The following is a 46,808-nucleotide window of genomic DNA, read 5'->3' as shown; positions in this document are numbered from 1 at the left end:
TTTGCGGCGGCGATCACCGGCGGAATGAGGTCGACAGATCTCGTCCATGACACCACGGTCAGCCACGAAGCAGGTCAAACCTCACCCCCGACAATCACCACACCCATTCTCACTGCCACGAAGGGTTCGCGACGCATCTCACCAGGACCCTTCGTGACGGCCTCCGCAAGCTCCGGCCTCCTCAGGGAGCAGTAGTAAGGCTCGCCGCGAGCACACAGGTTTCTTTCGTAGTCCAGGACGGCCGTCAGGCCGCTGGTACTGAGGTGCGAGGAGCGCCTAGCGACGAGCCCCACGAAGGGCAGGCGTCCGTCGTCAGCCAGGCGGGTGCAGTGTCGCGGCCCGGACTACGGCGAGAGCTGATCCGGACTCCTCGAAGAGGCGCCGCTGGCGAGAGGCCCCGTTGCCATCCAGACGCAGCCGGTCCAGCGCCTGCATGACGCCGTCCCGCTCACCGAGTCGGTCCAGCGCCGGCGCGAGCACGGTGAGGAACTGCTCGACCCGCGTCCAGACCGGCACCAACGCGCCGGTCGTCGGGTCGAGCGCACGCCCGTCGACGCCGTCGTGGGCGGCGATCCAGTACGCGGCCGACAGCAGCGCCGGATCGAGGTCCGCGGCCGGGAACCGCCGGTCCTCCGCGCGCAGGTCGTCGAGGGCGGTCATCACCGCCGCACGGACGAGGGTGGCGAAGGTCCGCGTCTCCTCCACCCGCATCTGCACGTCCCCGACCCGCACCTCGACCGTGGGCAGGTGATCCGACGGCCGAGCGTCCCAGTACAGCATGTGCGGGTCCAGGATCGTGCCCGTGGCCACGAGGACTTCGACCGTCTCGGCGAAGTGTTCGGCCGAGCGCAGGTGCGGTGGCGGTCCCGCCGCGGGCCATCGCGACCAGAGCACCGAGCGCCAACTGGCGTGGCCGGAGTCGGCGTCGCGATAGATCGCCGAGTTCGCCGACAGCGCAAGCAGTATCGGTAGCCACGGGCGCAGGCAATTGCACACCGCGACGGCGGTGTCGGTGTCCGGGACACCCACGTGGACGTGACAGCCACTGATGCCCTGTTCGTGGGCCAGCATGCCGTACCGCGCGGCGATCGCCCGGTAGCGGCCGGTGTCGGTCACCGGAAACGACTCGGGCACGCGTGGCGGCACCCCGCAGGCGACCACGTCCACGCCTATGTCATCGGCCGCCGCCGCCAGGATGCCCCGCAGCCGGTGCAGGTGGTCGCCGATCTCCTGACTCGTCGCCGCGGTCGGCGTGGCGATCTCCACCTGCGACGAGGTGAGTTCCAACTCGAGATCGAGGCCGCGCGCGGATGCCGCGGTCGCCACCTCGCGGTTGCTCCCGACCGGCCGTCCGGTCTCCCGGTCGACGAGGACGAACTCCTCCTCGACCCCGAGGGTCGGCGCCGGAATGCCCCGGAAATCCCCGCCCGCGGAACCGTACTCGTCGTTCACACGGAGAAAATGCCCAGCGGCGGCATCGGTCAAACGGGACGTCAGTCCTCGGCGCGGCTCTCCGCCGGATCGGGCGTGTTCTCGATCGCCCGGTCCAGGCCGGGACCGGCCTGCATGCCCGAGACCGTCGCGGTGATCGACCGGGCGAGGTCCTGCGCGGTCAACCCGATATCGGCGAGGATCTCGTTGCGCGAGGCGTGTGCGATGAACTCCTGCGGGATGCCCTTGATCTGGACCGGGACGAGCACCTCCGCCGCCGACAGCGCGGCGGCGACCGCGGACCCGACGCCGCCGCTGGTGCACCCGTCCTCGAGCGTGACGACGAGCCGGTGGCGGCGCGCGACCTCGACCACCGAGGTGGGCACCGGCAGTACCCAGCGCGGATCCACGACCGTCGCATCGATTCCCTGACGGGCCAGGCGTTCGGCGGTGTCGACGGCCAGCCCGCAGAAGGCACCGACCGCGACGATGAGCACATCGCCGCCCGCCGGACCGAGGTCCCGGTCCGTCCGGTGCAGCACGTCGACACCGTCGTCGAGCCGCTCGACCGCCCGGATGTCTTCGGGGACAGCACCTTTGGAGAATCGGAGGGCTGTGGGGCCGTCGGCGACGCCGAGAGCCTCGTCGAACTCCTCGCGCAGTCGGACGGCGTCACGGGGTGCGGCGACCCGCAGGCCGGGCACCATCGCCATCAGCGAGAGATCCCACATGCCGTGGTGGCTGGGGCCGTCGGGTCCGGTGATGCCGGAACGGTCGAGGACGAGCGTCACCGGCTGCTTCAGCAGCGCGACGTCCATCAGCAGCTGATCGAATGCGCGATTGAGGAACGTCGAGTAGATGGCGACGACCGGATGCAGTCCGCCGAGCGCGAGACCGGCCGCCGAGGTCATCGCATGCTGTTCGGCGATGCCGACGTCGAACATGCGGTCCGGGTAGCGCTCGCCGAAGGGGGTGAGTCCCGTCGGCCCGGGCATCGCCGCGGTGATCGCGACGACGTCGGGACGGTTGGCGCCGGCGTCGAGCAGTGCGGCGGAGAACACGGCGGTCCAGTCCTGGGGTGAGACGCTCGTGGGCCGGCCGGTGACCGGGTCGATGATGCCGGTCGCATGCATGAGGTCGGCGACGTGGTTCTCGGCGTGGGCGTAGCCCATGCCCTTGCGGGTCACGGTGTGCACGATCACAGGGCCGCCGAAGTCGCGGGCCTGCCGCAGCGCCGACTCGACCGCGTCGATGTCGTGACCGTCGACGGGCCCGACGTACTTCAGTCCGAGGTCGGTGAACATCGCCTGCGGGGCCAGGAGGTCCTTGAGCCCGCTCTTCATCCCGTGCAGGACGGCGTATGCCGGCTCCCCGACGACCGGCACCTGCTTGACGACGCGGCGACCCTCGTCGAGGAACTTCTCGTACCCGGGCTGCAGGCGCAGCCCCGACAGGTGACTTGCGAGTCCGCCGATCGTCGGCGCATAGGACCGACCGTTGTCGTTGACGACGATGACGACCCGGCGGTTGCAGGCGGCGATGTTGTTGATCGCCTCCCAGCACATGCCGCCGGTCAGGGCGCCGTCGCCGACCACCGCGACCACCGTGCGATCCGGCTGACCGGTCAGTTCGAAGGACTTCGCGAGCCCGTCCGCATACGACAGCGCCGCCGACGCGTGCGAGGACTCCACCCAGTCGTGTTCGGACTCCGCGCGCTCCTGATATCCGGTGAGCCCGCCGCGTTGGCGCAGCTGATCGAAGCCGTCTTTGCGTCCGGTGACGATCTTGTGGACGTAGGACTGGTGGCCGGTGTCGAACAGGATCGGATCCGACGGCGAGTCGAAGACGCGGTGGATTCCGAGGGTCAACTCGACGACTCCGAGGTTCGGTCCGAGATGTCCGCCCGTGGCGGCGACCTTCTCGATCAGGAACGTCCGGATCTCGGCCGAGAGAACCTTCATCTCCTCGTCCGACAGCGGCCGGAGATCGGCCGGCGAGCTGATCCGGTCGAGCACACCCATCGTTTCCTCCATCACCGGCGTGACGCCAGGTCGGCTGTCGAGCCGGAGAGCGTCCGGCACATGTCTGGTCAGTCTACGGAAGCATTCGTCGCGAGCCCGATCGACGGATGGCCGACACGTCGGGATCCCGGACCTCGCGAGCGCGCCCCGCTCACCCGTCGGCGGCCGGAACGAGGCAGGCCACCGCCTCCACGTGGTGCGTCAGCGGGAAAGCGTCGAAACCGCGTATGTCGACGACACGGAATCCCCGCGCGGCGAAGTATCCGAGATCACGTGCGAATCGGGCGGCGTCACAGCCCACGTGGACCACGATGCCGGGCCGGGCGTCGGCGATCGCCCCGATTACCCGTTCTCCGGCTCCGGTACGCGGGGGATCGAGGACGACGACGTCCGGCCGCGCGGTGAGGTCCGCGATCCGGGCCGCGACCTCCCCGCGGTGGGTGTGTACCCGATCGCCGTCGCCGGCGAAGGCCTGTTCGGCGGCGTCGAGTGCGGCCGGATCCGAATCGACGATGTGCACCGTGTCCGGCGCACCGGCCGGGCCGTCGAGCAGTGCACCTGCGAACACCCCTGCCCCGCCGTACAGATCCCACGCCACCCGCGTCGGTCTTCCGAGATGCGCACCGACGAAGTCGACGACGGTCTCCGCATAGGTCCGCGGCGCGTCGCGGTGCGCCTGCCAGAATCCCGCGACGGGAATGTCCCACGACCGCCCGCCGACCCGCTGGACGGCCGTCGCCCCACCTTCGACGACCCGCTGGGCACGGGGCCGTGCGTGCCGGGCGCGGTTCTGCTGCGCCCGGCGCCGGCTGTCGGCGCGGCCCCGCCGCGGCTCCGCCACGGGCGCGAGTTCGGTGACGTGGCGCGCGCCGTCGGCGTCGAGCACGACGGCGAGTTCGGAGTGCGGGGTGAAACCGCGGTCGGCGAGTCCGTCGAGCATTCCCGGGGCAGGCTGGACACAGGCCTCGGTGACGACGCCGCGGCCGCGGAACGCCGACTGCCCCGGGCGCCCCCGGCCGTCCACGGCCAGGCGGGTCCGGATTCGCCACCCCGTGTCGGCGTCCCCGAGACGCCGGACGCCGTCGGTCGCCAGCTCGGTGCCGGCGACGATCTCGCCCGGTAGACGGCCCACGCGATCCAGGACGTCGAGCAGCACAGCCTGTTTCAGGTCCCGCGCGTGATCGGGTGCCACGTGCGCGAGATCACAGCACCCGGCCCCGGCCGCGGCCGCCGGACACCGCGGCTCCACCCGATGCGGCGAGGCGTCGAGCACCTCCGCCGCCTCGGCCCGCCAGTACGAGTCGTGCCGGTCGTCGGTGATGTCGGCGACCACCCGTTCGCCGGGGATCGCCCCGCGGACGAACACGACGCGGCCGTCGGCGCGGCCCACGGACTCACCGCCGTTGGCCGGACGGTCGACGGTCACCTCGACCCGTCGCGGTGTTGCCGGGCCGCTCACGGTCGCCGTTCGGGTTCGCCGAGCGCACGGCGGGTCTCCCCCGGCGCCCAGTACGCGCGGTCTTCCTTGCGCCGGTCCGACGAGGTGAGCTGCCACGGCACCGAGGTCACCATCACGCCGGGCTCGAACAGCAGCCGGCCTTTGAGGCGCAGCGCCGACTGGTTGTGCAGGATCTGCTCCCACCAGTGCCCGACGACATACTCCGGGATGAACACGGTCACGACGTCGCGCGGCGACTCACGCCGCACCCGGCGCACGTATTCGATGACGGGCCGGGTGATCTCGCGATAGGGCGAGGCGATGACCTTCAGCGGGACGGTGATGTCGCTGGCCTCCCACTCCGAGACGAGCTTGCGGGTGTCGCGGTCGTCGACGTTGACCGTGATCGCCTCCAGCACGTCCGGACGGGTGGCCCGCGCATACCGCAGGGCCCGCTTGGACGCCATGTGCAGGCTGGACACGAGCACGATCGAATGTGTGCGGCTGGGCAGGACGGCCTCGTCGTCGTCCTCGGCGCGGTCGAGTTCGCGCTGCACCGACGCGTAGTGGTGATGGATGAGCTTCATGATCACGAACAGCGAGACCATCGCGATCACGGCGATGTAGGCACCCTCGGTGAACTTGGTGATCAGGACGACGACGAGGACCGTCGCGGTCATCACCAGGCCGACCGTGTTGACCACCCGGGACTGCATCATCCGACGCCGCGCGCTCGGGTCGGTCTCGGTACGCAGCAGGCGGGTCCAGTGCCGCACCATGCCGGTCTGGCTCAGGGTGAACGACACGAACACGCCCACGATGTAGAGCTGGATCAGGGACGTCACCTGCGCGCCGAACGCGACGACGAAGATGATCGCGGCGATCGCGAGGAACAGGATGCCGTTGCTGAACGCCAGGCGGTCGCCTCGGGTGTGCAACTGGCGCGGCAGGTAGCGATCCTGCGCGAGTACCGACCCCAGGACCGGGAAACCGTTGAAGGCGGTGTTCGCGGCCAGCAGCAGGATCAGCGCGGTGACGGTGGCGACGAAGAAGAAGGCCGGCGGGAAGGAGTCGAAGACGGCATGGGCCAGCTGGGCGATCATGGCCTTCTGCTGGTAACCCTCCGGCGCCCCGATGAGGTCCTGCTCCGGGTTCATCACGTACTTCGCGCCGATCTTCTCCGCCAGCAGCACGATGCCCATCAGCAGGGTGATGGAGAACGCGCCCAGCAGCAGCAGCGTCGTCGCGGCGTTGCGCGACTTCGGTTTACGGAAGGCCGGCACCCCGTTGCTGATGGCCTCCACCCCGGTGAGCGCCGCACAGCCCGAGGAGAACGACCGCGCGACGAGGAAGATCAGCGCCAGCCCGGTGAGGTTGTCCTGTTCGGGCACGATGCCGAAGTCGGCGGTCTCGGAATGGATGTCCTGACCGAGCACGTAGATCTCGGTGAACCCCCAGATGAGCATGCCCAGGACACCGATGATGAACCCGTAGGTCGGGATCGCGAGCACGGCCCCGGACTCCTTGATGCCACGCAGGTTGACCGCGGCGAGCAGCATGATCGCGCCGACGCAGAACCACACCTTGTGCTCTTCGACGAACGGGATCGCCGAACCGATGTTCTCCGCCGCCGACGTGACCGACACCGCCACCGTGAGTACGTAGTCCACCAGCAGGGCGCTGCCGACGGTCAGGCCCGCGTTGGGACCGAGATTGACGGTCGCGACCTCGTAGTCGCCGCCACCCGAGGGGTATGCGTGCACGTTCTGGCGGTAGCTCGCGACGACCACGGCCATGACGACGGCGACGGCGATCGCCACCCAGGGCGTGAACGCCAGCGCGCTGATGCCGGCGACGGACAGGACCAGGAAGATCTCCTGCGGCGCGTACGCCACCGAGCTCATCGCGTCGGAGGCGAACACCGGCAGGGCTATCCGCTTGGGCAGCAGCGTGTGACCGAGCGTGTCGCTGCGGAAAGGCCTGCCGAGCAGGAGGCGTTTCGTCGCGACGGACACCTTGGAGACGGTGGACACCAGGCAACCCTAGAGCGTTGGCGCCGAGGCGGGTAGGTTCGACTCGCGGCAGACGAGCCGCGTGTGGAGAGGAATGCCGTGCAGGTGGTCATCATGGGTTGCGGGCGGGTCGGATCCGCGCTCGCGATGTCGATGCAGAAGCGCGGACACGACGTCGCGATCATCGATCGGGATCAGAGCGCGTTCGTGCGGCTGAGTCCCGACTTCGCGGGCCGCACGATCACCGGGGTCGGGTTCGACCGCGAGATCCTCGTCAAGGCGGGCATCGAGCACGCCGACGCGTTCGCCGCGGTGTCCTCCGGGGACAACTCGAACATCATCTCGGCGCGGGTGGCCCGCGAGACCTTCGACGTCGAGCGCGTCGTCGCCCGGATCTACGACGCCAAGCGCGCCGAGGTGTACGAGCGGCTCGGGATTCCGACGGTGGCGACCGTCCCCTGGACGACCGAGCGATTCGTCTCGGCGCTCGGCGAGACGACGACGATGGAGTGGCGTGACCCGTCGGGTTCGCTGGCGATCGCCCAGATCGACGTCGACGACTCGTGGATCGGGATCTCGGTCGGCAAGTTCCAGGAGCAGACCGGCGCGCGGGTGGCCTTCCTCAGCCGTGTCGGACGTCCGGTTCTCCCCGAGGCGAGAACCGTTCTGCAACAAGATGATGTGGTCTACGGAGCGGTCATGCTCGACAACCTCAAGAACGCCCGTGGCGTCGCCGCGCGGCCGTTCACCCAGAACGAGTCCGGATGACCCGGGCCGAAGGAGTCCCGAAGTGAAGGTCGCCATCGCCGGAGCCGGCGCGGTCGGGCGCTCGATCGCCCGCGAACTGCTGGTGAACGCCCACGAGGTCACGCTTTTCGAGCGCAACGCCGGCCACATCGACACCGACTCCGTCGTCGGCGCGGGGTGGGTGCTCGCCGACGCGTGTGAACTCGCCAATCTCGAAGAGGCGCAACTACAGACCTACGACGTCATGATCGCCGCGACCGGCGACGACAAGGCCAACCTCGTCGTGAGCCTGCTCGCGAAGACCGAGTTCGCCGTCAATCGGGTCGTCGCCCGCGTCAACGACCCGCGTAACGAGTGGCTGTTCGGCGAGGACTGGGGGGTCGACGTCGCAGTCTCGACCCCGCGCCTGCTCGCCTCCCTGGTCGAGGAGGCGGTGTCCGTCGGCGATCTGGTCCGGTTGATGACGTTCCGTCAGGGGCAGGCAAACCTCGTCGAACTCACCCTGCCGTCGAACACTCCCCTCGCCGGCAAGCCCGTCCGGAAGCTGGAGCTGCCGCGCGACGCCGCGCTCGTCGCGATCCTGCGCGGCGGCCGCGTCATCGTCCCGCAGCGCGACGACCCCATCGAGGGCGGCGACGAACTGGTCTTCATCGCGCCCACCGAGGCCGAGCCCGCCCTCTACGAGGCTATGCAGATCGCGCGGTGACGTCCGCGTCCGGCGGGGTGCCGGCGCGCGCCGCCTCGGCTCGCTGCGCCCGGCGGACCAGGAGGATCGTCGCGAGCACCACGAGCGCGGTCAGCGGCCACCCCATCGCGATGCGCGCGAACGCCAGCCACCCGGTGGCCCCGTCGTCGTACAGTTCCGACTGCGTGAGGTAGCGCGCCGCGAAGAGCACCGCCCACAGTGCGGTGGCGATGTCGTAGGCGCGGAGGATGGAACGCTGCTTGCGCCAGCCGGAACCCTCGCCGTTGATCAGATGCCAGGCCACCCCGATGAGGGGCCACCGAACCAGGATCGAGACGGCGAACACGATCGCATAGACGAGGGTGCTCCAGATCCCGAAGAGGAAGTAGCCCTTGGCGTCCCCCACCCGGTCGGCGATGAAGACGCAGATGGCGACGCCGAGCAGACCCGAGATCGCGGGGGTCAGGGGTTCGCGGCGCACGAGCCGTACGACGAAGAGCAGCGCCGCCACGCCGAGCGCCGCGTAGATGGCGGTCCGGAGGTCGAAGAAGGAGTTGACGGGGACGAACACCACGACGGGCACCGTCGAATAGACCAGGCCGGAGACGCCACCGATCTGTTCGAGGACCGTGGGCGCCGTCCGCTCGGGTGCTGACGGTCCGGGTGCCGACGGTTCGGCGTCCGCCTGTCTCGAGGCCGGATGCTCGGGGAGCGGACCGGTCACTCGTCGACGCCGTGCAACTCGTAATAAGGGTTGTAGATCACCTTGTGGCCGTCCTGCTCGGCGAGCCGGCCCCGGACGGTGACCTTGCGGCCGGGCTCGATGCCGGTGATGCGGTTACGGCCCAGCCACTTCAGCATCACGATGTCGGATCCGTCGAAGAACTCGGCCTTCACCCCCGCCTTGGCCGAGCGCGAACAGGTCTCGACGGCACGCAGTTCGCCGTGCATGGTGACCTCGTCACCGCGGCAGCACTCGGATGCGCGCTGAGCGCCTGTCGCCTTGGATTCCTCGGCGATCTTCTCTGCGTCGGCGTCACCGAGATCTTCGGTCAGCCGACGGGTCAGTCGTTTGAGATAGCCGGCAGTGGGCATCTCGACCCTCCCAATGGATTTCGGCCGGCACCGCAGGGCTGTACAGAGCGGTGTCCGTGGGTCGCCGAACGAGTGATCGGTGACCTGCCCGCCAGCGTAGACCTCGGCCTCGGCCAGTGACAACGTCGGCGACCGCGGGGCCATTCCGTGGTCGTCGGACCCCCGCTGTCCAGGTCTGCGCGGGGGCCTCGGGACACCCTAGTGGTGTGTCTCGGAAACAAGCGAATGGTCCCCGGCGCCCCACCGGATACCGGCCACCTATTTCCGAGACATACCACTAGGGGATGATGCCCTGATGCCTGGCACCGACGGTCCGCACCGCCCTCGCCCGACGGCTCTCGTCGGCATCCCCGGAACGGGCTCCGACGCCGATCACGTCACGCGTTCCTTTCAGCGCGCCGCAGCTGACCTGGAGGTAGAGCTCATCGCGCTGGACCCGACGACGCCGTTGATCGACGGCCACCTCCGCGGGCTGGAGCGGGCCGCCGGAGCGCACCGCTCGATCCTCGTGGGCGGGGTGTCGATCGGGGCCGCGATCGCGCTCGAGTGGGCCCTGCGCGACACCGGCCGACGCTGCGCCGGGGTGCTCGCCGCGCTGCCGGCATGGAGCGGTGACGCCCACTCGGCACCCGCGGCCGCGAGTGCCGGCGCCACCGCCGATGCGCTCGAACGTGACGGACTCGAGGCGACCATCGCGGCGATGGCGAGCAGCAGCCCGGCCTGGCTGGCCGCGGAACTGACCCGGTCGTGGCGGGGTCTGCACCCGGGCCTCGCCCGCATGTTGCGCGAGGCGGCTCGTCATCGGGCGCCGACGCCGGCCGAGATTGCCGGGCTCACGGTGCCGCTGGCCATCGTCGCGGCCGCCGACGATCCGGTCCACCCCATCGCCGTCGCCCGCGAATGGCATGCTGCCGCACCGCAATCGACCCTCGTCGAGATCACGCTCGACGACTGGGGCCACGATCCGGGTGTGCTGGGAGACGAGCTCCGGGCCGGGCTTGTCGAACTCACCGACCCGCCGGGGTGATCGGAGCCCGGTGTGGCCGGAGCTTCAGCGGCGGCGGCGGAAGCGCTGCATCGCCGAACCCGACGACGGCGGCAACGGCTCCTCGTCGATCTCGGGATCGGTGGGAGCCACCGGAGCCGCGGACTCCGCATCCGGGGCGGCGACCGCCTCCGGCTCGTCGCGGTAGGCGTTCTCCCCGTAGACGGTGGCGTGGGCGACCTGATCGAGCGCGCCCCCGGCAACGGGTACCGAATCGTCGATCGCGTCACCCGGGCCCGCGTCCTGTGCGGTGGGGTTCGGGGACTCTTGTCCGGCCGGGGGGCCCGCGAACATCTGCTGCTGGGCGGCCGCGACCTGCTCGGCGAGCACCGGCGGCAACACGACGGGCAGCGGATCCCGCGGGGGGAACGGCTCGGACCCGCGTCGGACGACCGTCTCGGCCAGTACGGCGCGGCTCAACCGTGCGAGGTCGTCCGCATGCTCGGTGGGTCCGCTGCCCACGCACCGGACGAGCCAGCGCGGGCCGTCGACCCCGATGAACCGGTGGGTCGCACCGTCCGTCTCGGCGACCACCTCCCGCCCCCAGTGCCCGTCTTCGACACTCGTGGCCGCGCCGTCGTCGCGGAGGGAACCGGCCAGCTCACGGACCACCTCACGCCACATCCCGGGGGACTTGGGTGCGGCGAAGGCGCTCACCGAGATCCGGCCGATGGGGGTCACCAGGTACACGTTCTGCGGCTGGTGGGCCTCGGACATCTCGACGGTGACCTGGCCACCCTCGACCACCGGGACCAGCACCGATCCGAGGTCCAGATGGGAGTTCTCGAGCTCTTGCGGCCGGGTCGCCAGTGCGTCGATGTCATAGGGACCGCGCGCCTGACCGACCCGCAGCTCCTCTGATCCGTCCTGTGCCATCGCGTCACTCCTCGTTCGTCACCGCCGGCGACAACGATCCGCCGGACACACGGGAAACACTAATCGACTCCCGCCGGGGAGAGCCCCGGCCGACGGTTCACCGAAGAGGTCAGGCGAGAATCGCCGATCCCCCGCTCGATCCGTACCCGCCGTCGCCGCGTGCGGTGTCGTCGAGTTCGTCGACCTCGACGAAGTCGGGCAGCTCGACGCGCTGCACGATCAGCTGGGCTATGCGGTCGCCACGCGAGATGGAGATCGTCTGCTCCGGATCGTGGTTGATCAGACAGACCTTGATCTCCCCGCGATAGCCCGCGTCGATGGTGCCGGGGGTGTTCACGACCGACAGGCCGGCCCGGGCGGCCAGTCCCGACCTCGGGTGGATCAGCCCCACGGTGCCGATCGGCAACGCCACGGCGATCCCGGTCCCGACGAGTTGACGGCGTCCGGCGGGCAGTTCGAGATCGATCGTCGAATAGAGATCGACCCCCGCATCCCCTGGGTGCGCCCTGGTCGGCAGCGGTAGGTCGGGATCGAGGCGTCGGAGCGCGATCGGCGCCGGGTCAGCGGGGTGCGCAGGGGGGAGATCTGAGGCCACGCAGGCAGACTACGCTGGTCACGTGACCGCAGATCATTCGCCCGAGCGCCCCGGAGGACCCTCGGACGCCTCCCCCGCACCCACCGGGCGGAACGCCGGCGTCACCGACTCGACCGCCGATCTGTTCGACGAGCGCCTGTACGTGCCGTGGTGGTGGTGGTTGGCAGCCGTGGTCCTCACCGGCGTGGTGGGCTACGAGATCCAGCTGTCGGCGCGCGGGAGCGCCTGGAGCATCATCGGATACGTGGCCACCGGCGTGCTGTGCGTCGTGATGCTGTGGTCGATGAGCCGTACCCGCATCCGGGTGACCGCGGATCGGGAGCTGCATGCCCACCGTGCGGTCCTGCCGCGCGCCGTCGTCGCGCGGGCGGCGACGGTCCCGGCGACCGCGAAGAGCGCCGCACTCGGGCGGCAGCTCGACCCGGCGGCCTATCTCGTGCACCGCTCCTGGGTGAAGACGATGGTCCTCATCGTGCTCGACGACCCCGACGACCCGACTCCGTACTGGCTGGTCTCGACACGTCGGCCGGCCGAACTCCTCGCGGCACTGGGCGTCGACGACGCCGCGGCCGACCGTCCCGCACCCACCGCCTGACCCGGGCACGACTCTCTACCCGAGACACGACGAAGGGGCCGCGCCGTATTCGGCGTCGGCCCCCTTCATCAGCTGTGACAGCTGGACTCAGTTCATCTCATGCGCAGTCGACGCAGATGAGCGAGCTTCCGTTCTCCTCGGCCAACCGGCTGCGGTGGTAGACGAGAAAGCAGCTGGTACAGGTGAACTCGTCGGCCTGCTTGGGGATGACACGCACCGACAGTTCCTCGCCCGAGAGATCGGCACCCGGGAGTTCGAAGGACTCCGCGGTATCACTCTCGTCGACATCCACTGCCGAGGACTGCGCCTCGCTGCGTCGGGCCTTCAGTTCTTCGAGCGAGTCCTCGTTGAGGTCCTCGGTCTCCGTCCGTCGTGGCGCGTCGTAATCTGTAGCCATTCTGTGCCTAACTTGTCGAGAGTGTGAGGGGCGCTCACGGTGACGGCGCTGACGTCGCCACCCGGTGTTATTGCGCACGACTCCGCCGGGATTGTCTTACCGATGGGGTCACTGCAACGTCGTCTCGGGCGAGATTCGTACCAGAGGATCAGACGTATTGCGTGATTTCGATCACGGTTTCATATCGGGCGCACCCCGGGTCTGGAAGCGCGGGCGCCCGAAGCATAGTCGACACGCTATCGAAGGTCAATACCCGGGACCCAACTCGTCGGTAAGTTTCGGTTCGGCGCCCGATCCATGCCCCGGCACACCCCAGTCGTACCGCTCCCGGCGAGGCTCGCGGGGCACTGCGGGGTCACCCTCTACAGTGATCCGAGGTCACGCAACGCCCAGTGAGGAGTCAGTCCACGGTGGTGTCGAAGATTACGGTCGGCTATCCGACCGACGAGCAGGGCCGACCCTACCGTCGGCGGCGCTACGCACCGGCGATCGTCACGGTCGTCGTCCTGATGGTCGTCGGCGTGGTGGTGTGGGCGGTTGCGCTGGGCGGCGGCGAGTCCGAATCCGTTCCGACAGCGTGCAATCAACCGACTCCGCCGACGTCGATGGAAGCGGGCGCGCCACCTCCGCCGGCCCCGCCGACCCTCACCGTCGTCGGACGGGACGAGATGCTCGGAGTCGCTCCGGCCCCGCTGTCGACCTTCGGCGTCCGCGTCCTCAACGCCTCCGACGAACGAGGCGCGGCCCGCACGGTGTCCGACGACCTGACCGCGCAGGGGTTCAGCCCGGTGCCGGACACGCCGTACGCCGATGACCCGGTCTATCCCAATCGGGATCTCAACTGTGTCGCACAGATCCGATTCGGGCCGGCCGGTCGCGCGGCGGCGGCGGCCACGTGGCTGGCGTTCCCGTGCGCCCAGCTGGTCGACGACGGCCGGCGCGGTACGGCCGTCGACGTCGCACTCGGGGTCCACCACTCGGGTGGCGAGATGTCGCAGGACGCGCAGGCTGCCCTGGAGGCGCTGCGGTCGGCGGATCCGAAGAACCCGGCGAGTGGTGTCGACCCGGTCCTCGTCGAGGCCGTGCACTCCGCCCCCTGCTGACCTCCGCACGCCGTGCGGCGGCCGCCGACCCCATGGCGAGACGCGGGAGGGCCGTCAGGTGAGCGGGCTGCGGGCGTCGAATTCGTCGAGCAGCGCGAGGAATTCGTCGGCCACCCCGGGCGCGACAGCGACGGTGATGTGACCCTCGTCGGCCCGTGAATCCGGTGGCGGAGTCTGGACGACGGCGCCGGCCTCGGCGGCGATCAGCCCGCCGGCGGCCCAGTCCCACGGGCTCAGACCGTGTTCGTAGTGAGCGTCGACCGCGCCGGACGCGACCATGCAGAGGTCGAGGGCCGCGGCGCCGATGCGTCGGACGTCGCGGACACGAGGGAGCAGTTCGGCGACGATGCGTCCCTGCTTCCGGCGGCGCGCCGCGTCGTACCCGAAACCCGTTGCGACGAGCGCCAGTTCGGCCCTGTCGACCGGATTGCAGCGGAGCGGCCGGCGTACCCCGGCGGAGTCCGCCGCCCACGCTCCCCCGCCGAGGGTCGCGCCGTACGTGACGTCGCGGGCGACGTCGACGACGACCCCGGCGACCGACTGTCCGTCGACCTGGGCCGCGATGGACACCGCATAGGCCGGCACGCCGTACATGAAGTTGACGGTCCCATCGATCGGATCGACCACCCATCGGACACCGGTAGGCACCGCCCGGCTCCCGCCGTCCTCCTCGCCCAGCACCTCGTCGTCGGGGCGCGCCTCACGGAGCAGGGAGCGGATCAGGCGTTCGGTCTCGGTGTCGGCGAGGGTGACCGGATCGGTTTCCGTCGACTTCGTCGACACCGGCTGCACCGTCGACTTCGTCGACACGGACTGCACGGTGGAATCCACCGCGGCGGGCTGCGGCGGCTCACCGTGTCCCGGTGTCGCACCGAACAATTCGGGCCGGCGGCGACGTACGTGCGCGGCGGCCTCCCGGGCCACGGCGCCGGCGACCGCGGCGAGCTCGTCCACCGGAATTGTCTGATCCACGCCCTCCATGTGAGCACATGGCCGGTGCGCACCACCGATCGCGGTGACCGATCTCTCCCCCTGCGTGGTCGAATCGTGTCGACATGCGTTGCGATGACGGGCGTTGCGCCGGTCGCGTGAATAGGCTGGTCTCGGATTGCCCCCACCCTCAGACACCGACCCGGACAGGGAGCCCGCCATGACCGACACGTCCGTCCCCGGATCGTCCGACTCCGATGTCGCCGGCCCCGATGATCCGACACCTCCGACGAACCTCGGTTTCGGGGTCGACGTCGGCGGTTCCGGGATCAAGGGCGGCATCGTCGATCTCGACACCGGTGAACTCGTCGGCGAACGGTTCAAGGTGCTCACCCCGCAGCCCGCGACACCCGAGGCCGTGGCCCGGGGCGTCGCCGAGGTGGTCGCGCATTTCGACTGGACCGGCCCGGTGGGTGTCACCCTCCCCGGGGTCGTGACCGACGGGATCATGCGTACGGCGGCGAACATCGACAAGGCCTGGATCGGCACCGACGTCTACGACCTCTTCAGCGGACACCTCGGCGGTAGGCAGGTGTCGGTCCTCAACGACGCCGACGCCGCGGGTATGGCCGAGGACGCGTACGGCGCGGGCAAGGGCGTCGCGGGGGTCGTGATGCTGCTGACGTTCGGAACCGGTATCGGGTCGGCGATCCTGATCAACGGCACCCTCGTGCCCAACACCGAGCTCGGTCACCTACAGGTCGGCAAGAAGGAGGCCGAGCACCAGGCGTCTTCGCGTGTCCGCGAGGAGAAGGGCTGGTCGTACGAGAAGTGGACCGAGAAGGTCTCCGAGGTCCTCGAGACCTACGAGGCGCTGTTCTGGCCGAATCTCTTCATCGCCGGCGGCGGTATCAGCCGCAAGTCCGACAAGTGGATTCCGCTGCTGACCAACAAGACGCCCGTGGTACCGGCGACGCTGTTGAACACCGCCGGCATCGTCGGTGCGGCCATGGCAGTGGCCCAGGGGCTGAAGACGTGACGCCGCGCAGGGCGTGACCAGGGCTTTGACACACCGGGGACGGCGATGTCGTTACAATGGTCGTCACCGGTCATTCCAACCGAGAAACCAAGACCTCGTCCACGGCGGCTCATGCTGCCGTGTCGCGTCTGGTGACAGACGACAGAAGACACCACAGAAGACAGTTCGAAAGGTTGTACGTGGCAGCCATCACGACCCACCAGGGTGATGCAGAGGCCGAGTCGACGGAGTCGACCCCAGCCGCGACCGACGCCCCGGCGAAGCGAACCGCCAAGAAGGCTGCGAAGAAGACCGCTGCCCGCAAGGCCCCCGCCAAGAAGGCCCCGGCGAAGAAGGCCACCAAGAAGGCGGCACCGAAGAAGGCCGCCAAGAAGGCCGCGTCCGCGGAGGGTTCCGGCGACGATCCGAACGCCGAGCCCGACGACCCGGACTCGATCGACGACATCGACGGTCCCGACGCCGAACTCGAGGACGTCGAGATCGACGACGACCTGGAGGTCGACGACGACGACTCCGAGGACGAGTCGGAGGACGACGAGTCCGAGGAGGCGACCGCGCCCGCCGCCGGCGGCGCGGCCCCGGCCGCCGCGAAGGCCGCGTCCAAGGACGAGGCCGCCGCCGCGAAGTCCGGCGACTTCGTCTGGGACGAAGAGGAGTCCGAGGCGCTGCGTCAGGCCCGCAAGGACGCCGAGCTCACCGCCTCCGCCGACAGTGTCCGCGCGTACCTGAAGCAGATCGGCAAGGTCGCCCTCCTCAACGCCGAGGAAGAGGTCGAACTCGCCAAGCGCATCGAGGCCGGACTGTTCGCCACCGAACGTCTTCGGCGCATCATGGATGCCGGCGAGAAGCTCAGCACCGCCCAGAAGCGTGACCTGAACTGGATCTCCCGCGACGGCAACCGCGCCAAGAACCACCTGCTCGAGGCGAACCTGCGCCTCGTCGTGTCGCTGGCCAAGCGCTACACGGGCCGCGGTATGGCGTTCCTGGATCTCATCCAGGAGGGCAACCTCGGTCTGATCCGCGCGGTCGAGAAGTTCGACTACACCAAGGGCTACAAGTTCTCGACGTATGCCACCTGGTGGATCCGTCAGGCGATCACCCGCGCCATGGCCGACCAGGCCCGCACCATCCGTATCCCGGTGCACATGGTCGAGGTCATCAACAAGCTCGGTCGCATCCAGCGTGAACTCCTCCAGGACCTCGGCCGCGAGCCGACGCCGGAAGAACTCGCCAAGGAGATGGACATCACCCCGGAGAAGGTGCTGGAGATCCAGCAGTACGCCCGGGAACCCATCTCGCTGGACCAGACCATCGGCGATGAGGGCGACAGCCAGCTCGGCGACTTCATCGAGGACTCCGAAGCCGTCGTCGCGGTCGACGCGGTCAGCTTCACGCTGTTGCAGGATCAACTGCAGTCGGTGCTCGAGACCTTGTCCGAACGTGAGGCCGGCGTGGTCCGCCTCCGCTTCGGACTGACCGACGGCCAGCCCCGCACCCTCGACGAGATCGGGCAGGTGTACGGCGTGACCCGCGAGCGCATCCGTCAGATCGAGTCGAAGACGATGTCGAAGCTGCGTCACCCGTCGCGCTCGCAGGTCCTGCGCGACTATCTCGACTAGTCGGTGACGACAACACCCTGATCGCCCCCGGAACCTCACGGTTCCGGGGGCGATGTCGTTCTGCCACCCACATAGACATCGATCTGTCAATAGTTCTGCGCGCTCCGATTTGGACACGACCGGATTCTCGGGCTTTCGGGGACGCACTACATAGGATGGCGCGGTGACTTACGCAGTGACCGGGAGCAGACGCGGCGCCATGCTGGTGCGTCGTGCCACCGTCGACCTGCTGCGCACAGCATCGATGCTGTGTCTGTGACGCGACAGACCCCACCCGAGGGCGAGAACGCCACCTGCGATCCCCTCCTTCGCGTTCCACTTCGTCGCGGGCACCGAGTGCCTGCCCCAGCCTCGTCACGTCCCTGACGACGTGACTTCCCGGAAAGACCCACTATGAGAACGATTGTCCTGATCGGCCTCGTCGGCTTCGCTGCTCAGCTCGTCGACGGCAGTCTCGGCATGGCTTATGGCGTCACCACCACGACCCTCCTCCTCGCCATCGGTACCAACCCGGCTGCCGCCTCGGCCACCGTGCACCTGGCCGAGATCGGCACCACGCTGGTCTCCGGCGTCTCGCACTGGAAGTTCGGGAACGTCGACTGGCGCGTCGTGCGCCGTATCGCGATTCCGGGAGCCATCGGCGCCTTCCTCGGCGCCACGATCCTGTCGAATCTCTCCACCGAGACCGCTGCGCCGGTCATGGCCGTGATCCTGCTGCTGCTGGGGCTCTACATCCTGGTGCGGTTCACTTTCCAGGGCATCCCCCGCCACAACCTCGGCAAGCCGCTGCGCAAGCGATTCCTCAGCCCGCTCGGATTCGTCGCCGGATTCGTCGACGCCACCGGTGGCGGCGGTTGGGGTCCGGTCGGCACCCCGGCCATCCTGGCCAGCGGCCGTCTCGAGCCCCGCAAGGTGATCGGTTCGATCGACACGAGCGAGTTCATCATCGCCGTCGCAGCGAGCCTCGGCTTCCTGTTCAGTCTCGGTTCGCAGGGAATCAACTTCGCATGGGTCGCGGCCATCCTCGTCGGCGGCGTGATCGCCGCTCCGATCGCGGCCTGGCTCGTGCGTCACATCCCGCCGCGTCTGCTGGGCGCCTCGGTCGGCGGCCTGATCGTCCTCACGAACACCCGCAGCCTGCTGAAGAGCGACTTCATCGACGCCCCCGGCTCGGTGCGCAACGTCTTCTACATCGTGATCGCCATCGCCTGGGCCGCGGCGTTCGCCTACTCGCTCCGCGAGTACCTGCGCGACCGGGAGAACGAGTCCTCCGACGCGGTCACCCATTTCCGCGAGGAGCAGGAAGAGGCGCTCGTGGGCGCCGAGGGCGCGGAACGCCCCGGCTCCGAGGGAACGTCGACGTCGGACATCCCGGCCGCCGACTCCGCACCCGAACCCGATGCGGGTGCGAGCGGAACACACACCCCCACGCGGACGAGCTGACCGAACGACTCGTCCCGCGCACAACGCGTAGAGTGGTGCGACCCGGCCCCATGGCCGGGTCGCATTGCGTTCGGGCGATCGTTGTCGAGTTGTTGCCTGGTGTAAACGGTGAGTGACGACACACCGAGAGCACCGTCGGAACAATACGAACGCCCCGAGCGTCTGACAGAGTGAGGTTGACGCATCGCCCGGATGTGTCGGCTCGAAGGGAAGGCGACCGGACACCCGGCGCCGGACCGGGACGGAGGAACGAACATGACTGACATCGCCACCACAGCCCCGATCTACCTGCCGCTCACTGCCGCCGATCGCTGCGATCGCTGCGGCGCCGCAGCCAAGGTACGGGCCGTCCTGCCCAAGGGCGGCGAACTTCTCTTCTGCCGCCACCACTTCAACGAGCACGAGGCCCGCCTTGTCGAGTTGAGCGCCACCGTCGTCGAATCCGCCGGCGAGCTGGTCTGACACCTCCGACGATCGAACGCGGGCTTTCCCTACGCGCACAGAGCCCGGCCGGAGCAATCCGGCCGGGCTCTGTCGTGTCCGGGGCCTGTTCCGGGCCGACCGACCAGCGCCGCTGCGCAGCCTCTGTCAGCGCCATTCGCGCAGTGTCTATCAGCGCCACTCGCGCAGTGCGGCGATCCGTTCCTTCAGCTGATCGGCGCTCGCCATGGCGGTCGGGGGCCCGCCCAGCCGAGTCCGCAACTCGTTGTGCACCATGCCGTGTGGTTTGCCCGTGCGGTGATGATGCATCGCGACGAGCGTATTCAGTTCCTTGCGCAGGGCGTGCAAATTCTCGCCGGTGGTTCCCGCCGGCCGGCCGGGAGTGGGCGGCTCGGCAGCCGACGACTCCGAGGACGACGCGACCGTCCGCGCCGTGACCTGTTCCTCCTGGCGTTTGCGCAGGAGGGCACGCACCTGGTCGGCATCGAGCAGCCCGGGCAACCCCAGATAGTCCGACTCCTCGTCGCTACCGGCGAACGTGGCCGTGCCGAACGAGGTGCCGTCGAAGATGACCTGATCGAGTTCGGCGTCGGCATGCAGCGACTGGAACTTCGGCTCGTCCTCCCCCGGCTCGTCCTCCTGCTTGTTGGCGTCGATCAACAATTGGTCGTCGAGGCCGTCGCTCTCGCGGTGCGGCTTGCCGAGCACGTGATCGCGCTCGACCTCCATCTGGCTGGCGAGGTCGAGCAGCACCGGGACCGACGGCAGGAAGACGCTCGCGGTCTCACCCGGACGACGCGATCGCACGAACCGTCCGATGGCCTGGGCGAAGAACAGCGGCGTCGACGAGCTGGTGGCGTACACACCCACGGCCAGGCGGGGGACGTCGACACCCTCGGACACCATGCGGACCGCCACCATCCACTCGTCGGTGGACGCGGCGAACTGGCCGATCCTCGACGACGACTTCGGGTCGTCGGAGAGCACCAGCGTCGGCGGCTTGCCGGTGATGGCGGTGAGGAGTTCGGCGTAGTCGCGGGCCGCGGTCTGATCGGTGGCGATGACCAGCCCGCCCGCATCCGGTGTGCCGGTCGCACGGAGCTGTCCCAGCCGCGTGTGTGCGGCGGTGAGGACCGCCGGAATCCAGTCGCCGTGGGCGTCCAGCGCGGTACGCCAGGCGCGGGTGGTGTGCTCCGCGGAGAGCGGTTCACCCAGCCGGGCGGTGTACTCCTCACCCGCGCTGTCGCGCCAGCTGGCCTCACCGGAGTAGGCGAGGAACACGACCGGACGGACGACGCCGTCCTTCAGTGCGTCGGCGTAGCCGTAGGTGTGGTCGGCCTTGGAGCGCTGATGCCCGCCGGCCTCCGGTTCGTAGGTGACGAACGGGATCGGCGAGTCGTCGGAGCGGAAGGGTGTACCGGTCAGCAGGAGCCGGCGCTCGGCGTCGTCGAAGGCCTCCCGGATCGCCTCGCCCCACGACTTGGCATCGCCACCGTGGTGGATCTCGTCGAGGATGACCAGGGTGCGATAGTTCTCGGTGCGCACCCGGTGCCGGGCCGGATGGGCAGCCACCTGTGCATAGGTGACAACGACGCCGTGGAAGTCCGAGCTGGTCTGTCCGGCGGCGTTGGTGAACCGCGAGTCGAGCGCGATCCCGACCCGCGCGGCGGCCTCGGCCCACTGGTGCTTCAGGTGTTCGGTCGGGGCGACCACGGTGATCTTGTCGACGGTGCGGTCATCGAGGAGTTCGCGGGCGATACGCAGGCCGAACGTCGTCTTTCCGGCGCCCGGCGTCGCCACGGCGAGGAAGTCCTTCGGCTTCTGCGTCAGGTACTTGGTCAGCGCACGACGCTGCCAGGCGCGGAGCTGGAGTTTCGGGCCGGCGGTGGATCCGGGGGGTTCGGCTGACGTCACCTTCTGGGCTGCTCCTCCACGCGTGCGGGTTTCCGGCCGGACATGAAACGACCCCTCGCGTGCGGGACCCGCGCCCGAGGGGACCCGCCAACTGTACCGCCGAAGCGCGACACCTCCCGCATCCCGACACCGGGCCGCGGCGTCCGCCGCGACGGGCGCCCGTGGGCGATCCGAACGACTCGCCTGGTGACCCGGGTACCCAATCGGCCTCCCGATCGGGGATATTGAACACATCACAACGCGCAAGAGGAATCCGGTCCCACTGGCCGACGACCCGTCGTCGGTGGTTCCCGCCGTCCCGCCGGGTCCCGTGTCGACTGCGGTCACCGCGCCGATCGGCGACCCACTCGCCGATGTCGGGGCCGCGACCGAACCCCTGCGCGCGCCGCTGCGGTCCGCCCCGGCGTCCGGGGACGTCGAAGTCCTCCGCGGCGCGAAGGGGTCGACCGAACCGGACGCTGGGTCGGAGAAGACCGGGAACGACGATCCGGAACGAACCGAGGCGGCGTCCGAACCGGGTCTGCCGGTCCTGCCGAACATCCATCGCGTGGTCTGGCGCACCATCGTCAAGTCCTGGGACGACGGGATCATCGGCTGGGCCGCCCAGGCCGCGTTCTGGCAGGCGCTGTCGTTGCCGCCGCTGCTGCTCGGGCTGCTCGGCTCGGTCGGCTACGTCGCCGGCTGGTTCGGCCCAGACACCGTCGACGTCGTCTATGCCCGCATCATCGACTTCGCCGGACGAACCTTCACCCCGACGGTCGTCGACGACCTGATCACCCCGACCGTCGACAGCGTGCTCGGCCGCGGGCGGATCGGACTGATGTCGGTCGGTTTCGTCCTCTCGCTGTGGGCGGGATCGTCGGCGGTCTCGTGCTTCATCGCCTCGATCGCGCACGCACACGACCAGCACGAGGTCCGACACCCGGTGTGGCAGCGGTTCTTCGCGCTGTTCCTCTACGTCGGCTTCCTGAGCGTCGCCGTGTTCCTGCTACCCCTCGTCGCGCTCGGACCGAACTACCTGCGGGCGATCGTGCCGGAGTCGTGGGGATCGTTCGTCACCACCCTCATCGACTACGGCTACTTCCCGTTCGTCGCGGTCCTCCTGCTGTTCGTCCTGACGACGCTCTACCACCTCGCGCTGCCCAATCCCCTGCCGTGGCATCGGCTGATCGGCGGGGCGATCGTGGCCGGCGTGTTCTTCTGGGTCGCGAGCTACGTGCTGCGCATCTACCTGACCAAGATCACCGAGGCCGGGGTCTCCTACGGGGCGCTGGCCACACCGATCGCGTTCCTGCTCTTCACGTTCTCACTGGGCTTCGGCATCGTGATCGGCGCCGAGTTCAACGCGGCCGTGCAACAATTCTGGCCCGCGAAGGCGTCGACCACCACGCAGGTCCGGCACTGGGTGAACTCCCAGACCTCCGACTTCACCGGACAACTCCGGACCCTGCCCGACCGGCTGTCCTCCGGCCCGATCCGCCGGCAGGCGCGGCACCGCGACCGCGGCTGACCGGCGACGCCCTCCGATCAGCCGCGTCGCGTCACTTGCGCATCTTGTTGTAGATCTTCTTGCACTTCGGGCAGACCGGCGACCCGGGCTTGGCCGACCGCGTGACCGGGAAGGTCTCGCCGCAGAGGGCGACGACATGATTACCCATGACCGCACTCTCGGCGATCTTGTTCTTCTTCACGTAGTGGAAGAACTTGGGGCGATCGTCGTCACCCCGGTCGGTCGCGTCGGCATCGGGACGCTCGTCGGTCTTGGTGTCGGACCATTCGTCGAGGTCCGGGCGTTCGATGGTTTCGGTTCCCATTCGTCCATTGTGCGTCACAGCCGGGCCGACGGAACACCCGAGTGCGATAGACCGACAAAAGGAGGACAGTGGAGAGGGTGTTCGAACAAAGGGAATCCATGGGTGAGTCCGGTCGCGGACAGCACGGCCGCAACAGCACGTCGCCGCACGTCGACGAGCACGGACATCCCGCGTCGAAACGTCAGGGCGCCGAGGCCTACCTGATCACCGACGCACCGGACTCGCTCGAGGCCCAGCACCGAGCGCGTGTGCGTAAGTACCTGTTCCTCATGGCTTTCCGCGTGCCGGCGCTCGCCATCGCCGGTATCGCCTACGGCATCACCGGGTCCGGACTACTGGCGCTGGCCATCGTCGCGATCTCCATCCCGCTGCCATGGGCGGCGGTCCTGATCGCCAACGACCGTCCTCCGCGCAAGCGCGGCGAGGTCCCCCAGTACAAGTACGGCGCCGACCATCACGTCGTCGGACCCCCGGCACTGACCGACACCGGCACCGACCACCAGCTGTCGCGCACCATCGACGGGCAGGTCGTCGATCCCGACGACCCCCGCGCCTGACACCTCCGGACCACGGGTCGGCACCGCGGCCCCGTGCGTTCCCCGCGTTCCCTCGGGTTCCCCCGCGCGCGACATCTCAGCAACTTCTCAGCCGGTTGTCGAGTCGCGAAAAAGAATGCGCAGGTCACCAAGCCTCGGCGATGTTTGCTCCGAACCACTCTCGGGAACTATCGCCCACACAAGGGCGTTGGACCCAGTGAACGCACTCAAGTCAGGAGGCCGCATGTCACGCTCGACAGTTGCACGTTCGACCCCGACCAAAGGTTTCGCCGAAGTCACCCCTCCGGGTACCCGGCCGGCGATGACCGAACAGGATCTCGACGCCCAGTCTCCAGCAGCGGATCTGGTCCGTGTCTATCTGAACGGAATCGGTCGCACCGCACTTCTCAACGCGGAGCAGGAGGTCGAACTCGCCAAGCAGATCGAGGCCGGGCTCTACGCCAAACACGTTCTGGCCAACAAGAAGCGGCTGTCCGCGGCCAAGAAGCGTGACCTCGCGGTCATCGTCCGTGAAGGCGAGGCCGCCCGGGCCCACCTGCTCGAGGCGAACCTCCGCCTGGTCGTGTCGCTGGCCAAGCGCTACACCGGCCGCGGCATGCCTCTCCTCGACCTGATCCAGGAGGGCAACCTCGGTCTGATCCGGGCGATGGAAAAGTTCGACTACGCCAAGGGCTTCAAGTTCTCGACCTACGCCACCTGGTGGATTCGTCAGGCGATCACCCGCGGAATGGCGGACCAGAGCCGCACGATCCGGCTCCCCGTCCATCTCGTGGAGCAGGTCAACAAACTGGCCCGCATCAAGCGCGAGCTGCACCAGCAGCTCGGCCGCGAAGCGACCGACGACGAGCTGGCCAACGAATCGGGCATCCCCGCGGAGAAGATCGCCGACCTGCTCGACCACAGCCGCGATCCGGTGAGCCTCGACATGCCGGTGGGCAGCGACGAGGAAGCTCCCCTGGGCGATTTCATCGAGGACGCCGAGGCCACCTCCGCCGAGAACGCCGTCATCGCCGGCCTGTTGCACTCCGACATCCGCGCCGTCCTGGCGACGCTGGACGAGCGCGAGCAGCAGGTCATCCGGATGCGCTACGGCCTCGACGACGGCCAGCCGCGCACCCTGGATCAGATCGGCCGCATGTTCGGGTTGTCGCGCGAGCGCGTGCGTCAGATCGAGCGCGAGGTCATGGGCAAGCTCCGCCACGGCGACCGTGCCGAGCGCCTGCGCGCCTACGCCAGCTGAGCGTCCCCGCACGCTCAGCCGCCTCCTTCACTGAGTCCACTCGGTCACCCGAGTCGCCTGGGTCCGGTGTCCCGCCTGTCGGGCACCGGGCCCACGCGTATCCGGGCATTGAGAACGGCCGCGCCGTCGACCGAGGCCAGGATCGGATCGCAGACCACCTCGCGGACCTCCGGGATGTCGTCGGTGAGCGTCGAGATGCGCAGCAGCAGATCGGCGAGCGCCTCCTTGTCAGCGGGCTCCTCCCCGCGGTAGCCCGACAGCAGCGGTGCCGAACGCGGCTCCTCGATCAGTTCCCGTGCATCGAGTTCGGACAGCGGGACGGCGCGGTAACCGTGGTCGCCCAGCAGATCGAAGGTCCGCCCGGACAGACCGAACGACATCACCGAACCGAACGACGGATCGTCGCGCACCCGGATGACCGTGCCGACGCCCTTCGGCGCCATCTTCTGCACGTGCAGCACGCGGTCGCCGGTGAGTTCGGTCAGTTCGGCGAACGCCGTCACCACCGTCGTCGCGTCGGGTAGGTCCAGGCGCGCGCCCTCGCGATCGAGACGACCGCGCCACTTGTCCGACGTCGCCTTCACCGCCACCGGGAGCCCGAGTTCACGGGCCGCCGCGGATGCCTCGTGCATCGTGGTCACCTCGCGGAACGGGACCACGTCGATCCCGTACCAGCGCAACAGCTTCGCCGACTCCACATGCCCCAGCAACCGTTCGGCGGGACGACCGGACGCACCGTCGCCGACCATAGCCTCGCGCACGAACATCCGCGCGGCCTCGGGATCGGTGCCGTCGGGACGGTGGACCACCGATTCCGGCCGCAGGCGCCACCGGGCGTACTGCCACGCCCTCGCCAGTGACGCGGCCGCGCGCTCGGGCGAGCCGTACGACGGAATCGACCCCTTGGTCGGCATGCCGTTCGGGCCGGGCCGAGTCAACCCCGGCGGGATGCCGTCGACGGCTAGGAAGGTCGTGACGATCGGCTTGTCGGCGTCGGCGTCGGGGGTGTTGGCCGCCGCCATGAGCGCCCGGGCGTGCCAGTCGGCGCCGACCGCGACCGGCGGCACGAACACGACGATGATCCCGTCCACGCCCGGGTCGGCCATGGCCGCCGAGACCGTCGACTCGAACTCCTCCTCCGAGGCGCCGGCACCGAGATCGACGGTGTCGACGACCTCGAGGCCGCCGTTGCGCGCGGTGTCCGCCGCCAGGCTGCCCAGCACCGACGAATTGCCGATGATGCGGACGCGCGGGCCGCGCGGCAGCGGCTGATAGGCGAACACGGCCGCGCAGTCGAACAACTCGGGGATCGTGTCCACCTGGATGACGCCGGCCTGTTCGAGCATCATGCGGGCGATCTGGTCGTCGAGGGTGGCCGCCGAGCGCGCCGCCCGGACCGGCGTCATCGCACCCCGGCCGGATTTGACCGCGATGATCGGCTTCGAGCGTGAGACCCGCCGCGAGATCCGGGAGAACTTGCGCGGGTTACCGAAGCTCTCCAGGTAGAGCAGGATGACGTCGGTGGTGGCGTCGGTGTCCCAGTACTGCAGGAGGTCGTTGCCGGACACGTCCGCGCGGTTGCCGGCCGAGGCGAACGTCGACAGGCCGATCTGGCGACGGGCCGCGGTGTCGAGGATCGCGATGCCCAGGGCGCCCGACTGACAGAAGAACCCGACCCGGCCGGCGGCCGGGATGCGCGGCGCCAGGGTCGCGTTGAGCGCGACCGCCGGGTCGTTGTTCGCAACGCCCAGCGCGTTCGGCCCGACCAGTCGCATCCCGTGCTCGCGGACCTGGGCGACCAGGCGGCGCTCGTTCTCGAGGCCCTCCTCCTCGCCGGACTCGCCGAAGCCCGACGACACCACGACGAGCGTGCGCACACCCTTGACCAGGCAGTCGTCGAGCACGTCGTCGACGCGCGCGGCCGGCACCGCGACCACCGCGAGGTCGACGGGGTCGGGGATGTCGCGGACGGTCTCGTACGCCCGGATCCCCCGCACCGACGGCGGTCGTTCCCGGGTGCGACGACGCGCCGGCGTCGGTTCGCGGCCGACACCGGGCCGTCCCGGCTCGGGCTCCTCCTCGACCCGGGCGGGGCCGTTGACCGGGAACACCGGCCCGGTGAATCCCCCGGCGATGATGTTGGCCAACAGGGCGTTTCCGACCTTGTTCGGGTCGGTCGAGGCCCCGATCACCGCGACCGAGGCGGGTCGCAGCAGATTGGCGACGCTGCGGGCCTCCGACGCGCGTTCACGGGCGTTGCGCACCGACAGCAGCGCCTCGGTGGGGTCGATGAGGAACTCGACGTGCACGGTCGAGCCGTCGAAGCTCCGTGCGAGCTGATACCCCGCGTCGCGGAACACCGCGACCATGTTCGGGTTCTCGCTGAGGACCTCGGCCTCGAAACGGGTGAACCCGTTCTCCGCCGCCGCACCGGCCAGGTGCTCGAGCAGGATGGGTCCGAGGCCGCGGCCCTGGTGTTCATCGGCGACGACGAACGCCACCTCGGCCGATTCGGGTTTGCCGTCGAAGCCGAGACCCTCGTAGATGCCGACCGCGATGATCTCGCCCCCGAGTTCGGCGACGATCGCGACACGCTGCTGGTGGTCGACGGTCGTCATCCGGGCCACCTCGCGCGGCGGCAGGGTCGGGGTCGGACCGAAGTACCGCATGTACCGGGTGCGCTCGGAGAGCTTGGAGTGGAAGGCCACGATGCGGTCGGCGTCGTCGGGCACGATCGGTCGCAGGTGCACGACGCCGCCATCGGAGGCCAGCACATCGGCGATCCAGTGCCGCGGATAGTCCCACGGGCTACGCGGTTCCGGCTGATCGGCCATCGCGGGAGCGCCTGCGGGCGCGGTGGCGTCGGCGGTCGAGGTGTCGTCAGTCACGGGGGTCCTCCGGGTCGAGACCGTGGAGCGGGTAGACCGCGCGTCGGGTGGCGAGGATCGCGCGGTCGGTCTGGCGTTGGGCGTTGGCCGCGACACCCTCGGGTGGTTCCTGGCCGGCGTCGCCGGCCCACGGCTGGTAGTCGACGATGCCCCCGTCGCCCATGACCCGAACGGGCGGGGCGGCATAGTCGGAGTGCACCTGCTCGGAGATCTGTTCGGCTGTGGCACACCAGGATTCGTCGATGACCGACGACACGTCGACCTCGCGACCGAGCGCGACGCCCAGCAGATGCGTCCAGCTGCGCGGCACCACGTTGACGACGCCGTAGCCACCGCCGCCGACCGCGATCCAGCGGCCCTCGCAGTACTTGTCGGCCAGGTCGCGCATGGCGATCATCGCCGCCCGCTGTCCGTCGACGGTCAGCGAGAGGTCGGTCAGCGGATCGGCGCGGTGGCTGTCGGCACCGCACTGGCTGACGATGATCTGCGGCCGGAACTCGGCGATCAGCGACGGCACCACGGCGTGGAAGGCGCGCAGCCACAACCGGTCCTCGGTGTTGGGCATGAGGGCCAGGTTGACCGCGCTGCCCGCCGCGTCGCCGTCCCCGACCTCGGTCGGCCATCCCGTGCCGGGCCACAGGGTCGCCGGGTGCTGGTGCAGCGAGACCGTCATCACCCGCGGGTCGGCGGCGAACTCGACCTGGACGCCGTCGCCGTGGTGGGCGTCGACGTCGATGTAGGCGATGCGGTCGAAACCGTGGTCGAGCAGATACCTGATCGCGATGGCGCAGTCGTTGTAGATGCAGAATCCGGCGGCGCGCGAACGCATCGCATGATGCATGCCGCCGCCGATGTTGACCGCTCTCGTCGCCGCCCCGGAGACGACCGTCTGCGCCGCGGCCAGCGTGCCGCCGACGAGCAGGCGCGCGGCCTCGTGCATCCCGGTGAAAACCGGGTTGTCGGCGTCGCCGAGGCCGAACAACCGCTCGAGCAACGGCCCCGACAGCGACGCCGTCCCCGAACCGACCGCACGGACCGCGTCGATGTAGTCGCGGCTGTGGACGACGGTCAGGGCGTCGTCGTCGATGGCCTGCGGCGGGATCGTCTCGACGTCGTCGAGGACTCCGAGGCTCTGCGCGAGGGTCATCGTGAGGGCGAGTCGGACCGGGTTCATCGGGTGCGTGTGGGCCCATCGGTAGGACAGGAAGTCCTCGCTCCAGATGACGGCCGTCGTCATCGGGCGCTCGTAGTGTTGATCACGACCTCAGGCTAGTGGTACACATCGCGCAGCGGCCACGGATGTCGCGTCGGACACGAGTGCGCGCCACGTACCGCCGCCCCGGGACTCCCCGGTCGCGGTGAGATCGCGGTCACCACTCCCGAAAAGGGTAATCTTGGCGGGGACGAAAGGGATTGCGCACAGTGAACGACCTGGTTGACACCACCGAGATGTACTTGCGAACGATCTACGATCTCGAAGAAGAGGGCATCGTGCCGCTGCGGGCGCGGATCGCCGAGCGTCTGGACCAGTCCGGTCCCACCGTGTCGCAGACCGTTGCCCGCATGGAGCGCGACGGTCTCCTCCGGGTCGCCGGGGACCGGCACCTCGAACTGACCGACCGCGGACGCACGCTCGCCGTCGCGGTGATGCGCAAGCATCGCCTCGCCGAACGCCTCCTGGTCGACGTCATCGGAATGCCCTGGGATCAGGTCCACGAGGAGGCCTGCCGCTGGGAGCACGTGATGAGCGAGAACGTCGAACGCCGCCTGCTCGCGGTCCTCGAATACCCGACGACCTCGCCCTACGGAAACCCCATCCCGGGACTGGAGTTGCTGGGCGTGGAGGTGCCGAGCTCCGACGACGGCGCCACCCGCCTCGCCGACCTCCCGCCGGGTGAGACGGTGCCGGTCATCGTGCGTCGCCTGTCCGAACACGCCCAGTCCGACACCGAACTGCTCGGCGCGCTGCGCGAGGCGGGCGTGGTTCCCAACGCCCGTGTGACGGTGTCGAACACGGCCGGCACGATCACGATCGACACACCCGGTCACGACGGCCTCGAACTCTCGTCCGACATGGCGCACTCGCTGTTCGTCGAGAAGGTCGTCGAAAAGGTCTGACACAGCAAGGTCTGACACAGCAAGGTCTGCAGTGGTCACCCGGCGGTACGCAGTGTCGCCGCCGGGATGACGACGCCGAGGCGTTTCGCGGCGTCGTAGGACTTCTCGATGGTGCCCCACAGCCTGGCCGGGCGGACACCTGCCCGCAGGGCGGTGTCGAGCAGCGTGGCCAGGTGGTCGGTGTCCGTGCCCGCAAGCGCGACGTCGAGGGCGACACCGGTGTAGGCGCCGTCCCCGCCGATGTAGTGCAGGTGTGCGAGAAGTGTTGCGGCGGTGGACCTTCCGCGTCCGGTCAGACGGCGGGTGAGTTCTCGCCAGAGGTGTTCGGCGGCTCCCCGGAGTTCGGTGACGGCCAGGGCGAGCGCGGCGTCGCGGACGTCGGGGCGCAGGATCGCCCGTTCCAGTCGGTCCAGTTCGCCACAATCCAGGGGTTGTTCCGCTTCGATCATCGCGCTGATGACCAGGTCGAGTGCCCGTGTCGAGGCCTCGACGTCCTCTTCCTCGGGTTCGAACAAATCGAGATCGCTCTGATCCAGATCGATGCCGCGGCACGCCCGACAGTCCGGCAGCGGACGTCCCGGACCGCATTCGCCGTCGAGCGGTTCGAGCATCGTCCGCATCTCCGAGCGCCGGGCAAGAATCCGTCGCCCCGAGCGCACCGCCTCCGCGACCGCGGTCGGACTCGTGTGCGGATCGTCGAGTTGTCCGGCCGACCCCGCGGACACGTCGACCGACCAGGCCCGGTCCTCCGGACACCAGATGGTCGACCAGTGCACGCCGGCATCGAAGCCCGGCATCACGAAGCCGGCGGCGACACCACCGACATCGGCGAAGTACCGGTCGCTCATCGCGAGGATCCGCCGATAGCGACGGTCGTCCGCCGGGTAGCGGTCATCGGCGATCACGACCACGATCTCCTCGATGCCGTAGGTGGACGTGATCTCCCCGAGTCCGGCGAGGACGACGACCAGTTCGCGCGTGGGGCTGCCGTCGGGTTCGAGGGCGAGGTCGTGCCGCATGGTCGCGTTCACCGTGCGGTCGCCGGCGATGGCGATCGCGATGATCGACCGCTCGGGGACGAACCCCAGTCGAGCGGGGATCGAGGTGAGCAGCGTCGTCGGGTCGTGGGGGCCGTGCGGTGGTGGTTCGAGGATCTGCATGGCGACAGCGTCACCCGCAGCGAAGCCGCTCGAACGGCGGTCGACACACGCTGTGGACAACCGGGGAAGGTCATCCACAGGGCGGTACTGGTCAGCCGAACGCGGCCGCGAGCGCCTTTCCGAACAGCGTGTCGAGCGCGGCGGACGCTTCGGGAGGTACGGGACCTGCTGCGGGCCAACGGTATTCGGTGTACACCCGGACGCCGTCCCGCTCGCCGAGCAGCGTGAGAGCGCTCGTGGTGGACGGGACACCGCCGCCGGTCACGATCGTGCGGCGGATCGTCGCGGTGTCGACCCCGTCCGGCGCCGGCGGTGGGGGCAGCACCTCGGTGGTGATCGTCGAAGACGCCCCGAACGTGGTCGTGGTGGTCTCAGGGCAGCGCTCGGCCGACTCGACCACGTCGCCGAGCGGCGTCTCGACACCGGCCACGACCGAGGTGAGGGTGGCCCGCTCCCCCGGGCCGGGACCCAGGAACGCGACCGCTCCGTCCGCGGAGACGGACGCGGGTGCACACTCCGGCGGCGACACCTCGGTGCCCGTCTGTCCGGGCATCGGCGCCCCGGTCACGTCGGCCAGCGCGTTCGCGACCGCCGACGTCGGGATGGGACTCGCGGCGCCGTCCGGGAAGTCCGCGGCCTCGACCGATCGCGCGGACAGGTCCGGACTCGACGGCTCCGGCTGACCGCCGACCGAGCAGGCGGACAGCACGAGCGCCGCGGCGACGAGACCGGCCACCGCGCCGGGAACGAGGCGGCCGGACAGGGACAGGCGCAGTCGGGGCGCATGCGGCTCGATCACAACGGTCTACTGTGCCACCGGCGCCTTCGCCAGGTGTCGAGGACACACCCCTGGGGAACAACAAACAGGAACACCAACTGGGGGAATCTCCGGTGTGTCGAGGTGGTTGCACCGAGGCGAGTGGCCACCGCCGGGTGCGGTGCGAGACAATGGACGTTCAGCTGTCTCTTCCGGGACAGCTGCCAGCAGAAGGAGGGACGACGTGGACGAGCAGCCCGCGCGCAACGACGCGCTGTATGAACTCGCCTTTCCCGCTCCGCAGGTGACCCGGCCCGACGGCACGGGTCCGGTACTGATCCACGCGCTCGAGGGCTTCGCCGACGCCGGGCACGCGGTCGCGCTGGCCGCGACGCACCTCCGCGACAGCCTCGAGTCCGAGTTGGTCGCGACCTTCTCCTCCGACGAGCTGATGGATTACCGGTCACGCCGGCCGACCATCTCGTTCAGCGGCGAGACCTTCACCGACGTCGAGATGCCGACGCTGGCGCTGCACGCGATCCGCGACAACTCGGGCAAGGGTTTCCTCCTGCTCGCCGGTTCCGAACCCGACCTCCGGTGGGAGCAGTTCGTCGACGCGGTCCGACGCCTGAGCGACGGACTCGGCGTCACCGATGTCATCGGCCTCAACGCGATCCCGATGGCCGTGCCGCACACCCGACCGCCGTCGATCACGGCGCACGGCAGTGATCCCGACGCCCTCGGTGACCTGCCCCGGTGGGGATCGGCGATGAAGCTGCCCGCCAGCGCGTCGATGCTCCTCGAGTTGCGGATGGGCGAACACGACTACCGGGCGTCGGGCCTGTCGGTACATGTCCCGCACTATCTCGCGCAGACCAACTACCCGGCGGCGTCCGCACGCCTGCTGGCGGCGGTCGCCGAGCTCGCCGGTCTCGACCTCCCCCTCGCCGCTCTCGACAGCGCCGCCGAGAAGGTACGCGCACAGGTGGACAACGAGGTCGAGGGCAACTCGGAGATCGAGTCCGTGGTGGCTGCGCTGGAGACCCAGTACGACACGTTCACCCAGGCCGCGCAGGAACGCTCGTCGCTGCTCGCCGCCGAGGAATCGCTGCCCAGCGGTGACGAACTCGGCGCCGAACTCGAACGGTTCCTGGCCGAGCAGACCGGCGACGGTGAGGCCGACCCCGGGGACGAGGGTCCGCGATCACCGATCTGATCCCGGACACCGCACCGATACCCGCGCCGCACGTCCTGGTCCCCACCGACGACGAGGACACCGCACTCGAGCGGTACACCGAGTGGTGGACGGGACGCGGCCTCGACCTCTACCCGCATCAGGAGGAGTCGCTTCTCGAGCTCCTCGCCGGCAGCCACGTGATCCTGGCGACGCCGACCGGCTCGGGCAAATCACTCGTCGCGGCGGGCGCGCTGTACTTCGCGCGCTGCCGCGGCGAGCGTGCGTTCTACACCGCACCCATCAAGGCGCTCGTCAGCGAGAAGTTCTTCGAGCTGTGCGCCATGTTCGGCGCCGACCAGGTCGGACTGCTGACCGGCGACGCCGCGGTCAACGCCGACGCGCCCATCGTGTGTGCGACCGCCGAGATCGTCGCCAACCTCGCCCTCGCCGCCGGCGGTGCGAGCGACATCGGCACCCTCGTCGCCGACGAGTTCCACTACTACGGCGAACCCGACCGCGGCTGGGCCTGGCAGGTCCCGCTCATCGAATTGCCGTCGACGCAGTTCCTGCTGATGTCGGCGACGCTCGGCGACGTGTCGTTCTTCGTCGACGACCTGACCCGGCGCACCGGACGCGAGACGGTCGAGATCACCGGCGCCGAGCGTCCGGTCCCCCTGGACCACGCCTACGCGATGACCCCGATCCACGAGACGATCGAGGAGCTCGTCGACCGGGGACGGGCGCCCATCTACGTGGTGCACTTCACCCAGGCCGCCGCGGTGGACCGCGCGCAGGCGCTGCTCAGCGTCCGGATCTGCGACAAAGCGGAGAAGGCGGCGATCGCCGAGGCGATCGGTGACTTCCGGTTCTCCACCGGCTTCGGCAACACACTGTCCAAACTGCTGCGCGCCGGTATCGGCGTCCACCACGCCGGGATGCTCCCCCGTTACCGCCGTCTGGTCGAACGTCTTGCGCAGCAAGGGCTGCTGAAGGTGATCGCCGGCACCGACACCCTCGGCGTCGGCATCAACGTGCCGATCCGCACGGTCCTGTTCGCGGCCCTGAGCAAATACGACGGACGGCGGGTCCGGCGGCTGCGGGCACGCGAGTTCCATCAGATCGCCGGCCGGGCCGGGCGGGCCGGTTTCGACACGATCGGCTATGTCGTCGCGCAGGCTCCCGACCACGACGTGGAGAACGCCCGTGCGGTGGCCAAGGCCGGCGACGATCCCAAGAAGCTCCGAAAGCTGGTGCGCAAGAAGCCACCCGAGGGTTTCGTCTCGTGGGGGGAGAAGACCTTCCTCCAGCTCGTCGATGCGCCCGACGAGCCCCTGCGCAGCCACTTCCAGATGACGACGGCCATGCTCCTCGAGGTACTCGGCCGACCGGGCGACTGTTTCGCCGCGGTCCGCCACCTTCTCGAGGACAATCACGAACCGCGCGACCGCCAGCTGCGCACCATCAAGCACACGATCGAGCTCTACCGGGGGCTCCGGGACGCGGGCATCGTCGTGCAACTCGCCGAACCCGACGACACCGGCCGGCACATCGCCCTGAGCGTGGACATGCCGGAGAACTTCGCGTTGACCAACCCGCTGTCCGCCTTCGCGCTGGCGACGTTCGAGATCCTCGACCCCGAGTCGTCCACTCACGCACTCGATGTGGTCTCCATCCTCGAATCGACCCTGGAGAACCCGCGACCCCTGCTGCTGGCCCAGCGCAAGGTCGCGCGCGACGCCGCGATCGCGGAGATGAAGGCCGACGGCATCGAGTACGAGGAGCGGATGTCGCGCCTGGAGGAGATCACCTGGCCGCAGCCGCTGGCCGAGGAGATCTACGCCGCGTTCGACATCTATCGTCGCGGGCACCCGTGGGTGTCGTCGTTCCCGCCGGCGCCGAAGTCGGTGCTCCGCGAGATGCTGGAGAAGGCCATGACCTTCACCGAGCTGATCTCCGCGTACGGGCTGGCGCGCAGCGAGGGCGTGCTGCTGCGCTATCTGTCGGACTGCTATCGCGTTCTCCGGCAGGGCGTTCCGACGAGCGTCGTGACCCCCGAGATCGAGCGGATCGTCGAGGAGCTGGGCACCATGGTCCGTGAGGTCGACTCGAGTCTCGTCGACGAGTGGGAGGCTCTCGCCGCACAGGCGGCCGCGGCCGAGATGGCCGGCGGCACGGTCTAGAGCGCGGACACGGCACCGGTCGCGCCGACGAGATCGCCGATGAGAGAGCCCAGTTCGCGGTAGGCCTCGTCGTGGCGCGCGGACGCCCGGAAGACCAGGCCGATCCGCCGCCCCGGCCGCGGGGCCGCGAAGGTCGCGGTGGCCAGATCACCCGACGCCGTCTCGGAGGCCACCGCCGTCTGCGGGATGAGCGTCACGCCGAGTCCGCCGACGACGCAGTGCACCGCGGTGGTCAGCGAGGCGGCCCGGGTCTGACCCAGATCGGGCCGCACGCCCGCGAGCCGGCACACCTCGAGCGCCTGATCGCGCAGACAGTGCCCCTCGTCGAGGAGGAGGAGCGGCAGGTCGGCGAGCGCGGTGGGATCGACGCGGCGGCGTCCGGCCAGCGCGTGACCGGACGGGAGTGCGAGAACGAAATCCTCACGATAGATGGGAACTTCGACGATGCGGGGCATGTCGACGGGGAGAGCGAGCAGCGCGACGTCGAGCGTGCCGGTGCGCAGTTGTTCGATGAGGCGGGCGGTCTGTTCCTCCACCACCCGGGGTACGAGGTCCGGGAGCCGTTGCCCGAGTCCGCGCAGCAGCGTCGGCAGGACGTAGGGCGCCACCGTGGGGATGACCCCCAGCCGCAGCGGCCCGCTGAGCGGTCGGCCCGTTCCGGCGGCCGCCGAGGTGAACTCGTCCATGGCCTCGGTCACCGCGATCGCTCGCGGGAGGAGTTCGTCACCCTCGGCGGTCAACAGGACACGCCGCGTGGTGCGTTCGACGAGGGTCACACCGAGACCGGACTCCAACGCCGACAACGCCTGCGACAGCGATGGCTGACTGACACCGAGATCGGCTGCCGCAGTGCCGAAGTGGCGTCGATGCGCGAGTGCGACGAAGGCACGCAACCCGGCCATGGTCGGCCGATAAGTTCTATCGGACATGCTTATCAGTGTAGTGCTAGTAATCACGTTTCGTTTTCGACCGTAATCCGGCACGATGGTACCTGTACGTCGCGAAACTCATTCGCGCGCAGATTCCGTACATTCACCAGCTGAAGGAGCGATACATGGCCCTGCTCACCATCGGTGACCAGTTCCCTGCCTACAACCTCACCGCCGTCATCGGTGGCGACCTCAGCAAGGTCAATGCCCAGCAGCCCGACGACTACTTCACCACCGTGTCGTCCGACGATCACCCCGGTCAGTGGCGCGTCGTGTTCTTCTGGCCGAAGGACTTCACCTTCGTGTGCCCGACCGAGATCGCCGCGTTCGGCAAGCTGAACGACGAGTTCGCCGACCGCGACACCCAGGTGCTCGGCGCCTCGGTGGACAACGAGTTCGTCCACTTCCAGTGGCGCGCACAGCACGAGGACCTCAAGACCCTCCCGTTCCCGATGCTGAGCGACCTCAAGCGCGAACTCGCCACCGCCGCAGGCGTTCTCAATGCCGACGGCGTCGCCGACCGCGCCACCTTCATCATCGACCCGAACAACGAGATCCAGTTCGTGTCGGTCACCGCGGGCTCCGTGGGCCGCAACGTCGACGAGGTCCTGCGCGTCCTCGACGCACTGCAGTCCGACGAACTGTGCGCCTGCAACTGGAAGAAGGGTGACCCGACGATCGACGCCGGCGAGCTCATGACGGCCGGCGTCTGAGAGGAGAACAGATGAGCATCGACAACCTGAAGGAAGCACTTCCCGAGTACGCCAAAGACCTCAAGCTCAACCTCGGTTCGATCAGCCGCACCACCGCGCTGACCGAGGAGCAGCTCTGGGGAACCCTGCTGTCGACCGCTGCCGCCACGCGAAACGCCAAGGTGCTCAGCGAGATCGCCGACGAGGCCGCCGACACGCTGTCCGCCGAGGCCTACAACGCCGCGCTCGGCGCCGCGTCGATCATGGGGATGAACAACGTGTTCTACCGGGGTCGCGGCTTCCTCGACGGTAAGTACGACGACCTGCGTCCGGGCCTGCGGATGAACATCATCGGCAACCCCGGCGTCGACAAGGCCGTTTTCGAGCTGTGGTCGTTCGCGGTGTCCTCGATCAATGGCTGCGGTCATTGCGTCGCCGCGCACGAGAACACCCTGCGCGAGGCCGGCGTCGACCGTGAGGCGATCCTCGAGGCGCTCAAGGTCGCGTCGATCGTCAGCGGTGTCGCCCAGGCGATCGCGACCACCGAGGTGCTCGCCAACGCCTGATCTGCACCACGACGGACGAGGCCCGGCTGCGGTTCGCAGCCGGGCCCCTTCGTGACGCGCCCTCCGCAAGCTCCAGGCGCTCCTCAGGGAGCAGCACGAACGGGCGCCCCAGGGTCAGCTCAGCGCCGCGCGCATCCGGTCGGCGAGTTCGCCGACCTCGGCGGTCGTCATCACGAACGCGGGCGAGATCTGCAGCGCCCCTTGACCTGCGGCGCGGGTGCTCACCCCGTGTTCGCGCAGCTTGACCACCGTCGCCGGGGCCGTCGCGGGGTCGGCCAGCTGTACCGCGGTGACCGCGCCGAGTCCGGTCCGGACCTCGGCGACCGTGTCGAGGTCGGCGAGCGGCGACAGCGCGGCGGCGAGGTCGCCTTCGAGCCGTGTCGCCTCGGCGAGGAGGTTCTCGCGGCGGATGATCTCGAGGTTCGCGAGGGCCGCCGCCGCCGCGCCCGCGTGGCCGCCGTAGGTGTACCCGTGCCGCCACCAGACGCCACCGGCGAAGAACGGCTCGGCGATCCGCGGTGCGATGAACACCGCGCCCATCGGGACATACCCCGAGGTGAGCCCCTTGGCAGTGGTGATCATGTCCGGTTCGAGGCCGAATCGTGCGGAGGCGAACCAGGATTCGCCGCCGATGCGGCCGAAGCCGGTGACGACCTCGTCGACGACGAAGAGGATGTCGTGGTCGCGGCAGATGTCCCGCACCTCGGCGAGGTAGCCCTCCGGCGGGAGATAGATGCCGCCGGCCCCGATGATGGGCTCGCAGAAGAACGCGGCGATGTTGTCGGCGCCCACGCGCTCGATGAGACCGAGCAGGCTCTTCGCGTCGTCCCATTCGACGTTCTGGACGTCGTGCATGAGTTCGCCGTAGCCGTCGTGGTTGAGCGGGATGCCCGCCAGCGAGGTACCCGCGGCATGCATCCCGTGATAGGCCTTGGTGCGGCTGACGACGACCCGCTTGGATTCGCGGCCCTGCTCCACCCAGTAGCGGCGGGCGAGTTTGACCGCGGTGTCGATGGAGTCGCTGCCGCCGGAGGTGAAGAAGATCTTCGATCCGGGTACCGGCGCGATGGCGCCGAGCTCCTCGGCGAGCTGCAGGGTGACGTCGCTCGCGAAGTCACCGAAGTTGGAGTAGTGCGCGAGGGTGCCGAGCTGGCGCGCGACGGCATCGGCGATCTCGGTCCGGCCGTGCCCGACGTTGGTGAACCACAGTCCGGCGGTCGCATCCAGGTAGGAGTTGCCGTCGCGGTCGAAGATCCGCGCACCCTCTCCCCTGGTCACGACGAACGGCCCGCTCGCGGTCACCGCACCCATGTCGGCGAAACCGTGCCACAACGATCCAGTACCAGTGCTCGAACCATCAGCCATGGCCCCATGATGCCGGTCCACCCGGCCCACGCGGCCACTGGGGTGAACCGGCCTCGACGCTTCCCCATATCCTGGAGTGATCATGTCGGCCCCGTCCTCGTCACCTGACCCGTCCCCGTCTCCACCGGACACCGCTGCATCGGACATCCCCCGCTCGGATCTGCTCCGCGCACTCGACGACGTGGGCCTCGTCGACGCCGACCGGTTGCGTCGTCGCATCGATCGGCTCGCCGCGCGCCCGGATGCCGCGAAGTGGCGACAGTTGGTCGCCGATGTCGACAAGGCACGCGCCCGTCTCGACCGGCGGCGCGCGACCGTGCCGATTATGCGCTTCCCCGACGAACTACCGGTCTCCGCCGCACGCGACGAGATCGCCGAGGCGATCCGCAACCACCAGGTCGTGGTCGTCGCGGGCGAGACCGGCTCGGGCAAGACCACCCAGCTCCCCAAGATCTGCCTCGAACTCGGGCGTGGCATCCGCGGGTCGATCGGGCACACCCAGCCCCGGCGCATCGCCGCGAGCTCGGTCGCCAAGCGCATCGCCGACGAGACCGACACCGAACTCGGCGACGCGGTGGGCTACTCCGTCCGGTTCACCGACCGGTCGGGCGCCGACACCCTCGTCCGGGTCATGACCGACGGCATTCTGCTCCGCGAGATCGCCACCGACCCCATGCTGCGCCGCTACGACACCCTCATCATCGACGAGGCCCACGAGCGCAGCCTCAACATCGATTTCATCCTCGGCTATCTGCGCCGCCTGCTGCCCCGACGCCCCGATCTGAAGGTGATCATCACCTCGGCGACGATCGAACCGGCGCGCTTCGCACGGCATTTCAGCACGCCGAAGACCTCGGTCCCGGTCATCGAGGTATCCGGACGCACCTATCCGGTCGAGATCCGGTATCGACCGCTGAGCCTGCAGGAACGCCCCGACGACGGGGACGACGCCGGCGGCGGCGAACATGCCGATCTCGACCAGATCCAGGGCATCGACGCCGCCGTCGACGAACTGTGGGCCGGTGGCCGCGGCGACATCCTCGTGTTCCTGCCCACCGAACGGGACATCCGAGAGACCGCCGAGGCGCTCCGTCGACGAACCGGCGGCAGCAAGGGTCCCGGTGCCGAGATCGTGCCGCTCTATGCGCGACTGTCGATCGCCGAGCAGCAGAAGGTGTTCTCCCCCTCCGACGGACGCCGGATCGTGCTGGCGACCAACGTCGCCGAAACGTCGGTGACCGTGCCCGGCATCCGCTACGTCATCGACACCGGCACCGCCCGTATCAGTCGGTACTCGACCAGGACCAAGGTCAATCGTCTTCCCATCGAACCGGTCTCACAGGCCAGTGCCCGGCAGCGGGCCGGTCGATGCGGTCGTGTCGCCCCGGGCGTCTGCATCCGTCTCTACAGCGAGAACGACTTCGACTCCCGGCCGGCCTTCACCGACCCGGAGATCCTGCGCACCAACCTCGCGGCGGTCATCCTCCAGATGACCTCGCTGAAACTGGGTGAGATCGCCGAGTTCCCGTTCGTCCAGCCGCCCGACGACCGCGCGATCCGCGACGGTATGGGTGTTCTCACCGAACTCGGCGCCATCACCGTCCCGCGCGAGGGCGGGCCCCCGCGACTGACCCCGATCGGCCGGTCGATGTCGCGGATCCCGGTCGATCCCCGGGTCGCCCGGATGCTCATCGCCGGACATGAACTGGGTTGTCTCGACCACCTTCTCGTGATCGCCGCCGCGATGTCGCTCCCCGATCCACGGGAACGGCCGGCCGAGCACCGTGAGGCCGCCGACGCCCAGCACCGGCGCTTCGTCGTCCCGCAGTCGGACTTCCTGTCCTACGTGGAGCTGTGGCGGTACCTCGGCGAACAGCGCAAGGAGTTGTCCGGCAGCCGCTTTCGACGTATGTGCGAACGGGAGTACCTCCACTTCCTGCGCATCCGGGAGTGGCAGGACCTCCACCGGCAGCTGACCGAAATCGTCAAGGACCTCGACTGGTCGGTCGCGCCCACCGAACTCGACGCCGACGCCGTCCACCGATCCATCCTGTCCGGGTTGCTCAGCAACATCGCCGCCCGCAACACCGAGGGCCGCGAGTTCACCGGTGCGCGCAACACCACACTGACGATCTTCCCCGCCTCTCCGCTCGCCAAGAAGCCGCCCGCCTTCATCATGGCGGCCGAGGTCCTCGAGACGTCGCGCCTGTTCGCCCACACCGTCGCCGGGATCGATCCGCTGTGGGCCGAGAAACTCGCCGGTGATCTGGTGAAGCGCACCCACAGCGAACCGCACTGGTCGGCGAAACGCGGAGCGGCGATGGCCTACGAACGCGTGACCCTGTATGGGGTCCCGCTCGTCGCCCGCCGGCGCGTCGACTACGGCCCCATCGACCCGGTGGTCTCGCGAGAGCTGTTCATCCGGCACGCTCTCGTCGAGGGCGATTGGCGGACGCAGCACGCCTTCTTCGACCGCAATCGCAAGCTTCTCGAGGCCGCCTCGGACGTCGAGAACCGCACGCGCACCCGGGGTCTCGTGATCACCGAGGACCAGCTCTTCGAGTTCTACGACCAGCGGCTACCGGCCGACGTCACCTCCGCTCGGCACTTCGACACCTGGTGGAAGAAGGCCCGCCGGGCCGAACCGGATCTGCTGGATCTGCGCCCCGAGGACGTCACGGGAGGCACCGACGTCGCCCCGACGGACTATCCCGGCGCCTGGCAGCAGGGCGACACCCGACTCGAACTGCGCTACCGGTTCGAACCGGGCGCACCCGACGACGGCGTCACCGTCGTGATCCCGCAGGCACTGCTCCCCCATGTCCGACCGGCCGGTTTCGACTGGTCGGTACCGGGCATGCGCGCCGAACTGGCCACCGCACTGGTCAAGTCGCTACCGAAACAGCTGCGCAAGAGCATGTCACCCGCGCAGCGGTTCGCCGAACTCGCGCTCGGCCGGCTCACCCCGCGCAAAGAGCCGCTGGCCACCGGGCTGGCGCGCGAGCTCTCCGCGATCACCGGGATGCGGGTGACCGCAGCCGATTTCGACACCGACCGGGTACCGCCGCACCTGCGCATGCATTTCGCGGTGGCCGACGACTCCGGGCGGATCGTCTCCCGCGCCGACTCGTTGCCCGAACTTCAGCAGACCGGAACGCCCGCGGCGCCGAAGACGGTGTCGCGCACCCTGTATCGGACCTGGACCGCAGACGGGATCGGCTCGCTCGCCGAGCAGACCACGGTCGATGTCGCGGGGCAGCGGCTGACCCGGTACCCGACGATCGACGTGGTCTCCGATGCGAAGGGCCACGCGCGGGGCGTCGTCGTCGTCGATGCGGCGAGCCCCGAGACACGAGACCGCCTCCTGCGACGAGGGATCGTCGCCCTCCTCGACCTCGCGATACCTCCGCTGCACAAGCGGATCGCCGGCTCGCTGAGTCCGGTCGAACGACTCGCCCTGAGCCAGAGCCCGTACTCGACCACCGAGGCACTGCTCGCCGACTGCACCCGACGGGCCATTCGGGACACGGTCGCCGACATCGACGACGCAGAGCTCGCCGCGGTTCGCTCACCACAATCCTTCTCGGCGCTGCTCGAACGGATCCGGCCACGGGTCGCCGCGGCCGCACCGGACTACTTCTCGCTGGCCGTCGCAGCCCTCGAACGGATGTCCCCGCTGCGGGCGGCGATCGACCGGCACGCCGGTTCGCTGGCTGCCGACGACGTCGCCGAACAGGTCGCCCACCTCGTGTTCGACGGATTCGTGGCGGCTACCGCGCGACGCCACCTGGAGAATCTGCCGCGCTATCTCGACGGCGCGCAAGCACGTCTGGAGGCACTACCCGCGTCCGCAGCACGCGACCAGGCCGGGGTGGCCGCCGTCGATCGCGTCGTCGAACGGTGGGCCCAACGCCTCGAACAGGTACCCGAGCACCGGCGGGCGGTGGTCGACGACGAAGCGCAGTGGCTCGTCGAGGAGTTGCGCGTGGGGCTGTTCGCCCAGCGTCTCGGCACCGCGTTCCCGGTGTCGGAGAAACGGGTCCTACGAGCTCTGGACCGACTCGGCTGACACGGGTTCGGCGAGCGCGCTCCCGGATCCCGATGCCGCCTTCAGGTCGTCGATCTCGCGCTGGAAGTCCTCCACCGAGTCGAACGACCGGTACACCGAGGCGAAGCGCAGATACGCCACCTCGTCGAGATCGCGGAGCGGGCCCAGGATGGCGAGTCCGACCTCGTTGCTGGGGATCTCGGCCGATCCACTGGCGCGCACCGTGTCCTCGACCTGCTGGGCGAGCTGCGCGAGCGCGTCCTCGGCGACGTGGCGGCCCTGACAGGCTCGCCGCACGCCACGCATGACCTTCTCCCGGCTGAACGGCTCGGTCACGCCGTTGCGTTTGACCACCGCGAGCACGGCGCTCTCCACGGTCGAGAACCGGCGACCGCACTCCACACAGGAGCGACGGCGGCGGATGGCCTGCCCTTCATCTGCGACACGCGAGTCGATGACCTTGGTGTCGTCGTTCTTGCAGAAGGGGCAGCGCATCGTGTCCTCACGCAGGTCGCGGGACGCTGGAACGCACCCGAAGCGTGCGCCCCGCCGCTTGTCGGCCGGCCCCTGTGACATCGAGGATACCGCCCGGCCTCAGCGGTACCGGGGGGTGAGCAGGGGCTGGCCCACCTGCAGCGCGCTCGACCCCAGATCGTTCATCGCGACGATCTCGTCGATCACGACCTCGCGCGGCATCTCGGGTGCCACCCGGCCGGCGATCGAGCTGAGCGAGTCCCCCGAGCGCACATGGACGACCTCGGAACTCACGGCGGACGGTGTCAGCGAGTCCGAGTAATTCTGGCCGACGACACCGAACACCCACACGACGAACGCCAGCCCGACACCGGCGAGGAGCGCGACCGCGGTGCGGCGGCGGCGACGGAACACCGCCGCGTCGGGCCCGACCGGGCCACGTCCCCGGACCCCGACCGGAGAGCCACAGTGGGTACCGCCCACCCGCGGGGTCACCGGCGATGCCCCCCGCGGCCGGGTGCCGGCCGGCCGGTTGTCGACCGGTCGGCCGCCGTCGGACAGCGGGGCGCGGGTCCGGACGCGATCGGCGCGGTCGGTGCGCGGCCGGACGGCGTCGGGACGGTCGGTGCGGACGGGAGCGACGAGAGTGGCGGTGCGCATGGTGCCCTCCGGTGTTCGGGTGTCTGGGATCGTGCGGGTGTGGTGGTCGGTGTTCGAACATCGATCAGATGTTCGATGCACTGATGTTCGAATTTGTAGCACGACGTCCCGACAAAGTCTCGCGACACATCGAACAAATGTTTGAGGTGCCGGTCGCACTCCGCTAGGCTCGGACCCGGCGCAAGCCATCTACCAGCACGTTCCGAAGACGAGAGGAACCGAACATGAGTGACACCGGCGATAGGCGCGGCCGAGCGCGGGGCGCCGACGACGAGGCCCCGTTCGACGCCGCCGCCGCCGAGGCCTCACTCACCCCGCGACAGGCCGGGGTCCTGGAGGTGATCCGCCGCTCGGTGCGCGAGCGCGGTTATCCGCCGAGCATCCGGGAGATCGGCGACGAGGTCGGCCTGGCCTCGACGTCATCGGTGGCCCATCAGTTGCGGACGCTGGAACGCAAGGGGCTGCTCAAGCGCGACGCGAACCGTCCCCGTGCGGTCAACATCGCCCCGAGTGACACCCCGTCGCCGGACACCCCGACGGCCGGCCAGCTTCCCGAGCCGACCTTCGTGCCGGTTCTCGGCCGTATCGCGGCCGGCGGTCCGATCCTGGCCGAGGAGGCCGTCGAGGACGTCTTCCCACTGCCCCGTGAGCTCGTCGGCGAGGGATCGCTCTTCCTGTTGCGCGTCGTCGGCGAGTCGATGATCGACGCCGCGATCTGCGACGGCGACTGGGTCGTGGTCCGGCAGCAGAACGTCGCCGACAACGGCGACATCGTCGCGGCCATGATCGACGGCGAGGCCACCGTGAAGACCTTCAAGCGTCAGGGCCCGAACGTCTGGCTCATGCCGCACAACGAACTGTTCGATCCGATCCCGGGCAACGATGCCGTCATCCTCGGCAAGGTCGTCACCGTGATGCGGCGAGTCTGACCTCTCCACCGACCGAACCGTCGAGCACCGCCGCGGCCGCCTCGCGCGCCGCGGCGGGATCCGAGGTGGACAGGGCAGCCTCGGCGGCGGCCCGGCAGTCCGGTGCGGACACCTCGCCGAGCCGGGCCCCCACGGCCGCCGCAGCAGCCGGCGCGCTGGACAGCGAGGTGACCCCGAGACCGACGAGCACGCAGGCGAGGTTCGGATCGGCGGCGGCCTCGCCGCACACCCCGACCGGCTTTCCCTGACGTGCACCCGCTGCCGCGACACCCGCGATGAGGCTCAACACGGCCGGTTGCCACGGGTCGGTCAGTCCGGCGAGATCGGCCGACATCCGGTCGGCCGCCATCGTGTACTGGGTCAGATCGTTGGTGCCGATGGACACGAAGTCCACCTCGGCGAGGACGGCTTCGGCCAGGATCGCCGCCGCGGGCACCTCGATCATCACCCCGGCGACCAGACCACGGCCGCGGACCTCGGCGGCGAAGGTGCGCGCCTCCGCCGGCGAGGCGATCATCGGCGCCATGACCCACGGCGCGACGGCCGACCCCGACGCGGCCTGCGCGATCGCGTCGAGCTGATGCGCGCGGATCTCGGGGTGCGCCAGCGCGATCCGATCGCCCCGCACGCCGAGCGCTGGGTTCGATTCGTCGGGATGGGTCACGAACCGGAGCGGTTTGTCGGACCCGGCGTCGAGGGTGCGGATGACCACCTTCTGCCCGTCGAACGCATCGAGCACCTCCCGGTAGATCGCGGCCTGCTCGTCCACCGACGGTTCGTCGGCACGCTCGAGGAACGCGAGTTCGGTGCGGAAGAGCCCGACGCCCTCGACGGGGTACCCGGCCGCGGCGCGTGCCGACGATCCGTCGGCGACGTTGGCGAGCACCGCCACGGCCACCCCGTCGGCGGTCTGCCCCGGACCGGTCCAGCCGGCGACGAGTGCGGCATGCCGCCGATCCTCGTCGACGCGAGCCCGGGCCGCCTCCGCATCGGGCTCCACCTCGATCCGCCCGGTGCTGCCGTCGACGAGAACGGTTGTGCCGGGCTCGATCTCGTCCAGGTCGGCCACCGCCACCACGCACGGGATCCCCAGCTGGCGCGCGATGATCGCGGTGTGGCTGGTCGGTCCGCCGAGGCGGGTGACGAGGGCGATGGTGCTCGTGGGGTCGAGGCCCGCGGTGTCGGCGGGCGCGAGGTCGTCGGCGAGCAGGACCGACGGCACCTCCGGAGTGGGCACACCAGGTTCGGGTAGGCCGAGCAGTTCGGCGAGGACCCGGTCGCGCACGTCGTTGAGATCGGTGACCCGCTCGGCCATCAGTCCGCCGAGCTTGGTGAACACCGCCGCGAACTGTTCGGTGGCCGCGACGGCAGCGGCCTCGGCGGGGGCGCCCTTGCCGATGAGCGCGGTCGCGGCACCGATCCAGCCGCGGTCCTCGGCCAGGCCCGCCGTCGCGGCGAGCACCTCGGCCGTCACCCCGGTGTTCTGCGACGCGCGCGTGCGCAGCCGCGCGGCGACGGCGCCGGCCGCGGTGGCGAAGCGCGTGACCTCGTCGGCGCGCCGTTCCTCGGCGATCTCCACACCGACGCCGAGCTTCTCCGGCGAGTGGTCGGGTCGCTCGCCCGGCCACAGCGCGGGACCGTGGGCCAACCCGCCGACCACCGGGGTTCCCGTCAGGATCTGCGCCATCGTCTTGCCTCTCACTCGACTACCGATGTGACCACCGTTACAAAAAGTGCTTGACTTGTCAACACAAACAGGCGTAAACACAATTACTACAACATCCAATCCCACACGCCTCAACAAGCGGGTTGGTCGAAACCGGAGATC

At 69.4% G+C, this 46,808-nt stretch carries 40 protein-coding genes; 19 read left to right on the top strand and 21 right to left on the bottom strand.

Annotation, left to right across the window (positions count from 1 at the left end):
• Nucleotides 1-312: 312 nt before the first annotated feature.
• From KB201_RS08950 to KB201_RS08935, 4 genes are all read right to left on the bottom strand, one after another.
• Entirely contained in the window at nt 313-1,452 is a 1,140-nt protein-coding gene (locus KB201_RS08950; RefSeq protein ID WP_078112318.1) for a glutamate--cysteine ligase, read from the bottom strand.
• Between the two features lie 41 nt (nt 1,453-1,493).
• A complete protein-coding gene (gene dxs / locus KB201_RS08945; protein WP_078112449.1) occupies nt 1,494-3,452 on the bottom strand; it encodes a 1-deoxy-D-xylulose-5-phosphate synthase in 1,959 nt (652 codons plus the stop codon).
• Between the two features lie 151 nt (nt 3,453-3,603).
• Entirely contained in the window at nt 3,604-4,911 is a 1,308-nt protein-coding gene (locus tag KB201_RS08940) for a class I SAM-dependent RNA methyltransferase (protein ID WP_078112317.1), read from the bottom strand.
• Complete coding sequence (locus KB201_RS08935; RefSeq protein ID WP_078112316.1) at nt 4,908-6,923, bottom strand: APC family permease; 2,016 nt, start codon at nt 6,921-6,923, stop codon at nt 4,908-4,910. The genes KB201_RS08940 and KB201_RS08935 overlap by 4 nt, the downstream gene beginning before the upstream one ends.
• Before the next feature lie 78 nt (nt 6,924-7,001).
• On the opposite strand from KB201_RS08935, the gene KB201_RS08930 reads away from it, so the two are divergent.
• Nucleotides 7,002-7,670: a TrkA family potassium uptake protein gene (locus KB201_RS08930; protein ID WP_211538850.1), complete on the top strand. Its 669-nt coding sequence runs from the start codon at nt 7,002-7,004 to the stop codon at nt 7,668-7,670.
• 22 nt (nt 7,671-7,692) lie between these two features.
• Entirely contained in the window at nt 7,693-8,355 is a 663-nt protein-coding gene (locus tag KB201_RS08925; RefSeq protein ID WP_058250226.1) for a TrkA family potassium uptake protein, read from the top strand.
• Here KB201_RS08925 and KB201_RS08920 read toward each other — a convergent pair.
• Nucleotides 8,336-8,950 (bottom strand): DUF3159 domain-containing protein, encoded by a 615-nt coding sequence (locus KB201_RS08920; RefSeq protein ID WP_091344242.1) that lies wholly within the window; start codon nt 8,948-8,950, stop codon nt 8,336-8,338. The genes KB201_RS08925 and KB201_RS08920 overlap by 20 nt on opposite strands.
• Before the next feature lie 104 nt (nt 8,951-9,054).
• A complete protein-coding gene (locus KB201_RS08915; protein ID WP_004018839.1) occupies nt 9,055-9,429 on the bottom strand; it encodes an OB-fold nucleic acid binding domain-containing protein in 375 nt (124 codons plus the stop codon).
• A gap of 295 nt (nt 9,430-9,724) precedes the next feature.
• Here KB201_RS08915 and KB201_RS08910 point away from each other — a divergent pair, with 295 nt between their 5' ends.
• Nucleotides 9,725-10,456, top strand: a complete 732-nt coding sequence (locus KB201_RS08910) for an alpha/beta fold hydrolase (RefSeq protein ID WP_078112314.1) — start codon at nt 9,725-9,727, stop codon at nt 10,454-10,456.
• A 24-nt stretch (nt 10,457-10,480) separates the two neighbouring features.
• Here the strand turns inward: KB201_RS08910 and KB201_RS08905 are convergent, their stop codons facing one another.
• Nucleotides 10,481-11,350: a DUF3710 domain-containing protein gene (locus tag KB201_RS08905; protein ID WP_078112313.1), complete on the bottom strand. Its 870-nt coding sequence runs from the start codon at nt 11,348-11,350 to the stop codon at nt 10,481-10,483.
• Nucleotides 11,351-11,459: 109 nt separating this feature from the next.
• Nucleotides 11,460-11,945, bottom strand: a complete 486-nt coding sequence (gene dut, locus KB201_RS08900; RefSeq protein ID WP_065628893.1) for a dUTP diphosphatase — start codon at nt 11,943-11,945, stop codon at nt 11,460-11,462.
• 22 nt (nt 11,946-11,967) lie between these two features.
• Between dut and KB201_RS08895 the strand changes: the two genes are divergently transcribed.
• Nucleotides 11,968-12,540, top strand: a complete 573-nt coding sequence (locus KB201_RS08895) for a DUF3093 domain-containing protein (RefSeq protein ID WP_065628894.1) — start codon at nt 11,968-11,970, stop codon at nt 12,538-12,540.
• A gap of 97 nt (nt 12,541-12,637) precedes the next feature.
• Here KB201_RS08895 and KB201_RS08890 read toward each other — a convergent pair whose 3' ends face one another.
• Complete coding sequence (locus KB201_RS08890) at nt 12,638-12,937, bottom strand: DUF4193 domain-containing protein (RefSeq protein WP_004018846.1); 300 nt, start codon at nt 12,935-12,937, stop codon at nt 12,638-12,640.
• Nucleotides 12,938-13,347: 410 nt separating this feature from the next.
• Here KB201_RS08890 and cei point away from each other — a divergent pair, with 410 nt between their 5' ends.
• On the top strand, nt 13,348-14,040 hold the full coding sequence (gene cei / locus KB201_RS08885) for an envelope integrity protein Cei (protein WP_078112312.1): 693 nt from the start codon (nt 13,348-13,350) through the stop codon (nt 14,038-14,040).
• A 54-nt stretch (nt 14,041-14,094) separates the two neighbouring features.
• On the opposite strand, the gene KB201_RS08880 is transcribed toward cei, so the two are convergent.
• The gene (locus tag KB201_RS08880; protein ID WP_078112311.1) at nt 14,095-15,021 is read right to left on the bottom strand and encodes an inositol monophosphatase family protein; all 927 of its coding nucleotides are present in this window, start codon (nt 15,019-15,021) and stop codon (nt 14,095-14,097) included.
• 169 nt (nt 15,022-15,190) lie between these two features.
• Between KB201_RS08880 and ppgK the strand changes: the two genes are divergently transcribed.
• The 4 genes from ppgK (at nt 15,191) to KB201_RS08860 (ending at nt 19,533) form a co-directional block, all read left to right on the top strand.
• The gene (gene ppgK / locus KB201_RS08875) at nt 15,191-16,009 is read left to right on the top strand and encodes a polyphosphate--glucose phosphotransferase (protein WP_058250218.1); all 819 of its coding nucleotides are present in this window, start codon (nt 15,191-15,193) and stop codon (nt 16,007-16,009) included.
• 56 nt (nt 16,010-16,065) lie between these two features.
• Nucleotides 16,066-17,628: an RNA polymerase sigma factor gene (locus KB201_RS08870; RefSeq protein ID WP_211538848.1), complete on the top strand. Its 1,563-nt coding sequence runs from the start codon at nt 16,066-16,068 to the stop codon at nt 17,626-17,628.
• 393 nt (nt 17,629-18,021) lie between these two features.
• Entirely contained in the window at nt 18,022-19,071 is a 1,050-nt protein-coding gene (locus KB201_RS08865; protein ID WP_058250216.1) for a sulfite exporter TauE/SafE family protein, read from the top strand.
• Between the two features lie 255 nt (nt 19,072-19,326).
• Nucleotides 19,327-19,533, top strand: a complete 207-nt coding sequence (locus KB201_RS08860) for a hypothetical protein (protein ID WP_004018852.1) — start codon at nt 19,327-19,329, stop codon at nt 19,531-19,533.
• A 150-nt stretch (nt 19,534-19,683) separates the two neighbouring features.
• Here KB201_RS08860 and KB201_RS08855 read toward each other — a convergent pair whose 3' ends face one another.
• Nucleotides 19,684-21,426, bottom strand: a complete 1,743-nt coding sequence (locus tag KB201_RS08855; protein ID WP_078112309.1) for a DEAD/DEAH box helicase — start codon at nt 21,424-21,426, stop codon at nt 19,684-19,686.
• A gap of 310 nt (nt 21,427-21,736) precedes the next feature.
• On the opposite strand from KB201_RS08855, the gene KB201_RS08850 reads away from it, so the two are divergent.
• Nucleotides 21,737-22,936, top strand: a complete 1,200-nt coding sequence (locus KB201_RS08850; RefSeq protein WP_307848057.1) for a YhjD/YihY/BrkB family envelope integrity protein — start codon at nt 21,737-21,739, stop codon at nt 22,934-22,936.
• A 31-nt stretch (nt 22,937-22,967) separates the two neighbouring features.
• On the opposite strand, the gene KB201_RS08845 is transcribed toward KB201_RS08850, so the two are convergent.
• Nucleotides 22,968-23,240, bottom strand: a complete 273-nt coding sequence (locus KB201_RS08845; protein WP_058250213.1) for a DUF3039 domain-containing protein — start codon at nt 23,238-23,240, stop codon at nt 22,968-22,970.
• A 98-nt stretch (nt 23,241-23,338) separates the two neighbouring features.
• Here KB201_RS08845 and KB201_RS08840 point away from each other — a divergent pair, with 98 nt between their 5' ends.
• Both KB201_RS08840 and KB201_RS08835 read left to right on the top strand, forming a co-directional pair.
• Nucleotides 23,339-23,797, top strand: coding sequence for a DUF3099 domain-containing protein (locus KB201_RS08840; RefSeq protein WP_211538839.1), 459 nt, complete (start codon nt 23,339-23,341; stop codon nt 23,795-23,797).
• A 301-nt stretch (nt 23,798-24,098) separates the two neighbouring features.
• The gene (locus tag KB201_RS08835; protein WP_171011532.1) at nt 24,099-25,037 is read left to right on the top strand and encodes a sigma-70 family RNA polymerase sigma factor; all 939 of its coding nucleotides are present in this window, start codon (nt 24,099-24,101) and stop codon (nt 25,035-25,037) included.
• Nucleotides 25,038-25,081: 44 nt separating this feature from the next.
• Here the strand turns inward: KB201_RS08835 and KB201_RS08830 are convergent, their stop codons facing one another.
• Both KB201_RS08830 and KB201_RS08825 read right to left on the bottom strand, forming a co-directional pair.
• Nucleotides 25,082-27,871 carry a bifunctional GNAT family N-acetyltransferase/acetate--CoA ligase family protein gene (locus KB201_RS08830; RefSeq protein ID WP_247452094.1) on the bottom strand — a complete coding sequence of 930 codons (2,790 nt, stop codon included), beginning with the start codon at nt 27,869-27,871 and terminating at the stop codon, nt 25,082-25,084.
• Between the two features lie 46 nt (nt 27,872-27,917).
• Nucleotides 27,918-29,162 (bottom strand): acetoin utilization protein AcuC, encoded by a 1,245-nt coding sequence (locus KB201_RS08825; protein WP_058250210.1) that lies wholly within the window; start codon nt 29,160-29,162, stop codon nt 27,918-27,920.
• 185 nt (nt 29,163-29,347) lie between these two features.
• Between KB201_RS08825 and KB201_RS08820 the strand changes: the two genes are divergently transcribed.
• Nucleotides 29,348-30,043, top strand: coding sequence for a metal-dependent transcriptional regulator (locus tag KB201_RS08820; protein WP_058250209.1), 696 nt, complete (start codon nt 29,348-29,350; stop codon nt 30,041-30,043).
• A gap of 35 nt (nt 30,044-30,078) precedes the next feature.
• On the opposite strand, the gene KB201_RS08815 is transcribed toward KB201_RS08820, so the two are convergent.
• Entirely contained in the window at nt 30,079-31,203 is a 1,125-nt protein-coding gene (locus KB201_RS08815; RefSeq protein ID WP_058250208.1) for a DUF4192 domain-containing protein, read from the bottom strand.
• A 91-nt stretch (nt 31,204-31,294) separates the two neighbouring features.
• Entirely contained in the window at nt 31,295-32,002 is a 708-nt protein-coding gene (locus KB201_RS08810) for a hypothetical protein (protein ID WP_078112306.1), read from the bottom strand.
• Between the two features lie 202 nt (nt 32,003-32,204).
• Here KB201_RS08810 and KB201_RS08805 point away from each other — a divergent pair, with 202 nt between their 5' ends.
• The gene (locus tag KB201_RS08805) at nt 32,205-33,176 is read left to right on the top strand and encodes a proteasome assembly chaperone family protein (RefSeq protein WP_058250207.1); all 972 of its coding nucleotides are present in this window, start codon (nt 32,205-32,207) and stop codon (nt 33,174-33,176) included.
• Nucleotides 33,177-33,193: 17 nt separating this feature from the next.
• Nucleotides 33,194-35,317: an RNA helicase gene (locus KB201_RS08800; protein ID WP_176455902.1), complete on the top strand. Its 2,124-nt coding sequence runs from the start codon at nt 33,194-33,196 to the stop codon at nt 35,315-35,317.
• Here KB201_RS08800 and KB201_RS08795 read toward each other — a convergent pair.
• The gene (locus KB201_RS08795; protein WP_211538835.1) at nt 35,314-36,246 is read right to left on the bottom strand and encodes a hydrogen peroxide-inducible genes activator; all 933 of its coding nucleotides are present in this window, start codon (nt 36,244-36,246) and stop codon (nt 35,314-35,316) included. The two genes, KB201_RS08800 and KB201_RS08795, sit on opposite strands and share 4 nt — an antisense overlap.
• Nucleotides 36,247-36,371: 125 nt before the next feature.
• On the opposite strand from KB201_RS08795, the gene KB201_RS08790 reads away from it, so the two are divergent.
• Both KB201_RS08790 and KB201_RS08785 read left to right on the top strand, forming a co-directional pair.
• Nucleotides 36,372-36,959 (top strand): peroxiredoxin, encoded by a 588-nt coding sequence (locus KB201_RS08790; RefSeq protein ID WP_058250204.1) that lies wholly within the window; start codon nt 36,372-36,374, stop codon nt 36,957-36,959.
• A gap of 11 nt (nt 36,960-36,970) precedes the next feature.
• On the top strand, nt 36,971-37,504 hold the full coding sequence (locus KB201_RS08785) for an alkyl hydroperoxide reductase (RefSeq protein ID WP_058250203.1): 534 nt from the start codon (nt 36,971-36,973) through the stop codon (nt 37,502-37,504).
• A 114-nt stretch (nt 37,505-37,618) separates the two neighbouring features.
• On the opposite strand, the gene KB201_RS08780 is transcribed toward KB201_RS08785, so the two are convergent.
• Nucleotides 37,619-38,869 carry an aspartate aminotransferase family protein gene (locus KB201_RS08780; protein WP_065628911.1) on the bottom strand — a complete coding sequence of 417 codons (1,251 nt, stop codon included), beginning with the start codon at nt 38,867-38,869 and terminating at the stop codon, nt 37,619-37,621.
• 82 nt (nt 38,870-38,951) lie between these two features.
• Here KB201_RS08780 and hrpA point away from each other — a divergent pair, with 82 nt between their 5' ends.
• A complete protein-coding gene (hrpA, locus tag KB201_RS08775; protein WP_211538833.1) occupies nt 38,952-42,938 on the top strand; it encodes an ATP-dependent RNA helicase HrpA in 3,987 nt (1,328 codons plus the stop codon).
• Here hrpA and nrdR read toward each other — a convergent pair.
• Together nrdR and KB201_RS08765 are read right to left on the bottom strand one after the other, a co-directional pair.
• On the bottom strand, nt 42,912-43,412 hold the full coding sequence (gene nrdR, locus KB201_RS08770) for a transcriptional regulator NrdR (protein ID WP_058250310.1): 501 nt from the start codon (nt 43,410-43,412) through the stop codon (nt 42,912-42,914). The two genes, hrpA and nrdR, sit on opposite strands and share 27 nt — an antisense overlap.
• A gap of 99 nt (nt 43,413-43,511) precedes the next feature.
• Complete coding sequence (locus KB201_RS08765) at nt 43,512-44,051, bottom strand: LysM peptidoglycan-binding domain-containing protein (RefSeq protein ID WP_065628912.1); 540 nt, start codon at nt 44,049-44,051, stop codon at nt 43,512-43,514.
• 224 nt (nt 44,052-44,275) lie between these two features.
• Between KB201_RS08765 and lexA the strand changes: the two genes are divergently transcribed.
• A complete protein-coding gene (gene lexA, locus KB201_RS08760; protein WP_058250198.1) occupies nt 44,276-44,980 on the top strand; it encodes a transcriptional repressor LexA in 705 nt (234 codons plus the stop codon).
• Here the strand turns inward: lexA and KB201_RS08755 are convergent.
• The gene (locus KB201_RS08755; protein WP_165630170.1) at nt 44,958-46,667 is read right to left on the bottom strand and encodes a phosphoenolpyruvate--protein phosphotransferase; all 1,710 of its coding nucleotides are present in this window, start codon (nt 46,665-46,667) and stop codon (nt 44,958-44,960) included. The two genes, lexA and KB201_RS08755, sit on opposite strands and share 23 nt — an antisense overlap.
• Between the last annotated feature and the right edge of the window lie 141 nt (nt 46,668-46,808).

The sequence above is a fragment of the Gordonia sp. SCSIO 19800 genome (assembly GCF_018132775.1).
GTDB classification, from domain to species: Bacteria; Actinomycetota; Actinomycetes; order Mycobacteriales; family Mycobacteriaceae; genus Gordonia; species Gordonia hongkongensis.
The sequence above is the reverse complement of the archived record's forward strand: the minus strand, read 5'-3'. Positions and strand labels throughout refer to the sequence as shown.

Bases quoted from the DNA above. Each gene is read 5' to 3' on its own strand.
- KB201_RS08780 (WP_065628911.1), bottom strand. From the start codon at position 38,869: ATGGCTGATGGTTCGAGCACTGGTACTGGATCGTTGTGGCACGGTTTC.
- KB201_RS08785 (WP_058250203.1), top strand. From the start codon at position 36,971: ATGAGCATCGACAACCTGAAGGAAGCACTTCCCGAGTACGCCAAAGAC.
- KB201_RS08765 (WP_065628912.1), bottom strand. From the start codon at position 44,051: ATGCGCACCGCCACTCTCGTCGCTCCCGTCCGCACCGACCGTCCCGAC.
- KB201_RS08815 (WP_058250208.1), bottom strand. From the start codon at position 31,203: ATGCAGATCCTCGAACCACCACCGCACGGCCCCCACGACCCGACGACG.
- KB201_RS08890 (WP_004018846.1), bottom strand. From the start codon at position 12,937: ATGGCTACAGATTACGACGCGCCACGACGGACGGAGACCGAGGACCTC.
- hrpA (WP_211538833.1), top strand. From the start codon at position 38,952: ATGTCGGCCCCGTCCTCGTCACCTGACCCGTCCCCGTCTCCACCGGAC.
- KB201_RS08870 (WP_211538848.1), top strand. From the start codon at position 16,066: ATGGTCGTCACCGGTCATTCCAACCGAGAAACCAAGACCTCGTCCACG.
- KB201_RS08865 (WP_058250216.1), top strand. From the start codon at position 18,022: ATGAGAACGATTGTCCTGATCGGCCTCGTCGGCTTCGCTGCTCAGCTC.
- KB201_RS08860 (WP_004018852.1), top strand. From the start codon at position 19,327: ATGACTGACATCGCCACCACAGCCCCGATCTACCTGCCGCTCACTGCC.
- KB201_RS08755 (WP_165630170.1), bottom strand. From the start codon at position 46,667: ATGGCGCAGATCCTGACGGGAACCCCGGTGGTCGGCGGGTTGGCCCAC.
- KB201_RS08835 (WP_171011532.1), top strand. From the start codon at position 24,099: ATGACCGAACAGGATCTCGACGCCCAGTCTCCAGCAGCGGATCTGGTC.
- ppgK (WP_058250218.1), top strand. From the start codon at position 15,191: ATGACCGACACGTCCGTCCCCGGATCGTCCGACTCCGATGTCGCCGGC.
- KB201_RS08910 (WP_078112314.1), top strand. From the start codon at position 9,725: ATGCCTGGCACCGACGGTCCGCACCGCCCTCGCCCGACGGCTCTCGTC.
- dxs (WP_078112449.1), bottom strand. From the start codon at position 3,452: ATGGGTGTGCTCGACCGGATCAGCTCGCCGGCCGATCTCCGGCCGCTG.
- KB201_RS08915 (WP_004018839.1), bottom strand. From the start codon at position 9,429: ATGCCCACTGCCGGCTATCTCAAACGACTGACCCGTCGGCTGACCGAA.
- KB201_RS08825 (WP_058250210.1), bottom strand. From the start codon at position 29,162: ATGACGACGGCCGTCATCTGGAGCGAGGACTTCCTGTCCTACCGATGG.
- nrdR (WP_058250310.1), bottom strand. From the start codon at position 43,412: ATGCGCTGCCCCTTCTGCAAGAACGACGACACCAAGGTCATCGACTCG.
- KB201_RS08830 (WP_247452094.1), bottom strand. From the start codon at position 27,871: ATGGCCGATCAGCCGGAACCGCGTAGCCCGTGGGACTATCCGCGGCAC.
- KB201_RS08880 (WP_078112311.1), bottom strand. From the start codon at position 15,021: ATGGAGGGCGTGGATCAGACAATTCCGGTGGACGAGCTCGCCGCGGTC.
- KB201_RS08795 (WP_211538835.1), bottom strand. From the start codon at position 36,246: ATGTCCGATAGAACTTATCGGCCGACCATGGCCGGGTTGCGTGCCTTC.
- KB201_RS08840 (WP_211538839.1), top strand. From the start codon at position 23,339: ATGGGTGAGTCCGGTCGCGGACAGCACGGCCGCAACAGCACGTCGCCG.
- KB201_RS08845 (WP_058250213.1), bottom strand. From the start codon at position 23,240: ATGGGAACCGAAACCATCGAACGCCCGGACCTCGACGAATGGTCCGAC.
- KB201_RS08790 (WP_058250204.1), top strand. From the start codon at position 36,372: ATGGCCCTGCTCACCATCGGTGACCAGTTCCCTGCCTACAACCTCACC.
- lexA (WP_058250198.1), top strand. From the start codon at position 44,276: ATGAGTGACACCGGCGATAGGCGCGGCCGAGCGCGGGGCGCCGACGAC.
- KB201_RS08905 (WP_078112313.1), bottom strand. From the start codon at position 11,350: ATGGCACAGGACGGATCAGAGGAGCTGCGGGTCGGTCAGGCGCGCGGT.